Origin of the sequence: Nocardioides pocheonensis (assembly GCF_003725535.1) — a bacterium.
Lineage (GTDB): Bacteria > Actinomycetota > Actinomycetes > Propionibacteriales > Nocardioidaceae > Marmoricola > Marmoricola pocheonensis.
This window is the reverse complement of record NZ_RJSF01000030.1, coordinates 1-44,282: the sequence shown is the minus strand read 5'-3', so window position 1 is coordinate 44,282 and position 44,282 is coordinate 1. Positions and strand designations below refer to the sequence as shown.

Below are 44,282 nucleotides of genomic sequence, written 5' to 3'. Positions count from 1 at the left end.
CCTCGGGCGGGCCGGTTGCACCAGGGGAACACGCAGGTGCGATCGCGGAGCTCGATCTGCTCGGTCAGGGTGGGACTGGGCTGGTAGCCGGCCGACTGCAGGGTCTCGGCGAGGTCGAGGACCGGCCTGACGGTGATCTTCGTGGTCCCGGTGGTTGAGCCGTTCCTGGTGGTTGAGCCGTTCCCGGTGGTTGAGCCTGCCGAAACCCCGCACCACTCGGCGACCTGCCCAGCAGTGACGAGGTGTCCGCCCGCGTTCTCCAGCCACGCCGGGGCGTTGTGATCACCGGAGCGGAGGGCGTCCTCGGAGAGGTGCACGTAGAGCACGACGTCGCGGGCCTTGGGGCTGGTTGAGCCGCCCAACGGGGTGGTTGAGCCTGCCGAAACCACCCCAGCCTCGAACTCGATCGCCTGCTGACCCCGGGCGAGCATCCCGACCGCGAGTGACCGGCGAACGTCGAGGGACTCCTCGTTGCCCAGCGCGGCGAGTTGTTCGGCTCCGCGGCGGACGGCGTCGTCGAGGTCGATGGCGTCGGCGAGGTCGAGCTCGCCGTGGACGCGGCTGGTGCCGGCGAAGGAGACCTGGTCGTGGTCGATGGTGAAGTACCGCTGCTCGGCGGACCGGTCGCGTTGCTCGGCGGCCAGCTCCGGCATGAACATCGCGATCGCTTGGTCGACCAGCCGTTGGGACTGGGTGGGTCCGGTCTTGTGCGCGAACGGAGCGACCTGGGCGTCCACGAACCCAGCGGCCTCCTGGTTCAAGTGGAGGGTGGCATCAGCGATCCGCTTGGCCCGCCACGGCGCCAACGACCCGGCCTGCACCCGTGCCCAGGTCTTCGGCAACCGGTGGGCCAGCTCGAGGGCCTGGGCCACCAGGTTCCGACCCGACTCGATGGACAACCCGAGGGCGGCGGCGAGCTCCCAGACCGCGAACTCACTGACCAGGGTGCGCCTTCGCCGGCGATCGGGATCCCGGTGTCCCGACCGGTCCCGGTCACCAGCGTGCAGGCGTCGTCGACGTCGTCGACCACGTGCAGGTGCGCCCACTCCAGGGCGGTGGCGAGGACGCGGGCTTCGGCTGCGTTCGCCTCGGCCCGGGCCTGCCGGATCGACCCGAGCACAGCACCAGCCGCGGTGCCGCGGTCGGTGCTGGTGGTCGGGTTCCTGGTTCGAATCTAGGGGTGACCACCGACAGAAATGGGCCCGAATGCCCTTGCTGGTAAGGGAATTCGGAAGAATTCTCGAGAATCTTTCGCGGCTCACCGCGACCCACCGGGGCCCCGTGCAGTGCGGGTGGTTTCGGCAGGCTCAACCACCTGGAGGTTGGCTCAGCGGTCGGTGGCTGGGTCCCTGCCCGACGGGTGGTTTCGAGGCTCGCTGGCGCTCGCACCTCAACCACCCAGGCGCCGAGCCGCAGCCGACAGCAGAACTCAACCGTGCTCCGTCCCCCGTCGTCGCTGCCCGTTCCCCCGGCACAGACCGCCAGCCGACGAGCGCGGTTGAGGCAAGCTCAACCACCGAGTGCGACGCAGACCGGCGGCCGAGAGCAGGACCCGGGCCCCGCGCCGTACCGCGCCGTCGCTGCCGTCCCCCCGGCACAGTCCGCCACCCCGACAGCGTGGTTTCGGCAGGCTCAACCAGCGGTGGTTGGCTCCCTGCCGACGAGAGCGGTTGAGGCAAGCTCAACCACCGAACGCACGCCAGACCGGCGGCCGACAGCGAGACCAGCCCGACGCCGTCCCTCGTCGTCGCCGCCGGTTCCCCCGGCTCCGACCGCGACGCTGCGAGCGTGGTTCCGGCAGGCTCGCCCACACCGTCGCCCATCCCCCGCTCGCTCGTTGAGCCGAACATGCCTCGGATCCGTGCGCTCCTCCTCGCCACCTGCCTGCTCGCCCTCGGCACCCTCGGCCCGCTGAACCCGGCCCACGCGAGCGACGCACCGCAGCCGGGCACGCCGGCGTACCTAGCGCGCGATCTCGCCAACATGTCCGACGCCTACGGCCGGGTCACCGGCCCGGGTGGGCAGCTGGCGAACCCCAACTACCTGCCCGCGCTCATCCGTGAGTCGAGCCTGCTCACCGCCTCCCAGCTGCTCGCGCAGGCAGCCACGCCCACGCGGCCGGCGCTCGACCCGGGCAACGTCGTGCCCGGATGGAACGTCGGCAACCCGCTGCGCGCGGGGTGGAACGGCACGCGCGGACGCTCGCAGAAGGTCTCGTTCCTCAACCGGTACGGCGCCCTCCTCCGCGGCACCGTCTACGCCCCGCTCGCCGGGGCCACGGACCCCTACACCGGGGCGCGGCTCACCGGGCCGTTCCCCGGCGTCGTGATCACGCCGGGTTCCGTCCAGGGGTCCGAGGGCATGTACACCTGGCTGGCCGAGGACCTGGCGGAGCGTGGCTACGTCGTGCTGACCTTCGACGTGCAGGGCGAGGGCACCAGCGAGACGCTTCCGCACACGACCGGCGGCGTCTTCCCCTTCTGCAACCCGTTCGCCGCGCCCGTCGACGGCAACGTGCTCGGGTGCCCGGGCGTGCCCTTCCAGCAGCTCGCCAACTTCACCACCGGCACCGAGGACGCGCTCGACTTCTTCCTCTCCCCCGCCGACCCGTACGCCGCGCTGCTCGACCGCTCGCCGGACCGGGCGGGCGTCACGCCGGGCCGGACGACCCGCATCGCGCTCATCGGGCACTCGATGGGCGCGTTCGCGGTCTCGAAGCTGCAGGCCACCGATCCGCGGGTCGAGACCGTCGTCGCGCTGGACAAGCTGGCCGGACCCAGCTTCCCCGCGCTGCCCGGAGCCGGCGACAACGCCGACAACCGCCCCGTCGTGCCCGCACTCGCGGTGCAGTCGGAGTACGGGTTCACGGTCGCGCCGTACCCGCTGAGCGGTGGCAGCTCGCTGATGCCCACCCCGGGCAACCCGGACCCGATGCGGGAGCGCCGGACCGGATTCGACGACTGGCGCGCCGCCGGGGTCGACAGCATGCTCGTCGTGCCCCGCGCCTCCACCCACCTCGAGTACGCCGACATCCCCTACGTGCTCCCGGCCAGCCGCTGGGGACAGGACCTGACCAGCGCCTACGTGCAGGCCTGGCTCGGTCGGTACCTGAAGCACGACGGTGACACCGGCGCGCTCCTCGGCACCTCGCTGCGCTACCTGGAGCCGCGCGGCAGGGGCGTCTGGGCTCCCGTCACCCTCGACCGCGGCAGCCTCCTCAGCTTCTACTACTGCTCCGCGTACGCCCTCCACGACGGAGCCGACGGACACGGGGCACTCCGCGAGGAAGGTGACATCGGCGACATCGGCGGTTGTACCCCCTGAACCGCTGGGGATCGGGGCCGGAATCCATTATCTTGATATCGAGAGAATCGTCCCGGCGGCGCGGGCGCGATTCTCGTTCCAGCCACTGATATGCCACCCGGCGCCGGGCTAGCCTTGCTAGGTCAACGCAGCGCCACGAAGAAGAATGAGGCGATCCAGGCCGTGCCCGTCGAAGACCCCATGTCCGCGTTCGGAGCCAACGAGTGGCTCGTCGACGAGATGTACGAGCAGTACCAGAAGGATCCGAACAACGTGGATCCCGCCTGGTGGGACTTCTTCAAGCAGTATCGCAACGGCGATGCGCCGACCAGCGGCACGGCGAAGCAGGCTGCGAACCAGGCGACGAACCAGTCGCCCACCCAGGACCCGAAGCCCGCCTCGGCCCCGACGGCGAGCCAGGCCCCCGCCCAGGCGCCTGCCCGAGCGGCCACCCCTGCCCCCGCCAGCACGGCCCCCGCCGAGGCGAAGCCGGCGCCCACCCCGGTGGCGAAGCCGTCGGACGCCGCCACGCCGGCCGCGGCCGGTGACCCCTCCGCCCGCTCGGCCACGCCCGCGGCGGCCGCTCCGGCGAGCAAGCCGGTGCCGAAGGAGCCGTCGAAGCCGAAGGCCGCCGAGGCGTCCGACGAGCCGACCTACACCGTCCTGCGCGGGGCACCCGCCCGGACGGCGCAGAACATGGACGTCAGCCTCACCGTGCCGACCGCGACCAGCGTCCGGCAGGTCCCGGTCAAGCTGCTGTGGGACAACCGGATCGTGATCAACAACCACCTCGCCCGCGCACGCGGCGGCAAGGTGTCCTTCACCCACATCATCGGCTTCGCCCTGGTCAAGGCGATCAAGTCGATGCCCGAGATGAATGTCGGGTACGACGTCATCGACGGCAAGCCGACCCTCATCCAGCCGGCGCACATCAACCTCGGCCTCGCCATCGACCTGGCCAAGCCCGACGGCACCCGCCAGCTGCTCGTGCCGAGCATCAAGGCGGCGGAGACGATGAGCTTCGCGCACTTCTGGACGGCGTACGAGGAGATCGTCAAGAAGGCGCGCAACAACAAGCTCGAGGTCTCCGACTTCCAGGGCACCACGATCAGCCTCACCAACCCGGGCACGATCGGCACCAACCACTCGGTGCCGCGCCTGATGAAGGGGCAGGGCGCGATCATCGGCGTCGGCTCGATGGACTACCCGCCCGAGTTCCAGGGCGCCTCCGACGAGACGCTCACCCGCAACGCGGTCAGCAAGGTGATGACGCTGACCTCGACGTACGACCACCGGGTCATCCAGGGAGCGCAGAGCGGGGAGTTCCTCCGCCGCGTGCACGGTCTGCTGCTGGGCGAGGAGGACTTCTACGACGAGATCTTCCGCTCCCTGCGGATCCCCTACGAGCCGATCCGCTGGAGCAAGGACGTCTCGGCCAGCCACGACGACGACGTCAGCAAGCAGGCCCGCGTCCTCGAGCTGATCCACGCCTACCGGGTGCGCGGCCACATGATGGCCGACACCGACCCCCTGGAGTACAAGCAGCGCAGCCACCCCGACCTCGAGGTGGAGTCGCACGGCCTGACCCTGTGGGACCTCGACCGCGAGTTCGCCACCGGATCCTTCGGCGGCGAGCGCCGGTTCATGAAGATGCGCAACATCCTCGGCATCCTGCGCGACTCCTACTGCCGCACCGTCGGCATCGAGTACATGCACATCCAGGACCCCGAGCAGCGCCGCTGGATCCAGCAGCGGGTGGAGCAGCCGCACCAGAAGCCGCCGCGCGAGGAGCAGCTGCGGATCCTGCTCAAGCTCAACCAGGCCGAGGCGTTCGAGACCTTCCTGCAGACGAAGTTCGTCGGGCAGAAGCGGTTCAGCCTCGAGGGCGGAGAGACCACGATCCCCCTCGTCGACGAGATCTGCGAGGCGGCCGCCGAAGCCGCGCTCGACGAGGTCTGCATCGGCATGGCCCACCGCGGCCGGCTGAACATGCTCGCGAACATCGTGGGCAAGTCCTACAACCAGATCTTCCGCGAGTTCGAGGGCAACATCGACCCGCGCACGGTCCAGGGCTCGGGCGACGTGAAGTACCACCTCGGCGCCGAGGGCGCCTTCGTCGCGGGCTCGGGGGACAAGATCAAGGTCTCGATCGCGGCGAACCCCTCCCACCTCGAGACGGTCGACCCGGTCCTCGAGGGCATCGCCCGCGCGAAGCAGGACGTGCTCAACCGCGGTGCCGCCTACCCGGTGCTGCCACTGCTGATCCACGGTGACGCGGCGTTCGCCGGCCAGGGTGTCGTGGCCGAGACGCTGAACCTCTCCCAGCTGCGTGGCTACCGCACCGGCGGCACCATCCACGTGGTGGTGAACAACCAGGTCGGCTTCACCACCTCGCCCGCGTCGTCCCGGTCCTCGCTCTACTGCACCGACGTCGCCCGCATGGTCCAGGCGCCGATCTTCCACGTGAACGGCGACGACCCGGAGGCGTGCATCCGCGTCGCACGGCTTGCCTTCGAGTACCGCCAGGCCTTCAACAAGGACGTCGTGATCGACCTGGTCTGCTACCGGCGGCGTGGTCACAACGAGGGCGACGACCCGTCGTACACGCAGCCGCTGATGTACGACCTGATCGAGCAGAAGCGCTCGGTGCGCAAGCTCTACACCGAGTCCCTGATCGGTCGTGGCGACATCACGGTCGAGGAGGCCGAGCAGGTCCTCAAGGACTACCAGCAGCAGCTGGAGCGGGTCTTCACCGAGGTCCGTGAGGCCAACACCCGCCCCGACGAGTGGACCACGGTCCCGGCGTACCCGGAGAAGATCGGGGCGACCACCACGACCGCGATCTCGGTCGAGGCGATGAAGCGCATCGCCGACGCCTACGTCACCCCGCCCGAGGGCTTCACCGTGCACCCCAAGGTGCTCCCGCAGCTGCAGCGCCGGGCCGCCGCGATCAACGAGGGCCCGATCGACTGGGGCACGGGCGAGATCCTCGCCTTCGGCTCGCTGCTCATGGAGGGCCGCCCGGTGCGCCTCGCCGGCCAGGACTCCCGGCGCGGCACCTTCGTGCAGCGGTTCGCCACGATCATCGACCGGCGCAACGCCAACGAGTGGACGCCGCTGGCCAACCTCACCGAGGACCAGGCGCCCTTCCACGTCTACGACTCGCTGCTCAGCGAGTACGCCGCGCTCGGCTTCGAGTACGGCTACTCGGTGGCTCGCCCCGACGCGCTGGTGTGCTGGGAGGCGCAGTTCGGCGACTTCGTCAACGGCGCGCAGATCATCACCGACGAGTACATCACCGCGGGGCAGACCAAGTGGGGCCAGCAGTCCGGGGTCGTGCTGCTGCTGCCGCACGGCTACGAGGGCCAGGGTCCCGACCACTCGTCCGCCCGGATCGAGCGGTTCCTGCAGATGGCGGCCGACGAGGCCTTCGTGGTCGCCCAGCCGTCGACGCCGGCGAGCCACTTCCACCTGCTCCGGCGGCACGCCCTCGGCGAGGAGCACAAGCCGCTGATCATCTTCACCCCGAAGTCGATGCTCAAGCGCAAGGAGGCGGCCTCACAGCCCGAGGCCTTCACCCAGGGCTCGTTCGCGCCGGTCATCGGCGACTCGATCGTCGACCCCGACAAGGTCACCCGGGTGCTGCTCTGCAGCGGCCGGATCACCTGGGACCTCGCGGTCGAGCGGGGCAAGCGGGAGGGCGAGGAACCGACGACGGCGATCGTGCGGATCGAGCAGCTCTACCCCCGCCCCCTCGAGGAGCTGAAGACCGAGCTCGGCCGCTTCCCGAACCTGCGCGAGGTGCGCTACATCCAGGACGAGCCGACCAACATGGGCCCGGCGCCGCACTTCCGGCTGAACCTCTTCCCCCAGCTCGACCAGGAGGTCGCCGTGATCTCGCGGCCGGAGTCCTCCTCGCCGTCGGTCGGCCAGCACTCCCGCCACGTGGAGGAGCAGAAGTCGCTGATGGACCAGGCGTTCGCGTAGGTTTCGAGGCTCGCAGGCTCGCACCTCAACCACCGGAGAGGGTATGTACTTCACCGATCGCGGCATCGAGGAGCTGGAGAAGCGCCGGGGCGACGAGGAGGTCAGCCTGGCGTGGCTGGCAGACCAGCTGCGCGACTTCGTCGACGTGCATCCTGAGTTCGAGGTTGCCGTGGAGCGGCTGGCCACCTGGCTGGCGCGCGGCGACGACCCCGACGACGAGTAGTCCGTCGCCGGGGCCGCCAGGCCGCCCGGTCTCAGGTCGCCGGCACGGGCACCTCGGTCGTCCGGCGGCGGTCCGGTCCGGACGCCTCGGAGAGACCGATCCGTCGGTGGAGCGCCCGCAGGGGTGACGGTGCCCACCACGCGGCCTCGCCCAGGAGCCGCATCGAGGCCGGCAGCAGCACGCCCCGGACCAGGGTGGCGTCGACCAGCACGGCCAGGCCGGTGCCGAGGCCGAAGAGCTGGATGAACGAGATGTCGCTGATCACGAAGGCGAGGAAGCTGATCGAGATCAGCCCGGCCGCCGTGCTCACGATCCGGCCGGTCCGGGCCAGGCCGCGCACGACCGCTTCCTGCGGCGCGTGCCCGAGGTCGCGCATCTCGGTGATGCGACCGAGCACGAACACCTCGTAGTCCATCGACAGCCCGAACGCGACGGTGAACAGCAGCACGGTCATGCTGGTGTCCATCGGCATCGGGGTGAAGCCGAGCTGCCCGGACAGGTGGCCCTTATCGAAGATCCAGACCATGGCCCCGAGCGTGGCGCCCATGCTGAGCGCGTTCAGGACCAGCGCCCGCAGCGGCTGCACCACGCTGCCGGTGAAGAGGAACAGGATCACGAAGGTCGCGAGCGCCATCCAGCCCAGGGCGTAGGGCAACCGGCTGCCGATCGAGTGCAGGCTGTCGACCAGCCGGGCGGTCGGGCCGCCCACGAGCGTCTCCGCGCCCGACGGGCCGGGCAGGGCCCGGATCTGCGCCACCAGGTCGCGAGCACCCTGCGACCGGCGGTCGAGCGCCGTCACCGCCGAGACGTGCGCGGCCCGGGCGGTCTGCGCCACGTCGACCCGTACGACGCCCGGCAGGTGCGCCACCCGGCCGGCGTACGCGTCCAGGGCGGGCTTCGAGACGGGCGTGGTCGTCACGACGTCGATCGCCGTGGTCTGGTCACCGGCGAAGTCGCTGCGCAGCACGTCGCCGACCTGGCGGCTCGGCGCCGCGGTCGTCTGCACCCGGTCGTCGGGGGTGCCGAACGAGATCCCGAGCAGCGGCGCAGCGGCCAGCAGGAGCAGCGCGACGACCGGCAGGGCAGCGGCCAGCGGGCGGCCTGTGGCGGCTCGGGCGACCCGCGCCCAGAACGGCGCCTCACCGCCCCGGATGCCGCGCACCCGCGGCAGCCGCCAGGCGTCCACCCGGTGGTCCAGCAGCGTGAGCGCGGCCGGCAGGAGCACGACCGCGCTCACGGCCGTGATCACCATGACCCCGATGCCCGCGTAGGCGAAGCTGCGCAGGAAGTACAGCGGGAAGATCAGCATCGCGGCCAGCGCGGTGGCCACCGTGGTGGCGCTGAACACGATGGTCCGTCCGGCCGTCTCCACCGCCCGGCGCACCGCCTGGTCGCCCGGGAGGCCGGCGGCCCGCTCCTCGCGCACGCGCGCCACCATCAGGAGCCCGTAGTCGACGGCGAGACCCAGCCCGAGCCCCGTGGTCAGGTTGACGGAGTAGATCGACACGTCGGTGAGGCTGCCGAGGATCGAGAGCTCGGCGAACGTGCCGAGGATCGCGATCATGCCGACCGTCAGGGTGGCGAGCGCTCCCACGACGTTGCCGAACGCGAGCAGCAGGAGCACCAGGATGAGGGGGATCGCGATGCTCTCCGCGCGCGCCAGGTCCTTGCCGATCTGTCCGCCGATGCCCTCGGAGATCGCCTCCGATCCACCGACCCGGACGCGGACGCCGCTGTGGTCGCCCGCATACCGGTCGATCACCTTCGCCGACGTGCCGTCCGCGGCGTGCGGCGACAGGCTCGCCAGCACCAGCGCGTACCGCCCGTCCTCGGAGCGCAGGCCGGACGACGCGGTGTCGTAGTAGGAGACGACGTCGGTCAGGCCGGGGTCGCGACGCATCCGGTCGGTCAGGGCCGCTCCCGCGGCCTTCGCGGTCGACGAGTCGACGTCCCCGCGGTCGGCGTTCACCAGGAACACGAAGTCGGCGTCGCCGCCGAACTGGTGGATGAGCACCTGCGCGGCCCGCGAGCTCTCCGACGCGGGGTCGTCGAAGCCCTCGGTCTGCAGCTTGGCGAACGCGCCGACGCCGACGACCGCGGCGCCGATGACGGCGAGGGTGCCGAGGACCAGCACCCACCTCGCCCGAGAGACCACCAGGGCCCCGATCCGCTGGAACATGACGTCTCCTCGATGTGTGCGTGCGTAAACTTTGTGGGTGTTAACTTGGCATGGATGTGTACACATGTCAACATCTATTCCGTGACCACGACGCGCGATCGGCCGACCTACCACCACGGCGACCTCCGCAACGCCCTGGTGCGGGCGGCGGCCGACCTGGCCGAGCGAGGCGGCCCCGACGCGGTGACGATCAGGGCGGCCGCGCGCGAGGTCGGGGTGACTCCGACCGCCGCCTACCGCCACTTCGCGGGTCAGGCCGACCTGCTCGACGCGGCCAAGGCGGACGCCCTCGAGCGGATGGCCGTGGTCATCCTGGACGTGCTCGGTGAGCCCCCGACGGACGCGACACCGGTGGAGGCGGCGCTGCACCACATGCGCGCGGGGGGTCGCGGCTACGTCCGGTTCGCCCTGGCCGAGCCGGGCCTCTTCCGCACGGCGTTCTGCAAGTCCGAGCACGACGACCTGACCCGTGCCGACGAGACCCTGGCGGACGCCCCGCCGTACGCGTTCCTCACCGAGTCGCTCGACGAGCTGGTCCGGGTCGGCTGGCTCGACCCCGCGCTGCGGCCGAACGCGGAGACCGCTGCCTGGGCCACGGTCCACGGCCTGAGCCTGCTGCTCCTCGACGGGCCCTACCGGGCGCTGACCCAGGCCGAGCGCGAGACGCTCATCGAGTCGACCCTGGACATGGTCGTCCGGGGGCTCGCCGGCGGCCCGGAGGCCCGCTGAGGCTCAGCGCTGGCGCAGCCGCTTGACCACCACGAGCCGTCCGTGCCGGCGCGGCTTCAGGGTGGCCACGTGCAGCCGGCGCTCGTGGCCGACGTGGCCCGCCGGCCAGGCGGCGTACGCCAGCATCAGCTGACCGCGCGGCCCGATGAACGCCGACTCCCCACCCGGTCCCACGACGCGCCGGCCGCTGGCGAGCAGCGGGCGGTGGCGCACGCGGTGGCACCGTCCGCGCACCGAGCGGCAGACGGCGTACCCGATCGCGTAGTGCCGGCTGTACCAGCGGTTCGCGGAGTAGAAGAGGTAGAGCCGGCCGCGGTAGCGGATCATCGAGGGGTTCTCGATGACCGGGCGCTCCCAGCCGTCCGCGGTGGTCAGCAGCCGGTGGGCGTGCGAGCCGGGGCGGAACCCGAGGCCGTTGCGGCGCAGCTCCCGGACCCAGAGCATCGTCGGGAGCGCTCCCCAGATGCCCTCGGTCTTCCAGAGCAGGTAGGTGCGGCCGCGGTCACGGAACACGTCCGGGTCGATCGCGCCCTGGTGGCGCGGGCACACGAGCGGCCGCCGGCGGGTGTTGTGGAACGGGCCCAGGGCACGGGAGGAGATCGCGATGCCGATGCACCGCTTGCGCGGCTGGTGCCGCAGCGGGGCGGCGTACGCCGCGAGCCAGCGGCCCCTCCCGGTCCGTCCGATCGCCGGCGCCCAGGTGGCGACGAACCGGTGGGAGCCGGCCCGGCGCCGGGCCGCCCAGCGCGGGAGGCCCACCATCGCGTCGTTGGTCCGTCGCGCCCCGGCACCTCGTGCACGGCGGGCACGCCAGGTCCGCCCGTCCACGGAGGTGAGCATGGGCAGCGAGCGGTGCCCGATCGTCGTACCGGAGGCCACCCACAGGTGGCCGAGGCGGAAGACGTCGGGATCGGGGAACGCCCCTCGGTAGACCTTGCCGTCGTGGAAGCGGTGGCTGCGCGGGGGCTCCGCGAGGGCCGGCTCGACCACCAGGGCCAGGAGGAGGAGCAGGGAGGTCAGAGCGACCGTGGGGACGGTCCAGCGAGAGCGCACGAGAGAGCTGGTCCTTCGGCTTGCAGATGGCCAGGGCGCGCCCAGTATGAGCAGGAATGTCCCGCCAGGTAGGGGAAATCGCCGAGGTCGTCCCAAACTGCAACACGTTCTCGCGTGGAGGCTCCCTTCCTCCGCACGGCCTCTAGGCTGCCGCCATGAGCACCGGTCAGATGCCCCTCCCCACCGACGTCGACCTCACCTATCCGCCCGCTCCCTGGCAGATGCACGGCCAGCTCTGGCTGTCGCTGTTCCGGGTGGGCAAGGGCGACCACCCGGAGCGCGAGCCGGGCGTCTACGGGGTCGCGCTGGTCAAGTACGAGGAGCCCAGCCCGCTCACGTACGGCGAGCTGCTGGTCGCCCATCTCGTCTCCACGGGCTCGACCCCGCCGAAGGCGGTCAACATCACCGACATCTGGGTCGACTCCCCCGCCTCGATGGCCGGCGGCCGCGAGCTCTGGGCGATCCCGAAGGATCTCTGCGACTTCACCCTGCGCACCGAGCAGCACGGCCTGCTGACCCGGACGGCGTGGACCACCGCGATCGACGGCCGGCCGATCGCCTCGGCGTGGTTCACCGACGTGTCGCGGTTCGCTCCCCGGCTGCGGTTCAAGGGCGACACCTGGCAGCGGCGCACTGCTCCGGACCCGCGGGCGGGCGAGGAGGTCACCGCCTCGCTGACCGGTTCGTCGAAGGCGATGGCCTGCCGAGGCAGCTGGTCGTTCGACCCCGACGGCCCGCTCGGCTGGCTCCACGGGAAGCGCACGCTCGCGTCCTTCCGCCAGGCCGACTTCCAGATGTCCTTCGGCTGATCGAGCTCGGGAGGTCGGTAGGGCCGGTCTTCGACGGGAACCGGGCGCGCCCGGGTAGCGTCCCAGTGCCATGGACCTGAACCGCACCACCGTGGCGTGGGCGGCGCTGGCCGTCGGAGCGGTCGCCCTGGTCCTGACTGGCGTGTCCCGGATGGTCGCACCGGATCCGAACCCCACCGCACTGGCCGGCACTCTCGTGCTGATGCAGAGCGGGGGCTTCGCCGGCGGCGAAGAGCGCCTGGTTGTCTTTCCGGACGGCACGTGGTTCGCCGTCCGGAACGGATGGGAGCCGGCGCAGGGCACGCTGTCGGACGCCGAGCGGCATCAACTCGTCAGAGCTCTCGACCGAGCGGATCTGCCGCACCGGCACCCCCGGCGGGGCTACCAGGACGACTGCTGCGACCTGTTCTTCTACACGTTCGCCTACCGGGGCAGCGACTACGCAACCTCGGACCGCTTCCTCCCCGCATCGGTGCGCGATGTGCTCGACCTGGTGAAGCCGTTGCTGGCCGCAGCGCACACCAAGGTCAGCAGCGGGTCCTGACCGACCGCTCAGGCGGAGGGCGCGTCCGGGTCCGGGTGCACGTCGGGCTGCGTCGCGACCAGTGCGTCCGGGTCGAGGTGGAGGCTCCCGGCGGCGGGGCCGGCGTGCTCCTCGGCAGCGTCGTCCTCGTGGTCGGCAGCGGCGCGACGAGCCGCGTCCCTGATCTCGAACAGCTCCGTGGCAAAGCCGCCGACGGTGCCGGCGACGTCCTTGACGGCACCGGTGATGATCGTGGCGACCTGCCCGACGGCGCCTGCGGCCGCCTCGACGGTGTTCTGCACGGCGTCCTTGCGGATCTCTGCCTTGCTCAGTCGCTCGTTCATGGTGCCCAGTCTCGACCGAGACCCGGGCACCCGCAACGTGAGTGCGGTCTCAGCGGGTCGGGGGCCCGTCGATGGCGCGGTCGATCTCGTCGCGCCGCAGCCGCACGATGTCCTCGACCAGGTCGTCGGTGAGCGGGTGGTCCTCGGTGAACCGGATCGTGCCCTTGGCGAAGGAGTAGCCGTCGAGCCGCCCGGCCACCGCCTCCACGACCGCCGGGCTGAACGGGTACAGCCCGATGTGGTGCTTGGCCGGCATCACGCTGAGCAGGGGCCGGTCGCGGTAGCGCAGCGCCGGCATGCCGTACCCGAGGCCGTCGACCGCCTCGGGCACGAGTGCCCGGGCGAGCGCACGCACGTGCTCGACGGCACGCTCGACGGCGTACGGGTCCGGCATGCCGGCGATGCTACGCCGGGCTCAGGCGGCCAGCGGGTCGTCGGCGACCGGCACGGGAGCGGGAGCCGGCGTACGCCGGGTCGGCAGCGCGAGCCTGCAGATCTTGCGGGCGACGCTGAACAGCTGCTTGCTCAGCCGGCCGGTGTTGTACTCGATGCCGTACTTCTCGCAGAGTGCCTTCACCTCGACCGACAGCTCCGGGTACCGGCGGGCCGGGAGGTCCGGGAACAGGTGGTGCTCGATCTGGTGCGAGAGGTTGCCCGACAGGATGTGGAAGAGCCTGCCCCCGGTGATGTTGGCCGACCCGAGGAGCTGGCGGTAGTACCAGTGCCCGCGAGACTCGTTCTCGCACTCCTCCTCGGTGAAGGTGGCGACACCGGCCGGGAAGTGGCCGCAGAAGATGATGTTGAACGCCCAGATGTTGCGGATCACGTTGGCCACGGCATTGCCGGCCAGGGTGCTCAGGAACAGCGGACCGGTCAGCGCCGGGAACAGCAGGTAGTCCTTGAGGACCTGCTTGCTCACCTTCCGGATGATCGGCTTGCCGACCTTCTTCGTCTGCTCCCAGGTCCGCTCCCCCGTCCGGATCCGATCGATCTCCAGGTCGTGCAGGGCCACACCCTCCTCGAAGAACACCATCAGCAGGAACGCGTAGAGCGGGTTGCCCAGGTAGGCGGGGTGCCACTTCTGGTCCTCGTCCATCCGGAGGATCCCGTAGCCGATGTCGCGGTCCTTGCCGAGGATGTTCGTGTAGGTGTGGTGGATGTAGTTGTGGCCGTACTTCCAGTTCTCGCCCGGGGCCATGGTGTCCCAGTCGTAGATCCTCGAGTTCAGCTTCGGATCACCCATCCAGTCGTACTGGCCGTGCATCACGTTGTGCCCGATCTCCATGTTCTCGAGGATCTTGGAGATGCTCAGTGCGGCGACGGCGAGCGGCCACGCGGGCGGCAGGTAGAACAGCGCCCTGCCCGCGATCTCGAACTGCTGCTGGCGCTTGACGATCATGCGGATGTACGCCGCGTCGGCCTCGCCGAGATCGGCGAACACGCGCTGCCGGAGCGCGTCGAGCTCGTTGCCGAACTCCTCGAGCTGATCGGCCGTGAGGTTCGGGCTCTTCGGGTCGGTCGCGGCGACGGTCGCACGCTTCTTCGTGCGGACGGTGCGGGGAGCGGTCATGGTGGCCATGGGTTTCTCCTGCTCGTGGGGGGATGGTCTAGAGGTCGACGACGCAGTCGCCGACCGGGGCGGAGACACAGATCCGGATGTCCTCCTCGGGCAGCGAGGACTCCTCGCCGGTGAGGACGTTGCGGACGGTGCCCTCGGTCTTGCGCGAGGTGCAGGTGAAGCAGATGCCCATCCGGCAGCCGAACTCGGGCCGGAGGCCGAGCGCCTCGGCCTGCTCGAGGAGCGTCGCGCCGGAGTTCTCGGCGCTCGCACCCGTGCGGGCGAACGAGACGTCACCCTCGGCCGAGCCGGCGGCGATGGCCGGGGGCTTGAAGAACTCGACCCGGAGGCGCGGCGAGTCCGCGTACGCCGCGCGGACGAGCTCGATCAGGCCGGCCGGCCCGCAGGCCCAGGTGTCGGTGTCCTTGAAGTCCGGCACCAGGCGGCGCAGCTCGAACTCGCTGAACCGCTGGTCGCCGTGACGCAGGTGGACGTCGACGCCGTTGTCGGCGGCCGCGATCGCGGCGAGCTCGTCGGCGAAGATCTGGTCCTCGGTCGACCGGGCGAAGTGCAGGAACGTGACCTTGCGACCGGCGTGGCCGTCGTACCCGTCGCGCAGCAGAGTGCGCAGCTGGGACATCACCGGCGTGATCCCGGACCCGCCGGAGATCATCAGCAGGCGGTTGTTGGTCGGGGTCGCCGCGCTCTCGTGCAGCGTGAAGTCACCCTCGGCCTGGCTGAGGTGCAGCATCTGGCCCGGGCGGGCCTCGTTGACCAGGAACCTGCTGACCTGGCCCTCGTCGTGGGCCCGGATCGTGAGCGTGAACCGCTCTCCGGGGAGCGAGGCGGCCGAGGAGATCGAGAAGCACCGGGTCATCCGGCGCGCGGTGCCCGGCAGCTCGACTCCGACCTGGACGTACTGGCCCGCGCGGTGGCCGCGCCAGGTGGCGGTCGGCTGGAGCGTGAGGGTCGCGACCGGCGCCGAGCCGACGGCGTCGGGGTTCTCGCGGTGGATGTCGACGACGCGGGCTCGAACCTCCGTGGCGGCCCACATCGGGTTGAACATCTCGAGATAGCGGTCCACACCGTGCGGTGCGGTCAGCGCGGCGACGGCCCGGGAGCCGAGAAGCGTGGTGGCGATGCCCATTCCAGGTGACCTCCTTTCAGTGAACGTGCGTACACTGAAACTATGACGGCGGCCTGGAACGCGGGTCAAGCAGATCGCACGTGACGCCGACCACGGTGCACATGTGTGCACTGTGCCGGTGGTCACTACGCTGGCCCGGTGACCGAGGCCGGCCTGTCCACCCGAGGTGAGAAGAAGGAGCGCACCCGACGCGCCATCCTCGACGCCGCGCTGCGGCTCAGCGAGGAGACCGGCCTCGGCGGGCTGTCGCTGCGCCAGGTGGCCAAGGAGGTCGGCATCGTCCCGACCGCGTTCTACCGGCACTTCGCCTCGATCGACGAGCTCGGCCTCGCGCTCGTGCAGGAGTCGTTCTCGTCGCTGCGGGCGATGATCCGCGACGTCCGGCGGGGCAACCCGCAGATCGAGGAGATCGTGGACCGGTCGGTGCAGGTGCTCGACGAGCACGTCCGCGGTCAGCGCGCGCACTTCTCCTTCATCGCGCGTGAGCGCAACGGCGGGTCCGCAGTGGTCCGAGCAGCGGTGCGCCAGGAGCTCGCCCTGTTCGAGCGCGAGCTCGCCACCGACCTCGCGCGCCTGCCGATGGACCACTGGTCCGCCGAGGACCTGCACATCCTGTCGCGGCTGATCGTGGTCGCGATGATCGCGGTCGCCGAGGAGATCCTCGAGCTGCCCGACCGGGAGGGCTCGGCGATCCGCGACCGGGCCCGCACCCAGCTGCTCATGCTGATCGTGGGCGCCCTGAACTGGCGCTCACGACCAGCCGAGGAGAAGTAGCCCTCCCGGTCAGATCGCCGCGACCGGGTCGGCGATGCCGTCGTCGAGGTCCAGGTCGCCGCGCGGCCCGCCCTCCTCGGGGCCGCCCTGCGGCGCCGGCAGCCGGCCCGGCAGCACGACGGCCAGGGCGATCACGATCAGGGAGAGGCCCGCGCTGACCACGAACGCCCGGCCGAGGCCACCGGCCAGTGCTGCCTCCGGGCTGGAGCCGCCCGCGATCAGAGTCGCCGAGCGCGACGAGAGCACCGCGGTGGACACCGCCGCGCCAGCCGCACCGGCGACCTGCTGCAGCGCACCCAGCAGCGAGCTCGCGTGGGAGTACAGCTGGGGCGGCACGGCACCGAGGCCCAGGGTGAACACCGGCGTGAACACCGCGGCGAGGCTGATCATCAGCAGCATGTGCATGCCGAGCACCTGCCAGTACGGCGTGCTCAGCCCGATCTGCGAGAACAGCACGAGCGCCACGAAGATCCCGATCGAGCCCGGGATCACCAGCGGCCGGCCGCCGAACCGGTCGAACAGCTTGCCCACCTGCGGACCGAGCAGCCCCATCGCCAGGCCGCCCGGCATCATCAGCAGACCGGTCTGCAGGATGGTCAGGCCGCGGGCCTGCTGGAGGTAGAACGGCAGCAGCACCATCGAGCCGAGGAAGCCCATGAAGGCCACGACCATCAGCGTGAGCGCCTTCGCGTAGGTGCGGTGGGTCAACGTGCGGAGGTCCAGCAGCGGACCACGACCGTGCTGGAGCGCGATCTGCCGCCACACGAAGAGCGCGAGGACCACGAGGGCGCCCGGGATCAGCACTCCGGGCGGCAGCGGCTGGTGGTCGGCCCCGATCAGGCTGAGCCCGTAGACCAGGCCGCCGAAGCCGATCGCAGAGATCACCACGCTGGGCACGTCGACGGACCCGGCCGTCGGCTCGCCCACGTTGCGCAGCCGGAGCAGGCCGGCGGCCCCGATCAGGGCCGCGACCGGGAGGACCAGGCCGAACATCCAGCGCCAGGAGAGGTACTCCAGGATCACGCCGGACACCGCCGGACCGAGCGCCGGGGCGACGGACATCGCCAGGGTGACGTTGCCCATCACCCGGCCGCGGTCGTGCTCGGGCACCACCGACATCAGCGTGGTCATCAGCAGCGGCATCATCACCGCCGTGCCGGACGCCTGCACGATCCGCCCGAGGAGGAGCACCCAGAACACCGGCGCTGCCGCCGCGATCAGCGTGCCGGTGCAGAACACGATCATCGCCAGGGCGAACGCCTGTCGCGTCGTCACGCGCTGCAGGAACCAGCCCGTGATCGGGATGACCACGGCCATCGTCAGCATGAACGCCGTCGTCAGCCACGGCGCCGTGCGCTCGGAGACCTGGAACTCGACCATGAGGCGCGGGATCGCGTTGATCATGATCGTCTCGTTCAGGATCACGATGAACGTCGCGCCGACCAGCCAGCGCAGCACGGCGATGTCGCCGGCGGACGTGGGAGCCGGCGTGGCCGTCGTCGGGGTGTCGTGTGACATGTGTGTCCTTCGCTGCTCGTGGGCGCGACCAGAAGCCTGCACCCGAGACCGTCTGTCACTGAGACGACGAACGGCGGCGGGCGATCACGACATCGGCGCGGCACCAAGAACGCTACGGGAGCGCGCCGACATTCCTCGACCGATTTTCGGCACCCGCGGGGGCAGCCCGGTGCCGGTCAGCGCGGGCGGATCACCAGCTCGGGGATGGTGGCGTCGGCAGGCAGGTCGAGCACGTGCAGGATCGAGTCGACCACCGTGGCGGGCCGGATCCAGCGCGAGGCGTCGTACGTGCGGCCCTCCTGCTCGTGGACCTTCTCCTGCATCGGGGTGGCGGTGCGGCTCGGGAACACGGTCGTCACGCGCACACCGTTGCCCGCCTCCTCGGCCCGCAGCGAGTCGGCCAGCGCCCTCAGCCCGAACTTCGAGGCGGCGTACGCCGACCACTGCGCGTTCGCGACCAGGCCGGCGGAGGAGTTCACGAACACCACGGTCCCGCCGGCCGCACGCAGCGCCGGCAGCAGGTGCGAGGTGAGCACCGCGGGGGCGGTGAGGTTCACGTCGAGGTGCCGCTGCCAGACGTCGAGGTCAAGCTCGGCGACGGTGCCGAGGTCGACGGTGCCGGCCACGTGCAGCAGGGAGTCGAGGCGTTCGAGGTCGTCGGCGAAGTCGGTCGCCCAGCGCGCCACGGCCACGGCGTCCTCGAGGTCGACCACGTCGCGCGTCAGCCTGACCACGCGGTCGCCACGCTCGGCGAGGCGGTCGGCCAGCTCCTCGCCGATCCCGGAGCCGGCTCCGGTGACCAAGTGGGTCCGCTCGGGCTGCCCGGTCACCGCGTGAAGACGATCTTCCCGAAGACGTCGCCCTCGGCCATGGCGGCGAAGCCCTCCGGTGCCCGGTCCATCGGCAGCTCGCGGTCGATCAGCGGCCGCACGCCGGTGGCGTCCATCAGGTTCACCAGCGAGGCCAGCTCGGTGGTGGTGCCCATGGTCGAGCCGATCACCTTGAGCTGGAGGAAGAAGATCCGGGTGAGCTCGGCGTCGTCGAGGTTCGGGCCGGACGTCGTGCCGGAGATCACGATCGCGCCGCCCGGACGCAGCGAGCGGATCGAGTGCGACCAGGTCGCCCGGCCCACGGTCTCCATCACCGCGTCGACCTTCACCGGCAGCCGGGCGCCGGACTCGAAGACCTCGTGCGCGCCGATCTCGAGGGCGCGGGCGCGCTTGGCCTCGTCACGGCTGGTGGCCAGCACCTTCAGGCCTCCGGCCCGGGCCAGCATGATCAGGGCCGTCGCCACGCCCCCGCCGGCGCCCTGCACCAGCACGGTGTCGCCGGGCTTGAGGTCGCCCTGGGTGAACAGCATCCGGTACGCCGTGAGCCACGCGGTCGGCAGGCACGCCGCCTCCGCGAAGGACAGCGACGCCGGCTTCGGGATCACGTTGCCCCGCGGGACCACCACGGACTCGGCGAACGTGCCCTGGTGACGCTCGCTGAGCAGCGAGCGCTTCGGGTCGAGCGTCTGGTCGCCCTGCCAGTGCGGGTCGTTGACAACCGCGTGCACGACGACCTCGTTGCCGTCCTCGTCGTAGCCGGCGGCGTCGCACCCGAGGATCATCGGGAGGGCCTCGTCGCGCAGGCCCACGCCGCGCAGCGACCACAGGTCGTGGTGGTTCAGCGACGCGGCCTTCACGGTCACCTTCGCCCAGCCCGGCGGCACCTCCGGGTCCGGCCGCTCGCCGACCACCAGGCCGGACAGGGGGTCGTCGGAGGAGAACTTCTCGGCGTACACGGCGAACATGTGCCGACCCTAGCCGGGCCGACGGAGGAGGCCCGGCGTGGGGAGGCAGGTTGAGCAAGCCTGCGACCGAGCCTGCGAGGTCGCAACGGCGCGCCGAAACCAGAGACCCTAGCCGGGCCGACGGCGGAGGCCCGGCGCGGGGAGGCTGATCAGCGACGGGCGACGCCGTCGCGACGTGCCGCCTCGGCGACAGCGCCCGCGACGCTCGGTCCGACCCGCGGGTCGAACGGCGAGGGGATGATGAAGTCCTCGCGCAGGTCGTCACCGACGATCGCGGCGAGCGCCTGGGCCGCGGCCAGCTTCATGCCCTCGGTGATCGCGCTGGCGCGGACGTCGAAGGCGCCTCGGAAGATGCCCGGGAACGCGAGCACGTTGTTGATCTGGTTCGGGAAGTCCGACCGGCCGGTGGCCACGACGCGGGCGTACTTGTGCGCGACTGTCGGGTGCACCTCGGGCATCGGGTTGGCCAGGCCGAAGATGATCGGCTCGTCGGCCATCGAGGCCACCACCTCCTCCGGCACGGTGCCCCCGGAGAGCCCGATGTAGACGTCCGCGCCGTCCATCACGGCGCCCAGGGATCCCCAGCGGCCGGTGGTGTCGGCGGTCTCGGCGGCCAGCGCCCGCTTGACCGGGTTGAGGTCGTCGCGGTCGCGGTGCAGCACGCCGGCGCGGTCGACCACCGCGATGTCGCGGTAGCCGCCGGCGAGCAGGATCCGGGTGACCGCCACACCGGCGGCGCCGGCCCCGGAGACCACGATCCGCACCGTGTCGTGGTACTTCCCGGTCAGCCGCATCGCGTTCTCGAGCGCGGCGAGCACGACGACGGCGGTGCCGTGCTGGTCGTCGTGGAACACCGGGATGTCGAGCCGCTGCTTGAGCCGCTCCTCGACCTCGAAGCAGCGCGGCGCCGAGATGTCCTCGAGGTTGATGCCGCCGAAGCTGGGCGCCAGCCGGACGACCGTCTCCACCAGCTCGTCGACGTCGGTGGTGTCCAGGCAGATCGGGATCGCGTCGATCCCGCCGAACTGCTTGAACAGCACGGCCTTGCCCTCCATCACCGGCATCGCGGCCCGCGGGCCGATGTCGCCGAGGCCGAGCACCGCGGTGCCGTCGGTCACGACCGCGACCGTGTTCGACGTCCAGGTGTAGTCGCCGTACAGCTGCGGGTCGGCGGCGATCGCCTCGCACACGCGGGCGACACCGGGGGTGTACGCCATCGACAGCTCGACCGGACCGTTGAGGGCCACCGTGGACGCGATCTCCATCTTGCCGCCCTGGTGCAGCTCGAAGACCGGGTCGTGGGCGAGGCCGGCGTCGGCGGCCGGGACCACGTCGGGGCCGGCGGCGGGATCGAGGTCGGGCATCGGGTCAAATGCAACCATGAGGTTGGCTCTCTCGTGACATCGGGAAGGCAGGGAGTATCGGCGGTGCTGAGCTGCTCGACGCCGACCTTGCGTGAGTCTGCGGAGTGGCCAGGACTGGGGGATGACCCGGCGTTCATGGTCTCACAGGGCGGTGGGCGAGCCCAGTGATCGCCACAGATGTGGCGAATGCGACACCGCTCAGCCGGGCTGGGTCACGCGGCGGGACAGACGGCGCGGCCGCGGCCACACTCGCACCCGTACGACGCCCAGGACGTCCTCGTCCGCCACCGGCCCCCGGTGACGGGAGTCCACCCCCTCCTCGGGGTTGTCGCTGACCAGCCACCACCCACGGCCCCCGGACCGCGTCGTCCGCTCCGAGTCCACCCGCTTGACCGCCAGCGTGCCGTCCGCGAACCGCGCCGCGACGACGTCACCCGGGCGGGGCCGTCGGCGGTAGTCGACGAGGAGCCGGTCGCCCGGGCTCAGCACGGGCGCCATCGAGCGGCCGTGCACCCTCGCGAGACCCCACCGGGCCGGCTGTTCCATGCGGAGTAGTGTCGTCGCCAGCGACCCCGTGGTCATCCCGGGAGCCCGGTCGAACGCGATCCGGCTCGTGGGTCCGGATCGCGGGCCCCCACCAGAAGCACCACACCAGTGTCAGAGAGGACCTGAGATGTTCGCGCGACTGCTCGCACCCACTGTCGAGGTTTCCGCCCACTGCGACCTGCCCTGCGGTGTCTACGACCCCGCGCAGGCCCGCATCGAGGCCGAGTCGATCAAGGCGATCATCGCCAAGGTCGCCGACAGCGACGACCCCGACTTCCGCACCCGCGCCGTGATCATCAAGGAGCAGCGCTCCGAGCTGGTCAAGCACCACCTCTGGGTGCTGTGGACCGACTACTTCAAGGCGCCGCACTTCGAGAAGTACCCCCAGCTGCACACGCTGTTCAACGAGGCCACCAAGCTGGCCGGGGCGTCCGGCACCAAGGGCACCCTCGACGCCGACGTCGCCGACCAGCTGCTCGCCAAGATCGACGAGATCGCGGAGATCTTCTGGGAGACCAAGAAGGCTTGAGCCAAAGCATCGACGGAGTCGTTGCTTTGGCCCAATGCTGATGGTCTGAGTGCGGCTGAGCCTGCGAAGCCGCAACCGTCCAAGGCGACCACAGCGTCTCGGTGCCTCGGCTCACGGCTGACCGTCACAACCTCATCACCACGGCCGGCGTGCGGATCACCCGCACGCCGGCCGTTGCGCGTGCCCCCGCAGCCGGGCGATTCGGGTCCGGCTCCGTCCGGCGTCGCCTAGGCTTCCGTCCATGCAGCCAGACGCAGAGGTCCGCCTACCGGCGGACAGCGCCTACGTCGCGGTGCTCCGGATGACCACGGCAGGCATCGCCGCGCGGCTCGACTTCACCCTCGACGACATCGAGGACCTCAGGATGGCGGTCGGTGAGGCGAGCGCGATGCTGCTCGAGCGGGCCCGACCGGGAGGGCAGCTGATCACCCGCTACTTCCTCGGCGAGAACCGGGTCGCCGTACGCATCTCGGTCGACGCGGTCCAACCCACGCCGCCGGAGACCAACAGCTTCGCCTGGCAGGTGCTCACCACGACGGCCAGCGACGTGAGTGCCGAGACCGGTGAGGACGTGCTCACGATCAGCCTCACCGTCACCTCGACGACATCGAGCGCGCCTGCCTGACGCTGATGACGGACCACTCGGGGGACGTCTCCTCCACCACTCGGGAACGCAGTCGCGCGCTGTTCGCACAGCTCGGGGCTGCGCACAGCTCTGCGATCGACCGGTCCCGGGCGCGCGGCGAGCTGGTCGAGCTGCACCTCCCCCTGGTCGAGCACTGTGCCCGCCGCTTCCTCAACCGCGGCGAGCCGCTGGAGGACCTCGTGCAGGTCGGCACCATCGGCCTGATCAAGGCGGTCGACCGGTTCGACAGCGAGCGCGGCGTGGAGTTCTCGACGTACGCGACCCCGACGATCCTCGGCGAGATCAAGCGACACTTCCGCGACAAGGGCTGGGCGATCCGCGTGCCGCGCCGGCTGCAGGAGCTGCGGATGTCGATCGCCTCGGCCACCGGGGACCTGTCGCAGCAGCTCGGCCGCTCACCGACCCCGCGCGAGATCGCCGAGCGGCTCGGCGTCGAGGTCGAGGACGTCCTGGAGGGCATCGAGTCGGCGAACGCCTACGCCACGCTGTCGCTCGACGCCGGGGAGGGCAGCGAGGACGGCCTCGGCTCGATGCTCGACACGATGGGCGCGCTCGACGAGGCCCTGGACCACGTCGAGATCCGCGAGTCGATCCGGCCGCTGATCGAGGCGCTGCCGCCGCGGCAGAAGCAGATCCTGCTGCTCCGGTTCTTCCGGCAGATGACGCAGTCCCAGATCGCCCAGGAGGTGGGGATCTCCCAGATGCACGTGTCCCGCCTCCTCACCCGGACCCTCGCGGAGCTGCGCGACTCGATCCACTGAGAGACTCGGCGCCGTGACCTACACGCTCGACGACGACCCGTCACGCCTGGACCTCGACGCGATCTGGGACTTCCTCTCCACCGAGGCCTACTGGCACCGCTGGCGCACCCGGGAGCAGGTGGTCGCGCAGGTCACCGGCGCCTGGCGCGTCGTGGGCGTGTACGACGACAGCACCGGCGCACAGGTCGGGTTCGCCCGCGCGCTCTCCGACGGGATCTGCGACGCCTACCTGGCGGACGTCTACGTCCTGCCCGAGCACCGCGGGCACGGCCTCGGCACGGCGCTCGTCGCCCGGATGGTCGAGGACGGGCCGGGCGCCGACCTGCGCTGGTGGCTCTTCACCGCGGACGCCCACGGGTTGTACCGACGCTTCGGCTTCGTCGCCCCGGACCAGTCCGCCCTGGTCAGGCCGGGCAGGCAGACGGCGATGTGACCGGAGCGGCGTGACCGGGACGGGCGGTCACGCCTGGTCGTCGTCGTGCCCGGGCCCGTGCTCGAGCGCGTCGACCGAGACCGGCAGCAGCATCCCGACCAGCACCAGCACCGCGGGCACGGCCAGGCCGATCGCGAGCGGCAGCGTGTCACCCTCCCGGAAGTTCCAGGCGAGCCCCAGCCAGATCAGCTGGGCGAGCAGCACCGGCCCGCGGGCCCAGGTCCGCAGCCGGTTCATGCCCCAGGCGCAGAACATCATCGCGACGCCGTACCCGACGAAGAAAAGCGATGTCGTGATGCCCATGACCAGCCGCGCAGAGGTGAGGTGCACGGCCTCGCCGACGCCGTACATCACGGTGAGCAGCCCCTCGACCAGGACCAGTCCGGCCGCGGCGACGAGGGGGGCCGGGGCGCCGTGGCGCGAGTACGGCGAGCCGGCGTCGGGTCGGGTCTCCACGTACCGCACGGTAACGTCTGTGATGAACCCGACCCGCCCTGGGTCTTGTTTCCGGGCGCGGTTGTTGAAAGCATCACCAGGTAACTGCGCCTGATCCCGTGACGTAGTGACTCCCCTGCGCCCGGACCCGATCGGCCCGTCGCTGGGAGCGACCTAGTGAACGCGTTCACACACCTCTAGAACAGGAGTTCCTCGCCATGGATTGGCGCCACCGCTCCGCGTGTCTCGACGAAGACCCGGAGCTGTTCTTCCCCATCGGCAACACCGGGCCGGCGATCCTGCAGATCGAGGAGGCCAAGCAGGTGTGTCGCCGATGCGACGTCCGCGAGCAGTGCCTCGCGTGGGCGCTCGAGGCCGGGCAGGACCACGGCGTCTGGGGAGGGCTCAGCGAGGACGAGCGGCGCGCTCTCAAGCGCCGCAACGCCCGCGCCCGCGTGCGCACGGCGTAGGCGTCAGGGCTCCGGGGACTCCGGCTCCAGGGCCCACGCTCCGAGCGGTCGAGGCTCGGGGAACCGAGGTTCCAGGACGACCGCTGCGGGACTGGGTGCGAGTCGGGCCGGCCGCCGCGCCGGTACGAGCACGTCCGGGCGAGCCGCGCCCAGCGCCAGCAGCCCGGTGGCCCAGACCGCCGCGAGCCCGAGCAGCGTGCCGCTCGCCACGTCCAGCACGTAGTGGTTGCCGGTGACGACCACCACGACCCCCGTCACGACCGGGTGCGCGACCAGCAGCACGCGCAGCACCCGGCGCCGGGTGAGGGCGAACCCGGTGACGGCGACCCACGTGGCCCAGGCCAGGTGCAGGGACGGGAGCGCGCCGTACTGGTCGGCCGGGACCGGTCCGTGGTTCGTGCCGAAGCCCGCCTGGGCGACGAGGTCGACGAAGCCTCCACCGGGCAGCAGCCGAGGAGGCGCAGCCGGGTAGAGCGCGAACACCGCGAGCCCGACCATGTTTGTCAGCAGCAGCGCGTTCCGCGCCGGCCGGTACGCCGCCGGGCTGCGCCAGTAGCACGCCACCAGCACGCCGAGCGCGACGGTCACGTGCACGTACTGGTAGTAGTCGACCGCCAGCAGCCGGAGGAAGCCCTGCCCGCTCAGCCAGGTGTTGAGGCCGCCCTCGACCTCCACGTGCAGCGTCCGCTCCAGGTCGAGGATCGCCCAGCCGTGCGCGACCGCGACCGAGGCGTGGACCTCCGCGAGCGCGCGCACGCGGTCGTAGACGACCAGCAGCGCGACGATGACGACGAGCTCGCCCACCACCAGCGGCCGGGTCCGGGAGGACGCCCACCGCCGAGCGCGGACGACCTGGCTGTCGTCCTCTCGGGTCGTCACGGGATCCGCCGCGAGGGGCGAGGGTTGCGATGCACCACCCGATGATGACATCAGACCGCGCCGACTCAGGCGCCGGACCGCGTGGGCAGGCAGAGCTCGACCAGCGTGCCGGACTCCTGACCCTCGCTCGCCTCGGCACGTCCGAGGATCCGCAGGGTGCCACCGAGCTCTCCGACCAGCGTGCGGACGATGGACAGCCCCAGGCTGCTCGAGGCGTCGAGGTCGAACCCTGCCGGCAGCCCGACCCCGTCGTCGGCCACGCTGACCCGGAGCTGTCCCCCGGTGTTGGTGGCGTGCACCTCGACGTTGCCCCCGGAGCCCTCGCCGAACGCGTGCTCCATGGCGTTCTGGAGCACCTCGGTCAGGACCATCGCGAGCGGGGTGGCGACGTCGGAGCCGATCGTGCCGAAGCTGCCGGTACGGCGCAGCCGCACCGCGCCCGCCTGGGCGCCGACCTCGCTGACCAGGGCGAGCAGCTGGTCGGCGACCGCGTCGAACTCGACCTCCTCCTCGTAGGTCTGGCTCAGCGTCTCGTGCACGACGGCGATCGCGCCGACCCGGCGGACCGCCTCCTCCAGCGCCTCGCGCCCGCTCGCCGAGCCGATCCGGCGGGCCTGCAGCCGCAGCAGCGCCGCGACCGTCTGCAGGTTGTTCTTCACCCGGTGGTGGATCTCGCGGATGGTGGCGTCCTTCGTCACCAGCTCCCGGTCGCGGCGACGGAGGTCGGTCACGTCGCGCAGCAGGATCAGCCCGCCCGTGTGCTCGCCGGTCGGCCGCAGCGGGATCGACCGCACGATCACGGTGCCCGTGCGATTGCCGATCTCGGTGTCCCTCGGCATCCGGCCGCCGAGCACGGCGGTGATCGACTCCTCGTCGAGGCGCAGCTCGGGAGGCACGAGCTGCCGGGTCACGTCCGCGAGGTGCTCGCCGGTCAGGTCGCGGGTCAGGCCGAGCTTGCGGTAGACCGACATCGCGTTCGGGCTGGCGTAGGTGACCTTGCCCGTCGCGTCGACCCGGACGAACCCGTCGCCCACGCGCGGGGAGTCGGCGTGGTCCGAGCGCTGGCCGGCGTACGGGAAGCTGCCGTGGGCGATCATCTGGGTGAGCTCGCTGGCCGTCTGCAGGTAGGCCAGCTCGAGCCGGCTGGGGGTGCGGACCCCGTGGAGGTTCGTGTTGCGAGCGACCAGCGCGATGATCCGGGACCCGCGGCGCACCGGGATCGCCTCGACGCGCACCGGCACGTCGTCGCGCCACTCCGGGTCGCCCTCGCGGGCGATCCGGCCGTCGCGCAGGGCCGCGTCGAGCAGCGACCGGCGGCCGGCCGCGACGAAGGTGCCGACCACGTCGTCGACCAGCGCGGTCGGCCCGGTGGTCGGCCGCATCTGCCCCGCCGCCCAGTAGCCGGTGCCCTCCCGGTCGGGCAGCCAGAGCACCAGATCGGCGAAGGAGAGGTCGGCGATGATCTGCCAGTCGGCCTGCAGGAGAGCCAGCCACGCCAGGTCGTCCGCGCCCAGATCCGTGTGGTCGCGGGCGAGCTCGGGGAGCGTTGGCACGACCCAAGGGTACGGGTGCAAGAATGCTCCGCATGCCCTCGGGATTCTGGGAACAAGTGGTCGCGGACGGCCTCAAGGTGCCGCAGGATCGCCCCCTGGTCGAGATGACCGAGGACCTCACGCGCATGCTCGGCGACCCCGATCCGGAGGTCCGCGACGGCATCGCGTTCCCCACGATGGCGACCTGGATCGACGAGGGCGTGTACGACGACCTGCTGGTCGGCCTCGGCGACGGCATGTGCCACGGCCTGGACATCGGACTCGGCGAGGTGGAGAGCGACACCGTCTTCCGGCGCAGCTTCTCCGCGCTGATCCTCACCGAGTGCATCGACCGCACCACCCGGGCCGCGCTGGGCGGGCCGAACGTCGTGCTGCGCTGGGGTGACCGGATCATGAGCTGGTACTCCCGCGAGCGCGACCTGCGCGGCTTCGTGCCGGGCAAGGGCTGGGCGCACGCGGTGGCGCACGGTGCCGACGCCCTCGGCGCGCTGGCGCGCTCCCCCGTGATGGGCCGGCTCGAGCTCACCGTGATCCTCGACGTCATCGCCGACCGGCTGCTGACACCCACGGAGGCGTTCTTCGTGTGCGGCGAGGGCGACCGGCTCGCCTACGCGACCATGCACCTGCTGCGCCGCGACGTGCTGGGCATCGACGTGCTCGAGCCCTGGATCGCACGCCTCGCGGCCGGCGCGGTCGGCCGCGGCTCGATCAACCGCAACCCCTACATGGTCTCCGGCAACGTCCAGGGCTACCTGCGCAGCCTGCACCTCCAGCTCTCGCTCAACACCGTCGCGTCGGGCCACCCCGCGGTGCGCTCCGACCTGCTGCTCGTGCTGGCCGACAAGCTGCGAGCCACCAACCCGGCGTACTTCCGCACGCCGGTCAACCACTGAGCCTCGGGCCGGGCCGAGCCTTCCCGGCCCGACGACCGCGGTCGGCTTGTAGCCTCGCGGCATGACGCAGGCCGAGACCACCCCCGACGCTCCCTCCCCCTCTTCCGGCTCACCCTCCGGCGACGCCGTCGAGGCGCACGCCGGGCAGCACGCCGTCGCGGTCGCCCGCGCGCACGGCGTGGAAACGATGTTCACGCTGTCGGGCGCGCACGTCTTCCCCATGTACGACGGCGCGGTGACCGCCGAGCCGACGATGCGGATCCTCGACGTGCGCCACGAGCAGACGGCCGCGTTCGCTGCCGAGGCGACCGGCAAGCTCACCCGCAAGCCGGGGCTGGCCGTGCTCACCGCCGGTCCGGGTGTCACCAACGGGGTCAGCGCGGTCGCCCAGGCGCAGTTCGCCGGGTCTCCGATGGTGGTCATCGGCGGGCGGGCTCCGGCCAACCGGTGGGGCACCGGCTCGCTGCAGGAGCTCGACCAGCCGCCGATCCTCGAGCCGGTCGCCAAGCTGGCCCGCACCCTGCACACCGCCGCGGAAGTCACCCCGGGCCTGCACGAGGCCTTCACCCTGGCCGGCTCCAGCCACCGCGGCCCGGTCTTCGTCGACGTGCCGATGGACGAGTTCTTCAACACCGCGGCCTCCGTGCGTCCGACCGTCGCCCCGGCGGCCGCCGTCGAGCCGGACGGCGAGGCCCTGCAGGCGATCGCGCGCCTGCTCGGCGAAGCACACCGACCGGTGCTGGTGCTGGGCACGGACGTCTGGGCGGACGGCGCCGAGCACGCCGCCCTCCGGCTGGTCGAGGAGCTGGGCATCCCCACGATCACCAACGGCATGGGCCGCGGCGTCGTCCCGGGCGGGCACCCGCTGCTGGTGACCAAGGCGCGCGGTCAGGCATTCGGCACCTGCGACGTCGCGATCGTGGTCGGCACGGCGCTGGACTTCCGCCTCGCCTACGGCGTCTTCGGCGGCAAGGACGGCGCGCCGCAGGCCTCGGTCGTGCACGTGGCCGACTCCGCCGGTCAGGTCTCCGGGCACGCGCAGCTCGCCGGGTCGGCGTACGGAGACCTCACGCTGGTGCTCGACGGCCTGCGGGAGTCGGTCGAGCGACTGCCGGCGAAGCCGCGGTGGGCCGAGTGGGTCACGAGCCTGCAGCACACCGTGGCGGAGGCCACGGCCCGCGACGCGACGCTGCTGAGCGCGACGGCCGACCCGATCCACCCGGCCCGGATCTACGGCGAGCTGGTGCCGCGCCTGGCCGAGGACGCGATCGTGATCGGCGACGGCGGCGACTTCGTCTCCTTCGCCGGCAAGTTCGTCGAGCCGAAGCGACCCGGCGGCTGGCTCGACCCGGGCCCCTACGGCTGCCTCGGGGCCGGCATGGGCTCGGCGATCGCGGCCCGGCTGCACCGGCCGTCGAGCCAGGTCGTGCTGCTGTACGGCGACGGCGCGGCCGGCATGTCGCTGATGGACGTCGACACGCTGGTGCGCCACGACCTGCCCGTCGTGATGGTGTGCGGCAACAACTCGGCGTGGGGCCTGGAGAAGGGCCCGATGCAGATGCTCTACGGGTACGACGTCGCCGCGGACCTCGCGCCGCACACCCGCTACGACGAGGTGGTCAAGGCGCTCGGCGGTGCCGGCGAGAAGGTCACCGACCCGGCCCAGATCGGGCCGGCGCTCGACCGGGCGTTCGAGGCGAACGTGCCCTACCTGGTCAACGTGATCACCGACGTGGCCGCGGCGTACCCGAGGACCACGTTCGGGATCTGAGGGCTCTCAGAGCCGGGAGAGGAATCGCTCGGCGTCGACGACGACCCGGGTGATCTCGCCGGAGCCCACCAGGACCTCGCCCATCCGCGCCTCGACCGTGAACCGGAGGAGGCGGGCGCGTCGTCCTGAGCCTGCCGAAGGGTCGGCATACGTGACCGTCGCACTCACCGTGACGGTCGCGCCGACCGGCGACGCCGCCAGGTGCTCCAGCGAGACCCGGGTGCCGACCGAGGTGGAGCCGTCCGGGAGGTCGAGCGCGGCGCAGGTCGCCGCCTCGCACCAGGCCAGCAGCACCGGTGTGCCGAGCACGGGCAGGCTGCCGGAGCCGACCGCCTCGGCGGTGTCGTCCCCGGAGACGACGAACTCCCGGGTCGCACTGCGACCCAGGAGCTCGGTGGAATCGTTGCCTGTCACGCGCTCAGGCGTTGGGACGCTTTCCCGTCCGGGAGATGCGGAGCATCTCCCGAATCAGGACAGTGCGCCTGGCGCGGACCACGGGAGCGGTGCAACGCCGTCAGGCGTTGGGACGCTTCCCGTGGTTCGCGCCCTTCTTCTTGCGCGCGCGGCGCTTGCGGCCGGTCTTGCCCATGTGGTCCTCCAACGTCGGTGGTCGTGCTGAGTCCGAGACTCACCCCGCCGGATTCGCGCGGAGCAGCCAGCAGTCTCTCAGGTCAGGACCCCAGGGGTCGAATCGTGCCCGGGCCGAGCGTGGTCTCGGTCTCCGTCAGGGTCACGTGGACCTCGCGGATCCGCATGAGCACCTTCTGCCGCAGGTCGTCCGGCGCGTGCTCGGTGCAGGACCTGGCGACCAGCGCCTTCACGGTGCGCTCGAGGTTGTACTTGGCCAGGCACGGCCCGCACTCGTCGAGGTGCTGCTGGATCTCCCCGCAGCTGGCCTGGTCGAGCTCGTTGTCGATGAACACGAAGATCTGGTGGATGACCTCCGAGCAGTCCTTGTGGCCCTCGGTCATGACGCGCTCCCGACGGTGTCCGAGGGAAGCAGGTCGTTCTCCCGCACGTAGTGCGAGAGCATCTCGCGCAGCTGGCGGCGGCCGCGGTGCAGCCGGGACATCACGGTGCCGATCGGAGTGTCCATGATCTCGGCGATCTCCTTGTACGGGAATCCCTCGACGTCGGCGAGGTAGACCGCGAGCCGGAAGTCCTCCGGAAGGCGCTGCAGGGCGTCCTTCACGTCGGAGTCCGGCAGGTGCTCGAGCGCCTCCATCTCCGCGGACTTCAGCCCGCTGGAGGAGTGCGACTCCGCGCGGTGGAGCTGCCAGTCCTCGACGTCCTCGGCCATCGACTGCTGGGGCTCGCGCTGCTTCTTGCGGTAGCTGTTGATGAAGGTGTTGGTGAGGATGCGGTACAGCCACGCCTTGAGGTTGGTGCCCGGCTTGAACTGGTGGAACGCCGCGAACGCCTTCGCGAACGTCTCCTGGACCAGGTCTTCGGCGTCCTGCGGGTTGCGGGTCATGCGCATCGCCGCGGAGTAGAGCTGGTCGAGGAAGGGCAGGGCGTCCCGCTCGAACCGGAGCTGGCGGTCGGACTCGCTCTCGGTCGCGGGGTCGATCTCGGGGATCTGGGAGTCAGTCATCGTCTCCCAGCCTACCGAGCGCTCGAGCAGGGCAGTGGCGGTCACGGTGTGAGAACAACCGCTCAGCCGGGAGGATTCCCCACGATCTCGCGCACGATCCACTCCAGGGTGGCCTCGAGCACGACCGCGAGGGCGTCCTCCTGGCTGATCGGGGCCGACTTCGGGACCCGCAGGGAGTGGTCCGCAGCCGGTACGACGGCCAGGTCGAGGTGGCTCGGGAACTCCGCCGGCGTGCCGAACGGGTCGTTCTCCCCCTGCACGACCAGCGTCGGCATCCGGGCACCGAGCAGCTCGGTGAGCCGAGAGCTCTCGGGCCGGCCCGGCGGGTGCAGGGGGAAGGACAGCGCGAGCACGCCCTTCGCGCCGACCGACCGCGCGATCCGGCAGGCCGACCGCGCGCCGGCACTGCGGCCGCCGACGATCAGCGGGGTGCGCATGCGCATCGCGTTCATCACGGCCAGGAAGCTCTGGTCGATCAGCTCCGGGCGCGGCGCCACGCGCTTGCCCTGCAGCCGCCAGGGCATCTCCACCAGGGTCACCGAGATCTCCTGCTGGGGAAGCGTCCGGGCGAGCCGGACGAGGTCCGGGGCGTCGATGCCGCCGCCTGCTCCGTGGGTGAGGACCAGCGTCGCCACGGGGCGCTTCGCGCGGCGGACGACCAGGCGGGCGTCGCCCTGCGGCGTCGGGACGAGTCGCTCCGGGGGCATCAGCTCTCCTCCAGCGCAATCGGCTCGACCAGCTCCGGGCCGTTGTTGGCCACGTTGGAGACCAGGGTCGAGACCGGGTAGGCCTCGAGGAGTCCGGGCTTCGCGGGCTGGAGCAGGCCGAGCAGGGAGTCGCGGTCGTGGTTGTCCGGATCGAGCCACGCGTCGTACTTGTCGGGGGTCAGCATCAACGGCATCCGGTCGTGGATCCGGCCGAGGTCGTCCTCGGCGTCGGTGGTGATCACCGTGCAGGTCCAGAGCCAGCGGCTCGGGTCGTCGTCGGCCTTGGAGGGGTCGCGCCAGAGCTCGTAGAGCCCGGCCATCGCCAGGATCGAGCCGTCCTTGGGCCGGATGAAGAACGGCTGCTTGCGCGGCTTCCCCGCCTTGGTCCGGCCCAGCGGGGAGTCACCCTCGGGCTCGTACCACTCGTAGTAACCGTCGGCCGGCAGGATCGCCCGGCGCCGCTCGAACGCCCGCCGGAAGGCCGGCTTCTCCGCGACCGTCTCCATCCGGGCGTTGATCATCCGGCTGCCGATCTTGGGGTCCTTGGCCCACGACGGCACCAGGCCCCAGGTGACCACCCGCAGCTGCCGCTCCGCAGGCTCCTCCGGCTCGTCGTCCGACGCGCGCCGGGGCGGCCGCTCGACGACGGCGTACACCTCTTTCGTCGGGGCGACGTTGTAGTCGGCCTCGAGGCGCTCCGGGAGCGCGGTGTGGATCTCGAACTCCTCGACGATGTCCTCGGGATCCCGGCTGGAGGCATAGCGACCGCACACGCGGTCAGCGTACGGGAACCGACCGGTCCGGTACCGAGCACCGGAACGGGGCCGGACCGCGTGCCCCCAAGCCATGCGGTCCGACCCCGTTCTTCAGGGCTGTGCTCCCCCTGCGGGGCGCTCCCTAGGTGCGGGCCAGCTCGTCGAGCAGCGCCGCCGTGGCGGCGTGCGACGACGGCAGGCCCTCGATCCAGACCCGTACCGCCCCTCCCGGCGATGCGGTGTCCGCGATCAGGTCTCGCAGGACCACGACCCGAAGGCCGAGGTCGTCGGTGCGCGGTGCCAGCACGAGCAGTCGGCTGGGCGTCGCCTCGCCGATGCTCTCCTCCCCCGGGAACACCAGGCGCGCACGATCGGCGATGCGGGCCATCACCAGCGCGCGGCTGATCTGCCGCTCCCCCTGCGCCGGGTCGCGCTCCCACTCGAGTGCCGGCAGGTCGAGCACGACGAGCGCGTGCCCCTCCGCTGCCGGCGTCCCGCTCTGCTCCGCGCCGCGCTGCAGCTCGGCCAGGCGCGCGCGCAGGTGCGCGAGCGTGGCCAGCCCCGTGAGCGGGTTCTCGCACGAGACCTGGTGCAGGTAGCCCAGGGTCTCGTCGCTCCACGCCACGCTCATCGCCTCCGTCGAGGCGAAGTCCGGCTCGCTGCCGAGCGCCTGCGCAAAGGTGGACCGGAGGCTGTCGAGCGCCTCACTGAGGTCGACCCCGTCTCGGGCCAGCTCCCGGCCCACCACTGCACAGGCGGCGTGCACCCGGGAACCCGCGACCAGAGCCTCCCCAACTGCCTCGAAGCGTGCGGGGAACCGCAGGCGTTCGCGCATCTCCTGGCCATCGTCGCGGGTGGTGAGCGTGCTCTTGCGCGGACGCAACGGCGTCGTGAAGAGACCCATCACCACTCCTTTCCCGGTTTCACGTCCAGCTCGGTCCGGCCCCTCCCGTCCGAACTCGCACAGGAAACGGGGGTCCGCGGCGTTCATGACGCGGAATTTCAGGCCGGTCCCAGAATTTTTTTCTGAGCGACTCCGGATCACCCGGAGGCGATTTGGTGTGAAGATGGCGTTACCAATCGTCCGCAAATCCGTTATCGAGACAAATGACCGTTATCGACCAGATGACCTCCCGCCGGGAGCTGAGCGACGCCGAGCTGATCTCGAGCGTTCGCGGCGGTGACGTGTCCGCGTACGGCGACCTCTTCGCCCGGCACCGCGACGCCGCCACCCGGCTGGCCCGTCAGCTGGTCCCCGGCCCGGACGCCGACGACCTGGTCTCCGAGGCCTTCGCCAAGGTCCTCAACGTGCTCCTTGCGGGCGGCGGCCCCGACGTCGCGTTCCGCGCCTACCTGCTGACCGCGGTACGTCGGCTGCACGTCGACAAGATCCGGGCCACCTCGCGGGCGACCCCGACCGACGACCTGACGCCGTACGAGAACCCCGAGCCGTTCGCCGACACGGTCATCGCCGGGTTCGAGGGCGGCGCCGCGGCCAAGGCGTTCGCCAGCCTGCCCGAGCGCTGGCAGCTGGTCCTGTGGCACCTCGAGGTCGAGGGCCAGAAGCCCGCCGACATCGCGCCGCTGCTGGGGATGAGCGCCAACTCCGTGTCCGCGCTCGCCTACCGGGCCCGCGAGGGGCTGCGGCAGGCCTACCTCCAGATGCACACCGCGGACCTGGTCGACCCCGACTGCCAGTGGACGCACGCCAAGCTCGGCGCCTACGTGCGCAAGGGGCTCTCGCGGCGCGACGTGCAGAAGGTGGAGAACCACCTGGACGGCTGCCGCAAGTGCACCGCGATGTACCTCGAGCTGGACGAGGTCAACTCCTCGCTGGCCGCCCTTCTCGGCCCGCTCGTGCTCGGCGGCGCCGCGACCGGCTACCTGGCGTCGACGGGCGGCGCGAGCGCCGCCGCCGGCGGCGTGCTGGCCCTGCTCGACCGCGCCAAGGACGTCGTGCTCGCCAACGGCCAGGCGGTTGCGGCCGTCGGTGCTGCCGCAGGCGTCGCCGGGGTCGCGACCGTCGCGGTCGTGCTCGCCAACGCCGGCACCGGCACCCCCACGGCCTCACCGCCGCGCCCGGCCGTGACTGGAGCGCTCTCGCAGCCGTCGAGCCCGCAGCCGACGCCGCACCACCGGACCCAGCGTGTCCGGCCGGCGGCTCCGAGGACGACGTCGGCACCGCAGGTCGTCTCGACGCCGCTGTCGACCCCCACGCCTTCGACCGCCCAGCACACCGCCACCACGAGCCACCCGGCCAGCAAGCCGACCAGCAAGCCGACCACGCGCCCGGTGGTCCTGCCGCCGCACCCGACCGTCTCGTCGGTGCCGGCCCCGCAGGTGCGCACCGCCGACCTCAGCATGCGGCTGACGTTCTCGGTCCGCGTCGGCCCCCTCACCAAGGCCCAGGACGGTCTGCTCGGCTACCTCAACGCGAGCATCGGCGGCGTCCCTGCCGGCCAGAAGGCGACCGTCACCGTTCGCGTCGTCGGCGGTCGCCTCGTGTCCCGCGCAGGCGCCTGCCGGGCCACCGGGTCGTCGGCGACCTGCGACATCGGCCCGGGCGCCCCGCCGCTGGAGTTCAACGTGATGGGCGTCCCGGTGAGCGCCACGGCGACCGTCTCGGTGCCCGGAGGCTGGACCGACCCGACGATGTCCAACAACAGCGACACCGTCCTCCTCGGGCTGCTCAGGCTCGGTAGCCTTCACCGGTGACGCGTGCTCCCGTGACCGACCCCTGGCCGGCCCCGCTGGCGCGCGCCCCGATCGAGGCACGCGTGTCGCTGCCCGGCTCGAAGTCGCTCACCAACCGTGAGCTGGTGCTCTCCGCGCTGGCCGACGGACCGGGCGTCGTACGCCGTGCGCTGCGCTCGCGCGACACCGACCTGATGGCGGCCGCCCTCACTGCGCTCGGCTCGACGGTCGACACCTCGGGAGACGACTGGGCCGTGACGCCGGGGATCTCGGCCGACGACGACCGCGAGGTGGCGGTCGACTGCGGCCTGGCCGGCACCGTGATGCGCTTCGTGCCGCCGGTCGCGGCGCTCCGGGGTGGTGAAACGGCCTTCGACGGCGACCCGCACGCCCGCAACCGGCCGATGGCCGAGGTGCTCGGAGCCCTGCGCTCGCTCTGGGTCACCGTCCGCAGCGAGACCGACCGGCTGCCGTTCACGGTGGTGGGCAGCGGCCGCGTGCGCGGCGGGCGCGTGGCCGTCGACGCCTCGAGCTCGAGCCAGTTCGTCTCGGCGCTCCTCCTCACCGCACCCCGGTTCGAGGAGGGTCTGGACCTGCGTCATGACGGCGGCGAGCTTCCCTCGGTGCCGCACGTCGAGATGACCGTCGAGTGCCTGCGGGCGCGGGGCGTCGACGTCGACGACAGCCACCCGAACCGCTGGGTGGTCTCGCCGGGCCCGATCGCGGCGCGTGACCTCGCGATCGAGCCGGACCTCTCCAACGCGGCGCCGTTCCTCATGCTCGCGATGACCAGCGGCGGCAGCGTGACCGTCGCGGACTGGCCGACCGCGACCACGCAGGCCGGCGACGCCCTGCGCGACATCCTGGCCCGGATGGGGGCCGAGGTGACGCTCGACGACGCCGGCCTGACCGTCCGCGGCACCGGTGCCGTCCACGGCATCGACGTCGACCTCCACGACGTCGGCGAGCTCGCGCCCGCGGTCGCCGCGCTGGCCGCGCTGGCCGACTCACCCTCGCGGCTCCGCGGGATCGCGCACATCCGCGGCCACGAGACCGACCGGCTGGCGGCGCTCGCCGCGGAGCTGACGGCGCTCGGCGGCGACGTCACCGAGCTCGACGACGGGCTGTCGCTGCGCCCGGCGACGCTCCACGGCGGCACCTTCCACACCTACGCCGACCACCGGATGGCCCAGGCCGCGGTGGTGATCGGCTCCGCGGTGGAGGGGGTGCTCGTGGAGAACGTCGACACCACGGCCAAGACGTTCCCCGGGTTCGCCGGGGTCTGGTCGGGGCTGTTCACGCGATGACCCCGCGGTCCGTCGGGCGCTACGACTCCCACGACCCGGAGTCCTACGAGCGGCCCCGGCGGCACACCCGCCCGCGCACCAAGGAGCGGCCCGCGTACGACGACGCGGTGCCGGCCATCGTGGTCACGGTCGACCGGGGACGGTTCACCTGCCTGCTCGACGACGGCCCGGACAAGGGCACCGTGATCACCGCGATGAAGGCACGCCCGCTGGGCCGCAAGGCGGTCGTGGTCGGCGACCGGGTCCGGATCGTCGGGGACACCTCGGGCGCCGAGGGCTCGCTGGCCCGCATCGTCCTCGTCGACGAACGGCGCACGGTGCTGCGCCGCACCGCCGACGACACCGACCCCGTCGAGCGCGTCATCGTCGCGAACGCCGACCAGCTCGTCATCGTCGCCGCGCTGGCCGACCCCGAGCCTCGACCGCGGCTGATCGACCGGGCCCTCGTGGCGGCGTACGACGCGGGCATGGAGCCGTTGCTGTGCCTGACCAAGGCCGACCTCGCCGACCCCGCGACGCTGATCGGGATCTACCGGCCGCTCGGCGTCGAGCACGTCGTGACGCAACGCGGCGCCGACCCGGCCAACGTGCGCGAGCGGCTGGTCGGCCGCACCAGCGTGCTGGTGGGTCACAGCGGGGTCGGGAAGTCGACGCTGGTCAACGCCCTCGTGCCCGACGCGGGACGGTCGACCGGAGTCGTCAATGCCGTCACGGGTCGCGGACGGCACACCTCGACGAACGTGCTGATGCTCCCGCTGCCCCGTGAGGGCGGGGGCGGCGGAGTGGACGGCTGGATCGTCGACACCCCGGGCATCCGGTCGTTCGGCCTCGCCCACGTGGACCCCGACCACCTCATCGAGGCGTTCCCGGACCTCCACGACCTGACCGCGGCGTGCCCGCGCGGGTGCACGCACGCGTCCGGTGAGCCGGAGTGCGGGCTCGACGAGGCCACCGGCGACCAGGCCGACCGGGTCGCGTCGTTCCGGCGGCTCCTCGCCAGCCGCGAGTCGTCGGAGTACTGAGTCAGCTCGTCGGTGCCCAGAGCGAACGGGCACCGGCGTCGCCGGTCAGGTAGACGTAGACCAGCGACGCGACCGCGACGGCGACGACGGCCACCTGCAGGCCGAGCACGAGGACGGGGCTGACCTGCAGCCTCGCCAGCCGGTCACCCGCGGGCATCGTCAGGGCGGCCAGCACCACGACCACAGCCAGGCCGAGCACCAGCCAGACCAGCACGTTGGCGCGCTGCTGGTGGATGTTGAGCCACTTGTTGTGCAGGCCCTGTGCGGTGAGCTTGGCGAACAGGTTCCGACCGGTGATCCGCGCCGCCCAGCAGGAGCCGGCGGCAACCACCACCAGGACGGCCGCGGGCCAGCGGAGCAGCTCGCGCCACCGGGCGACCAGGACGAACACGAGAGCCGCGAGCGCGGCCAGGGGCGTGAACACGACGGCGGCATGGACGACGAGCGGGTGCAGCGGGATGCCGTGGAACTCCATGGGTGCAGCCTTTCGAGAGTCGTCCGGAACGGGTCACCAGCCTGCCCTACGGATCCGGCGGCGGCGAGGTTCAGCACGCCGGTCAGCGGCTCGAGGTCGCGCTGCGCATACCCTGTGCCCATGCCCCTTGACCACACCGACGACCTCCGGCTCGCACACGTGCTGGCCGACGACGCGGACGCGCTGAGCATGGCGCGGTTCAAGGCACTCGACCTGCACGTGATGACCAAGCCGGACCTCACGCCGGTGACCGACGCCGACCAGGCGGTCGAGGAGGGCATCCGGCGCACGCTGTCCCGCGCCCGCCCGCGCGACGCGGTGTACGGCGAGGAGCAGGGCACCACGGGCCACGGCCAGCGCTGCTGGGTCGTCGACCCGATCGACGGCACCAAGAACTTCGTGCGCGGGGTGCCGGTGTGGGCCACGCTGATCGGCCTCATGGTCGACGGCGAGGTCGTGGTCGGCGTGGTCTCCGCGCCCCAGCTCAACCGGCGCTGGTGGGCGATGCGGGACGGCGGTGCGTGGACCGGGAAGTCGCTGCTCCGGGCGTCCCAGTGCCAGGTCTCGGACGTCTCCCGGATCGAGGACGCCTCGCTGTCCTACTCCTCGCTGGGCGGCTGGGAGGAGCGCGGCCGGCTGGAGGACTTCCTGGCCCTGGCACGGCGCTGCTGGCGCACCCGGGCGTACGGCGACTTCTGGTCCTACATGCTCGTCGCCGAGGGGGCGGTCGACCTCGCCGTGGAGCCCGAGCTCGAGCTCTACGACATGGCCGCGCTCGACGTGATCGTGCGCGAGGCCGGAGGCATCTTCACCTCGCTGGACGGTGAACCCGGGCCGACGGGCGGCAACGTGCTCGCCAGCAACGGCAAGCTCCACGACCAGGCGCTGGCCTTCCTCGGTTCGGTCGACGAGGAGTCGCGGCAGGCCCAGCGTGGTGGCGGGCAGGTGCACGACCTGTCCGAGCGTCGGCGGCTGCTCGAGGAGGCGCAGCCGGTCGACGACCGCGACTGAGCCGGACGCGTCCGCCCTGGCGGACGCGCGACCTGTCCGAGCGTCGACGCCGCCCTAGCGGACGCCGAGCAGGTCGACGACGAAGATCAGCGTCTCGCCGGGCTTGATCACGCCGCCGGCACCGCGGTCGCCGTACCCGAGGTGCGGCGGGATGACCAGCTTGCGCCGGCCGCCGACCTTCATGCCCTCGACGCCCTGGTCCCAGCCGGCGATGACCTGGCCGACACCGAGCCGGAAGTCCAGCGGCGTGCCGCGGTTGTACGACGCGTCGAACTCCTCGCCGGTCGAGTGGGCCACGCCGACGTAGTGCACCGAGACGGTGCTGCCGGCGGTCGCCTCGGCGCCGGAGCCCTCGGTCAGGTCGGTGACCTCGAGGTCGGTGGGCGGCGGGCCGTCGGGGAAGTCGATCTCAGGCTTCTCGGTCATGCGGCCGAGCCTAACCGGCGGGACGTATCGCGGCGCGATCAGGTCTGGTGGACGTAGGAGTCGAGCTGATCGCGCTCGAACTCGACCTGGTCGATGTAGGCCTTGACGACGTCGCCGATGCTGATCACGCCGACGAGGCGTTCGCCCTCGCAGACCGGGAGGTGACGGAAGCGGCCCTCGGTCATGGTCTTGCGGACCTCGTCGAGGCTGCTGGAGGCCTCGCAGGTCTGGACGTCGGAGGTCATGATCTGGGCGACGGTCTCCTCGAGCGCCGCGTCGTTGCCGTCGAGCCGGCGCACGATGTCGCGCTCGCTGACGATCCCCTCGACCGCGGAGCCGTCGGTGCTCACGACGGCCGCGCCGATGTTGTGCTGGGCGAGCAGGGCGAGCAGCTCGCGGACGGTGGCATCGGGGCTGATCGTGACGATGTCCTGGATGGCCTTGTGCGCGATGACTTCCCTGATCTTCATGGTTCGAATCTAGTGTCCGCGGGAAGTGATGCCAACGGTCTGCCCGGCGAGGGACACCACGTCTCCCGGCACGAGCTGGCGGCCCCGGCGGGTCTCGACCGCGCCGTTGACCTCGACGAGCCCTTGCAGGAGCACCACCTTGGCCTCGCTGCCGTCGTCGACCAGGTCGGCCAGCTTGAGGAGCTGGCCGAGGCGGATCGAGGCGTCGCGGATCTCGACGGTCCGTGGCTCGGGCGTCTGCCCCATCAGCCCACCGCCGTCGTCACGGCGTGGATGACCACGCCGACCAGGCCACCGACGATGGTGCCGTTGATCCGGATGAACTGCAGGTCGCGGCCGACGTGCAGCTCGATCCGCTGCGCGGCCTCCTTGCCGTCCCAGCGCTCCACGGTGTGGGTGATCACGGCGGTGAGCTCGCCGCCGTAGCGGCGTACGACGAACACGGCGGCGTCCGCGCCCCAGCTGTCCAGCCGCGCCCGAAGCGCTGCGTCGCTGGCGAGCCGCTCGCCGAACCTCACCACCTCGGCGGTGGCGCGGGCGCGCAGAGGACCGTCGTCGTCGGCGAGGGCGTCCCGGAGCGCCTGGCGCATCGCGTCGAAGACCGCCATGCCGCTGGCGAGGAACTGCGGGTGCTCCAGGAGCCGGGTCTTCAGCCGCTCGGCACGCTCCTGGGTGCGCGGCATGCTCAGCAGATCGCGGGCGAGCTGCTCGAGCAGGCTGTCGAGGGCCTTGCGGGCACGGTGGTCGGGGTCGGCCCGGATGTCGGCGAGCCAGCGCACGGCCTCCAGGTGGAGCCGCTCGGTGACCAGCTCGTTCAGGCGGTCGGGCGCCCACCACGGTGCGCGCTCCCCGATCACCTGCGTGAACGTCTCCTGGTTGTGCACCAGCCAGTGGTGGCCCTCCTCGAGGGCGAGGTCGACCAGGCCGTGGTGCGCGTTGTCCTTGAGGATCTCGGCGAGCAGGTTGCCGGCGATCGGCGAGATCGGCTCCAGCAGCAGCCGGGGCAGCAGCACCTCCGAGACCAGAGCCTCGACGTCGCTGTCACGGAGGCGGTTCAGCGCGAGGGTGAGGATCGAGGAGCCCTCCTCGACCACGCGGGCGGCGTTGGCGGGGTCGCGCAGCCACTCCGCCGCGCGGGCGGAGATCTGGGCCACCGTGAGACGCTCGCGGATGATCTCCTCCTGCAGGAAGTTCTCCTGCACGAAGTCCTCGAGGCTGCGTCCGAACTCGTCCTTGCGCTTCGGGATGAGCGCGGTGTGCGGGATCGGCAGGCCGAGCGGGTGCTTGAACAGCGCGGTGACTGCGAACCAGTCGGCGATCGCGCCGACCATGCTGGCCTCGGCGCCCGCGTTGACGTAGCCCCAGAATCCGTCGCCGTGGAGCGTCACGAGGTAGACGACGGCGGCGAACACCAGCAGCGCGACGGCCAGCGACCGCATCCGGCGCAGCCGCCGCCGGCGCTCGGCGTCGGCGGCACCCTCGGGCAGGATCATCGACAGGGACATGGCCCCAGCGACGCTACCGGACCGGCCTCGCGAAACCGTGAGACGCCTTCCCGCGCCCCGGTACCGCGCCTACGCTCGGCAGGTGCGCTCCCCGCTGCGGGCAGGCGCGGTCGCAGGGGTAGCGATCGCACTCGTCCTCTCCCTCCCCTCGCTGACGGCTGCGCAGCCGTCGTCCGGGCACGACGGGCGGCACCGCCTCGCTCGGGCGCAGGCCCGGGCGCTGCTCGCCGACGTGCGGGCGGCCCTCGTGCCGGGGAGCCCGGGTCGGAGGGTCGCGAGCCGGCGTACCGACCTGACGATGGAGCTGCGCGACCTGCGCCTCGCGTTGCCGGCGCTGAGCCCGGCCGAGCGGGCGTCGGCGACCGCGCTGCTCGGCACGTTCCCGCCGCCGAGCTCGACGTGCGGTGGCCTGCTGAGCGGTGGCGTGATCCGCACGACGCACTTCTGCGTGCACGACGGCAGTGCCGATCCGGCCTGGGCGACGACCACCGCCGAGACGCTGGAGCACGTCTGGAGCGTCGAGGTCGACACGCTGCACTTCCGGCCGCCGGTCGCCGACGGTGACGGCCTGTTCGACGTCTACCTGCAGAACCTGAGCCCCGGCCTGTACGGCGCGTGCGCGCCTGCCCAGGACAGCGCGCACTCGACCGCCTCGTGCCTGCTCGACGACGACTTCGACCCGGCCGAGTTCCACGGCGCGCCCGCGATCAACTCGCTGGAGGTCACGGCGGCGCACGAGTTCTTCCACGCGATCCAGTTCGCCTACGACACCACCGAGGACACCTGGTTCATGGAGGGCACGGCGGTGTGGGCCGAGGAGCAGGTGTACGGCGAGGTCAACGACTACGTCCAGTACCTGCCGTTCAGTGCGATCACGCACCCGCTGACGCCGGTGGACTACAAGGGGGTCGACGGGTCGGACCTCTACTACCGCTACGGCGCCGTGCTGTTCTGGAAGTTCCTGTCCGGTGCCTTCGGCGACCCCGGGATCGTGCGGCGGGTGTGGGAGTACGCCGACGGCCCGGCGTACTCGCTCCAGGCGGTGACGTCGGCGCTCGCGGAGCGCGGCTGGTCGTTCCCCGCGGCGTTCGCCCGGTTCGGGGTCTGGAACACCCTGCCGGCGGGGTCGTACGACGACGCCGGCCTCTACCCCGGCCCGACGTGGTGGCAGGTCGTCGGCCTCGGACGGCACGCGCGCGACACCGGGACCCGCGCGGTCACGCTCGACCACCTGACCAACGCCGCCATGCTCGTCGTGCCGACCGGCCGCCTCCCGAGGCGCACCCGTCTCCGGATCCTCGTCGACGGGCCTCCCCCGGCGCGCATGGCGCACGCGACCGTCCAGCTGCGCCGTCGTGACGGCGCGGTCCAGGTGCTCGACGTACCTCTCGACGGACGCGGCCACGGCACCATCCGGTTCCGCTTCGACCCGCGCCGGCTCTCCTCCGTCGTGGTCACGCTCACCAACGCCAGCACGCGCATGGCCACCTGCGGCACGGACCCCGCCGACCGGTACTCCTGTGCCGGGTTAAGCGCCGACGACGGCCTCGCGTTCTCGGTGCGGGCGAAGCTGCGGCTGCCGCGGCGGCGATGACGGGGGCGGTTTTGAGGGCCGTCTGGGTCGTCGAGTTCCGGTCTGGGCCCGGGGTCCCGCAGCGACGACGAGGCGGTACGGCGTGGGGCTCGGTCTCGCTGTCGGGCGCGGGGTTCCCGGTGGTTGAGGTGCGAGCGCCAGCGAGCCTCGGCCACCCCGGGGCACAGAACCAGCCACAGGTGGTTGAGCCTGCCGAAACCACACGGTCGGGTTGCGGTCAGTGCCAGGGGAACGGGCAGCGACGACGGAGTACGGCGTCGGGCCGGGTCACGCTCTCGGCCGCCGGTCTGCGGTTGCTTGGTGGTTGAGGTGCGAGCGCCAGCGAGCCTCAAAACCACGCTCGTCGGGTTGCGGTCGGTGCCGGGGGCACCGGCAGCGACGAGGCGGTACGACGTCGGTCTGGGTCTCGCTCTCGGCCGCAGCTCTGCGGCGTCGTCTGGTGGTTGAGGTGCGAGCGCAAGCGAGCCTCGAAACCACCCGCCGGCACGGACCCAGCCACC

Annotated in this window: 45 protein-coding genes and 1 pseudogene; 19 read left to right on the top strand and 27 right to left on the bottom strand. The window is 71.7% G+C overall.

The features are described from left to right. Positions 1 to 872: pseudogene (locus tag EFL26_RS08735) on the bottom strand (HNH endonuclease signature motif containing protein); the annotation flags it as partial. A gap of 976 nt (positions 873 to 1,848) precedes the next feature. Here EFL26_RS08735 and EFL26_RS08730 point away from each other — a divergent pair. From EFL26_RS08730 to EFL26_RS08720, 3 genes are all read left to right on the top strand, one after another. Continuing rightward, positions 1,849 to 3,324, top strand: a complete 1,476-nt coding sequence (locus EFL26_RS08730) for an alpha/beta hydrolase family protein (RefSeq protein WP_183408098.1) — start codon at positions 1,849 to 1,851, stop codon at positions 3,322 to 3,324. 180 nt (positions 3,325 to 3,504) lie between these two features. Then, the gene (locus EFL26_RS08725; RefSeq protein ID WP_221176902.1) at positions 3,505 to 7,290 is read left to right on the top strand and encodes a multifunctional oxoglutarate decarboxylase/oxoglutarate dehydrogenase thiamine pyrophosphate-binding subunit/dihydrolipoyllysine-residue succinyltransferase subunit; all 3,786 of its coding nucleotides are present in this window, start codon (positions 3,505 to 3,507) and stop codon (positions 7,288 to 7,290) included. A 43-nt stretch (positions 7,291 to 7,333) separates the two neighbouring features. After that, positions 7,334 to 7,513, top strand: coding sequence for a DUF6104 family protein (locus EFL26_RS08720; RefSeq protein ID WP_123222512.1), 180 nt, complete (start codon positions 7,334 to 7,336; stop codon positions 7,511 to 7,513). 31 nt (positions 7,514 to 7,544) lie between these two features. Here EFL26_RS08720 and EFL26_RS08715 read toward each other — a convergent pair whose 3' ends face one another. After that, the gene (locus EFL26_RS08715; protein WP_123222511.1) at positions 7,545 to 9,692 is read right to left on the bottom strand and encodes an MMPL family transporter; all 2,148 of its coding nucleotides are present in this window, start codon (positions 9,690 to 9,692) and stop codon (positions 7,545 to 7,547) included. Between the two features lie 81 nt (positions 9,693 to 9,773). Between EFL26_RS08715 and EFL26_RS08710 the strand changes: the two genes are divergently transcribed. Beyond that, on the top strand, positions 9,774 to 10,421 hold the full coding sequence (locus EFL26_RS08710) for a TetR/AcrR family transcriptional regulator (protein WP_246000097.1): 648 nt from the start codon (positions 9,774 to 9,776) through the stop codon (positions 10,419 to 10,421). A gap of 3 nt (positions 10,422 to 10,424) precedes the next feature. Here the strand turns inward: EFL26_RS08710 and EFL26_RS08705 are convergent, their stop codons facing one another. Continuing rightward, positions 10,425 to 11,474 (bottom strand): glycoside hydrolase family 43 protein, encoded by a 1,050-nt coding sequence (locus EFL26_RS08705; protein WP_183408097.1) that lies wholly within the window; start codon positions 11,472 to 11,474, stop codon positions 10,425 to 10,427. Positions 11,475 to 11,629: 155 nt separating this feature from the next. On the opposite strand from EFL26_RS08705, the gene EFL26_RS08700 reads away from it, so the two are divergent. Together EFL26_RS08700 and EFL26_RS08695 are read left to right on the top strand one after the other, a co-directional pair. Next, the gene (locus EFL26_RS08700; protein ID WP_123222508.1) at positions 11,630 to 12,283 is read left to right on the top strand and encodes an acetoacetate decarboxylase family protein; all 654 of its coding nucleotides are present in this window, start codon (positions 11,630 to 11,632) and stop codon (positions 12,281 to 12,283) included. Positions 12,284 to 12,353: 70 nt separating this feature from the next. Then, complete coding sequence (locus tag EFL26_RS08695; RefSeq protein WP_123222507.1) at positions 12,354 to 12,827, top strand: hypothetical protein; 474 nt, start codon at positions 12,354 to 12,356, stop codon at positions 12,825 to 12,827. Between the two features lie 8 nt (positions 12,828 to 12,835). Here the strand turns inward: EFL26_RS08695 and EFL26_RS24660 are convergent, their stop codons facing one another. From EFL26_RS24660 to EFL26_RS08675, 4 genes are read right to left on the bottom strand one after another with little or no spacing between them, the layout of a single operon-like run. Next, positions 12,836 to 13,150, bottom strand: a complete 315-nt coding sequence (locus tag EFL26_RS24660) for a hypothetical protein (RefSeq protein WP_246000096.1) — start codon at positions 13,148 to 13,150, stop codon at positions 12,836 to 12,838. A gap of 49 nt (positions 13,151 to 13,199) precedes the next feature. After that, a complete protein-coding gene (locus tag EFL26_RS08685; protein ID WP_123222506.1) occupies positions 13,200 to 13,544 on the bottom strand; it encodes an iron chaperone in 345 nt (114 codons plus the stop codon). A gap of 21 nt (positions 13,545 to 13,565) precedes the next feature. After that, positions 13,566 to 14,729 carry a fatty acid desaturase family protein gene (locus EFL26_RS08680; protein WP_246000095.1) on the bottom strand — a complete coding sequence of 388 codons (1,164 nt, stop codon included), beginning with the start codon at positions 14,727 to 14,729 and terminating at the stop codon, positions 13,566 to 13,568. A gap of 28 nt (positions 14,730 to 14,757) precedes the next feature. Beyond that, a complete protein-coding gene (locus EFL26_RS08675) occupies positions 14,758 to 15,855 on the bottom strand; it encodes a ferredoxin reductase (RefSeq protein WP_123222505.1) in 1,098 nt (365 codons plus the stop codon). A gap of 138 nt (positions 15,856 to 15,993) precedes the next feature. Here EFL26_RS08675 and EFL26_RS08670 point away from each other — a divergent pair, with 138 nt between their 5' ends. Next, on the top strand, positions 15,994 to 16,629 hold the full coding sequence (locus EFL26_RS08670; protein ID WP_123222504.1) for a TetR family transcriptional regulator: 636 nt from the start codon (positions 15,994 to 15,996) through the stop codon (positions 16,627 to 16,629). A gap of 9 nt (positions 16,630 to 16,638) precedes the next feature. Here EFL26_RS08670 and EFL26_RS08665 read toward each other — a convergent pair whose 3' ends face one another. The 5 genes from EFL26_RS08665 to EFL26_RS08645 form a co-directional block, all read right to left on the bottom strand. Beyond that, on the bottom strand, positions 16,639 to 18,147 hold the full coding sequence (locus EFL26_RS08665) for a DHA2 family efflux MFS transporter permease subunit (protein WP_123222503.1): 1,509 nt from the start codon (positions 18,145 to 18,147) through the stop codon (positions 16,639 to 16,641). 176 nt (positions 18,148 to 18,323) lie between these two features. Then, on the bottom strand, positions 18,324 to 18,977 hold the full coding sequence (locus EFL26_RS08660) for an SDR family oxidoreductase (RefSeq protein ID WP_123222502.1): 654 nt from the start codon (positions 18,975 to 18,977) through the stop codon (positions 18,324 to 18,326). Continuing rightward, complete coding sequence (locus EFL26_RS08655) at positions 18,974 to 19,942, bottom strand: zinc-binding dehydrogenase (protein ID WP_123222501.1); 969 nt, start codon at positions 19,940 to 19,942, stop codon at positions 18,974 to 18,976. The genes EFL26_RS08660 and EFL26_RS08655 overlap by 4 nt, the downstream gene beginning before the upstream one ends. Before the next feature lie 149 nt (positions 19,943 to 20,091). After that, positions 20,092 to 21,324, bottom strand: coding sequence for an NAD(P)-dependent malic enzyme (locus EFL26_RS08650; protein ID WP_425464106.1), 1,233 nt, complete (start codon positions 21,322 to 21,324; stop codon positions 20,092 to 20,094). 180 nt (positions 21,325 to 21,504) lie between these two features. Continuing rightward, positions 21,505 to 21,852, bottom strand: a complete 348-nt coding sequence (locus tag EFL26_RS08645) for a S24 family peptidase (RefSeq protein WP_123222499.1) — start codon at positions 21,850 to 21,852, stop codon at positions 21,505 to 21,507. A gap of 127 nt (positions 21,853 to 21,979) precedes the next feature. Between EFL26_RS08645 and sodN the strand changes: the two genes are divergently transcribed. From sodN to EFL26_RS08625, 4 genes are all read left to right on the top strand, one after another. After that, a complete protein-coding gene (sodN, locus tag EFL26_RS08640) occupies positions 21,980 to 22,381 on the top strand; it encodes a superoxide dismutase, Ni (protein ID WP_123222498.1) in 402 nt (133 codons plus the stop codon). 241 nt (positions 22,382 to 22,622) lie between these two features. Next, a complete protein-coding gene (locus EFL26_RS08635) occupies positions 22,623 to 23,006 on the top strand; it encodes an ATP-binding protein (RefSeq protein WP_123222497.1) in 384 nt (127 codons plus the stop codon). Positions 23,007 to 23,011: 5 nt separating this feature from the next. Next, positions 23,012 to 23,788 (top strand): RNA polymerase sigma factor SigF, encoded by a 777-nt coding sequence (locus EFL26_RS08630; protein ID WP_123222496.1) that lies wholly within the window; start codon positions 23,012 to 23,014, stop codon positions 23,786 to 23,788. Between the two features lie 13 nt (positions 23,789 to 23,801). After that, positions 23,802 to 24,221 carry a GNAT family N-acetyltransferase gene (locus tag EFL26_RS08625; RefSeq protein ID WP_123222495.1) on the top strand — a complete coding sequence of 140 codons (420 nt, stop codon included), beginning with the start codon at positions 23,802 to 23,804 and terminating at the stop codon, positions 24,219 to 24,221. A gap of 27 nt (positions 24,222 to 24,248) precedes the next feature. Here the strand turns inward: EFL26_RS08625 and EFL26_RS08620 are convergent, their stop codons facing one another. Beyond that, positions 24,249 to 24,677, bottom strand: coding sequence for a hypothetical protein (locus EFL26_RS08620; RefSeq protein ID WP_148046666.1), 429 nt, complete (start codon positions 24,675 to 24,677; stop codon positions 24,249 to 24,251). Positions 24,678 to 24,874: 197 nt separating this feature from the next. Between EFL26_RS08620 and EFL26_RS08615 the strand changes: the two genes are divergently transcribed. Beyond that, the gene (locus EFL26_RS08615; protein WP_027863177.1) at positions 24,875 to 25,126 is read left to right on the top strand and encodes a WhiB family transcriptional regulator; all 252 of its coding nucleotides are present in this window, start codon (positions 24,875 to 24,877) and stop codon (positions 25,124 to 25,126) included. 3 nt (positions 25,127 to 25,129) lie between these two features. Here EFL26_RS08615 and EFL26_RS08610 read toward each other — a convergent pair whose 3' ends face one another. Together EFL26_RS08610 and EFL26_RS08605 are read right to left on the bottom strand one after the other, a co-directional pair. Next, positions 25,130 to 26,005, bottom strand: a complete 876-nt coding sequence (locus EFL26_RS08610) for a phosphatase PAP2 family protein (protein WP_183408096.1) — start codon at positions 26,003 to 26,005, stop codon at positions 25,130 to 25,132. Positions 26,006 to 26,070: 65 nt separating this feature from the next. After that, positions 26,071 to 27,558: a sensor histidine kinase gene (locus EFL26_RS08605; RefSeq protein ID WP_123222492.1), complete on the bottom strand. Its 1,488-nt coding sequence runs from the start codon at positions 27,556 to 27,558 to the stop codon at positions 26,071 to 26,073. A gap of 32 nt (positions 27,559 to 27,590) precedes the next feature. On the opposite strand from EFL26_RS08605, the gene EFL26_RS08600 reads away from it, so the two are divergent. Continuing rightward, on the top strand, positions 27,591 to 28,451 hold the full coding sequence (locus EFL26_RS08600) for a DUF2785 domain-containing protein (protein WP_123222559.1): 861 nt from the start codon (positions 27,591 to 27,593) through the stop codon (positions 28,449 to 28,451). Between the two features lie 61 nt (positions 28,452 to 28,512). Beyond that, on the top strand, positions 28,513 to 30,222 hold the full coding sequence (locus EFL26_RS08595) for an acetolactate synthase (RefSeq protein ID WP_123222491.1): 1,710 nt from the start codon (positions 28,513 to 28,515) through the stop codon (positions 30,220 to 30,222). A 6-nt stretch (positions 30,223 to 30,228) separates the two neighbouring features. On the opposite strand, the gene EFL26_RS08590 is transcribed toward EFL26_RS08595, so the two are convergent. The 7 genes from EFL26_RS08590 to EFL26_RS08565 all read right to left on the bottom strand — a co-directional run bounded on the left by EFL26_RS08590 (position 30,229) and on the right by EFL26_RS08565 (position 34,182). Further along, positions 30,229 to 30,636 (bottom strand): thioesterase family protein, encoded by a 408-nt coding sequence (locus EFL26_RS08590; protein WP_246000094.1) that lies wholly within the window; start codon positions 30,634 to 30,636, stop codon positions 30,229 to 30,231. A 100-nt stretch (positions 30,637 to 30,736) separates the two neighbouring features. After that, on the bottom strand, positions 30,737 to 30,811 hold the full coding sequence (locus EFL26_RS24975; RefSeq protein WP_369759046.1) for a 50S ribosomal protein bL37: 75 nt from the start codon (positions 30,809 to 30,811) through the stop codon (positions 30,737 to 30,739). Positions 30,812 to 30,893: 82 nt separating this feature from the next. Beyond that, a complete protein-coding gene (rsrA, locus tag EFL26_RS08585) occupies positions 30,894 to 31,193 on the bottom strand; it encodes a mycothiol system anti-sigma-R factor (protein ID WP_123222490.1) in 300 nt (99 codons plus the stop codon). After that, complete coding sequence (locus EFL26_RS08580) at positions 31,190 to 31,816, bottom strand: sigma-70 family RNA polymerase sigma factor (RefSeq protein WP_123222557.1); 627 nt, start codon at positions 31,814 to 31,816, stop codon at positions 31,190 to 31,192. The genes rsrA and EFL26_RS08580 overlap by 4 nt, the downstream gene beginning before the upstream one ends. 62 nt (positions 31,817 to 31,878) lie before the next feature. After that, positions 31,879 to 32,523, bottom strand: coding sequence for an alpha/beta hydrolase family protein (locus EFL26_RS08575; RefSeq protein WP_123222489.1), 645 nt, complete (start codon positions 32,521 to 32,523; stop codon positions 31,879 to 31,881). Continuing rightward, entirely contained in the window at positions 32,523 to 33,296 is a 774-nt protein-coding gene (locus tag EFL26_RS08570) for an SOS response-associated peptidase (protein ID WP_123222488.1), read from the bottom strand. Before EFL26_RS08570 ends, EFL26_RS08575 begins: the two co-directional genes overlap by 1 nt. A gap of 124 nt (positions 33,297 to 33,420) precedes the next feature. Next, positions 33,421 to 34,182: a hypothetical protein gene (locus EFL26_RS08565; protein ID WP_123222487.1), complete on the bottom strand. Its 762-nt coding sequence runs from the start codon at positions 34,180 to 34,182 to the stop codon at positions 33,421 to 33,423. A 203-nt stretch (positions 34,183 to 34,385) separates the two neighbouring features. Here EFL26_RS08565 and EFL26_RS08560 point away from each other — a divergent pair, with 203 nt between their 5' ends. From EFL26_RS08560 to rsgA, 3 genes are read left to right on the top strand one after another with little or no spacing between them, the layout of a single operon-like run. Then, on the top strand, positions 34,386 to 35,993 hold the full coding sequence (locus EFL26_RS08560; RefSeq protein WP_123222486.1) for a sigma-70 family RNA polymerase sigma factor: 1,608 nt from the start codon (positions 34,386 to 34,388) through the stop codon (positions 35,991 to 35,993). Next, a complete protein-coding gene (gene aroA / locus EFL26_RS08555) occupies positions 35,990 to 37,279 on the top strand; it encodes a 3-phosphoshikimate 1-carboxyvinyltransferase (protein ID WP_123222485.1) in 1,290 nt (429 codons plus the stop codon). The genes EFL26_RS08560 and aroA overlap by 4 nt, the downstream gene beginning before the upstream one ends. Further along, on the top strand, positions 37,276 to 38,301 hold the full coding sequence (gene rsgA, locus EFL26_RS08550; RefSeq protein WP_123222484.1) for a ribosome small subunit-dependent GTPase A: 1,026 nt from the start codon (positions 37,276 to 37,278) through the stop codon (positions 38,299 to 38,301). The genes aroA and rsgA overlap by 4 nt, the downstream gene beginning before the upstream one ends. Before the next feature lies 1 nt (position 38,302). Here the strand turns inward: rsgA and EFL26_RS08545 are convergent, their stop codons facing one another. Beyond that, on the bottom strand, positions 38,303 to 38,776 hold the full coding sequence (locus EFL26_RS08545; RefSeq protein WP_123222483.1) for a DUF2231 domain-containing protein: 474 nt from the start codon (positions 38,774 to 38,776) through the stop codon (positions 38,303 to 38,305). Between the two features lie 120 nt (positions 38,777 to 38,896). Here EFL26_RS08545 and hisN point away from each other — a divergent pair, with 120 nt between their 5' ends. Further along, positions 38,897 to 39,787, top strand: coding sequence for a histidinol-phosphatase (gene hisN / locus EFL26_RS08540; protein WP_123222482.1), 891 nt, complete (start codon positions 38,897 to 38,899; stop codon positions 39,785 to 39,787). 54 nt (positions 39,788 to 39,841) lie between these two features. Here hisN and EFL26_RS08535 read toward each other — a convergent pair whose 3' ends face one another. Genes EFL26_RS08535 through EFL26_RS08520 form a run of 4 tightly spaced genes read right to left on the bottom strand, consistent with a single transcriptional unit; the run spans position 39,842 to position 42,188 of the window. Next, positions 39,842 to 40,213, bottom strand: a complete 372-nt coding sequence (locus tag EFL26_RS08535; protein ID WP_123222481.1) for an FKBP-type peptidyl-prolyl cis-trans isomerase — start codon at positions 40,211 to 40,213, stop codon at positions 39,842 to 39,844. Between the two features lie 38 nt (positions 40,214 to 40,251). Continuing rightward, positions 40,252 to 40,683, bottom strand: coding sequence for a CBS domain-containing protein (locus tag EFL26_RS08530; protein ID WP_123222480.1), 432 nt, complete (start codon positions 40,681 to 40,683; stop codon positions 40,252 to 40,254). A 9-nt stretch (positions 40,684 to 40,692) separates the two neighbouring features. Beyond that, positions 40,693 to 40,929, bottom strand: coding sequence for an RNA-binding S4 domain-containing protein (locus EFL26_RS08525; RefSeq protein WP_123222479.1), 237 nt, complete (start codon positions 40,927 to 40,929; stop codon positions 40,693 to 40,695). Beyond that, entirely contained in the window at positions 40,929 to 42,188 is a 1,260-nt protein-coding gene (locus EFL26_RS08520; RefSeq protein WP_123222478.1) for a DUF445 domain-containing protein, read from the bottom strand. Before EFL26_RS08520 ends, EFL26_RS08525 begins: the two co-directional genes overlap by 1 nt. Positions 42,189 to 42,270: 82 nt before the next feature. Here EFL26_RS08520 and EFL26_RS08515 point away from each other — a divergent pair, with 82 nt between their 5' ends. Continuing rightward, complete coding sequence (locus EFL26_RS08515) at positions 42,271 to 43,782, top strand: MXAN_6640 family putative metalloprotease (protein WP_123222477.1); 1,512 nt, start codon at positions 42,271 to 42,273, stop codon at positions 43,780 to 43,782. The last annotated feature ends 500 nt before the right edge of the window (positions 43,783 to 44,282 follow it).

Coding starts and splice junctions, on each gene's coding strand:
- EFL26_RS08730 (WP_183408098.1), top strand. CDS start 1,849: ATGCCTCGGATCCGTGCGCTCCTCCTCGCCACCTGCCTGCTCGCCCTC.
- EFL26_RS08725 (WP_221176902.1), top strand. CDS start 3,505: ATGTCCGCGTTCGGAGCCAACGAGTGGCTCGTCGACGAGATGTACGAG.
- EFL26_RS08720 (WP_123222512.1), top strand. CDS start 7,334: ATGTACTTCACCGATCGCGGCATCGAGGAGCTGGAGAAGCGCCGGGGC.
- EFL26_RS08715 (WP_123222511.1), bottom strand. CDS start 9,692: ATGTTCCAGCGGATCGGGGCCCTGGTGGTCTCTCGGGCGAGGTGGGTG.
- EFL26_RS08700 (WP_123222508.1), top strand. CDS start 11,630: ATGAGCACCGGTCAGATGCCCCTCCCCACCGACGTCGACCTCACCTAT.
- EFL26_RS08695 (WP_123222507.1), top strand. CDS start 12,354: ATGGACCTGAACCGCACCACCGTGGCGTGGGCGGCGCTGGCCGTCGGA.
- EFL26_RS24660 (WP_246000096.1), bottom strand. CDS start 13,150: ATGAACGAGCGACTGAGCAAGGCAGAGATCCGCAAGGACGCCGTGCAG.
- EFL26_RS08685 (WP_123222506.1), bottom strand. CDS start 13,544: ATGCCGGACCCGTACGCCGTCGAGCGTGCCGTCGAGCACGTGCGTGCG.
- EFL26_RS08680 (WP_246000095.1), bottom strand. CDS start 14,729: ATGGCCACCATGACCGCTCCCCGCACCGTCCGCACGAAGAAGCGTGCG.
- EFL26_RS08675 (WP_123222505.1), bottom strand. CDS start 15,855: ATGGGCATCGCCACCACGCTTCTCGGCTCCCGGGCCGTCGCCGCGCTG.
- EFL26_RS08665 (WP_123222503.1), bottom strand. CDS start 18,147: ATGTCACACGACACCCCGACGACGGCCACGCCGGCTCCCACGTCCGCC.
- EFL26_RS08655 (WP_123222501.1), bottom strand. CDS start 19,942: ATGTTCGCCGTGTACGCCGAGAAGTTCTCCTCCGACGACCCCCTGTCC.
- EFL26_RS08650 (WP_425464106.1), bottom strand. CDS start 21,324: ATGGTTGCATTTGACCCGATGCCCGACCTCGATCCCGCCGCCGGCCCC.
- EFL26_RS08645 (WP_123222499.1), bottom strand. CDS start 21,852: ATGGAACAGCCGGCCCGGTGGGGTCTCGCGAGGGTGCACGGCCGCTCG.
- sodN (WP_123222498.1), top strand. CDS start 21,980: ATGTTCGCGCGACTGCTCGCACCCACTGTCGAGGTTTCCGCCCACTGC.
- EFL26_RS08635 (WP_123222497.1), top strand. CDS start 22,623: ATGCAGCCAGACGCAGAGGTCCGCCTACCGGCGGACAGCGCCTACGTC.
- EFL26_RS08630 (WP_123222496.1), top strand. CDS start 23,012: ATGACGGACCACTCGGGGGACGTCTCCTCCACCACTCGGGAACGCAGT.
- EFL26_RS08615 (WP_027863177.1), top strand. CDS start 24,875: ATGGATTGGCGCCACCGCTCCGCGTGTCTCGACGAAGACCCGGAGCTG.
- EFL26_RS08600 (WP_123222559.1), top strand. CDS start 27,591: ATGCCCTCGGGATTCTGGGAACAAGTGGTCGCGGACGGCCTCAAGGTG.
- EFL26_RS08595 (WP_123222491.1), top strand. CDS start 28,513: ATGACGCAGGCCGAGACCACCCCCGACGCTCCCTCCCCCTCTTCCGGC.
- rsrA (WP_123222490.1), bottom strand. CDS start 31,193: ATGACCGAGGGCCACAAGGACTGCTCGGAGGTCATCCACCAGATCTTC.
- EFL26_RS08580 (WP_123222557.1), bottom strand. CDS start 31,816: ATGACTGACTCCCAGATCCCCGAGATCGACCCCGCGACCGAGAGCGAG.
- EFL26_RS08575 (WP_123222489.1), bottom strand. CDS start 32,523: ATGCCCCCGGAGCGACTCGTCCCGACGCCGCAGGGCGACGCCCGCCTG.
- EFL26_RS08565 (WP_123222487.1), bottom strand. CDS start 34,182: ATGGGTCTCTTCACGACGCCGTTGCGTCCGCGCAAGAGCACGCTCACC.
- EFL26_RS08560 (WP_123222486.1), top strand. CDS start 34,386: ATGACCGTTATCGACCAGATGACCTCCCGCCGGGAGCTGAGCGACGCC.
- rsgA (WP_123222484.1), top strand. CDS start 37,276: ATGACCCCGCGGTCCGTCGGGCGCTACGACTCCCACGACCCGGAGTCC.
- EFL26_RS08545 (WP_123222483.1), bottom strand. CDS start 38,776: ATGGAGTTCCACGGCATCCCGCTGCACCCGCTCGTCGTCCATGCCGCC.
- hisN (WP_123222482.1), top strand. CDS start 38,897: ATGCCCCTTGACCACACCGACGACCTCCGGCTCGCACACGTGCTGGCC.
- EFL26_RS08535 (WP_123222481.1), bottom strand. CDS start 40,213: ATGACCGAGAAGCCTGAGATCGACTTCCCCGACGGCCCGCCGCCCACC.
- EFL26_RS08530 (WP_123222480.1), bottom strand. CDS start 40,683: ATGAAGATCAGGGAAGTCATCGCGCACAAGGCCATCCAGGACATCGTC.
- EFL26_RS08525 (WP_123222479.1), bottom strand. CDS start 40,929: ATGGGGCAGACGCCCGAGCCACGGACCGTCGAGATCCGCGACGCCTCG.
- EFL26_RS08520 (WP_123222478.1), bottom strand. CDS start 42,188: ATGTCCCTGTCGATGATCCTGCCCGAGGGTGCCGCCGACGCCGAGCGC.